We start from the raw sequence: 57671 nt of genomic DNA, 5'->3' as shown, positions 1-57671 counted from the left end.
TGAAAAATCGCGCTGTGCTCACTGTCCACCGGAAGGATACGGATTGCCTTTTCCCTGGCAAGCGGAATAATCAGATGTCCCGCTGTAACAAGGGTCTCCTTATTTGCAAGTGCAATATCTTTTCCAGCTTCAATGGCGGCAATCGTCGGCCGGATACCAATCATCCCTACAACCGCCGTCACAACAATCTCCGCTTCAGGAATACAGGCCGCCTCAATCAGGCCATCCATTCCTGTGACAATTTTTACAGTTTTATCCTTAAGGCGCTCTTTTAAGTCCGCCGCACGTTCTTTTTGATAGACACAGACAACTTTCGGATGAAACTCACGAACCTGCTTTTCCAAAAGCTCTGTATTGGATCCTGCCGCCAGAGAGACGACCTCAATGTCCCCGTTCTCTCGCACCACGTCAAGCGTCTGGGTGCCGATCGAACCGGTGGATCCTAATATGGCAATTTTTTTCATGTTTCTTCTCCTGACTACTTATTAAATAAAAAAGATACTCAGATAATAAATGATCGGTGCCGTAAAGATCACGCTGTCGAACCGGTCCAGAATTCCTCCGTGTCCCGGAATCAGTTTCCCGTAATCCTTGATATTATGATTTCTTTTGATTGCAGATGCGGCCAGATCACCTACCATGGAAATCAGTCCGCCCGCTCCACAGATCAAAGCATACAGTGCCGGCGACGCATCCGCGTCTGCGAAATGGCTCACCGCCGCAGCATAAAGCGCGCCCAGAAGCGCCGCTCCCACTACTCCGCCGACCGCTCCTTCCACCGATTTTTTGGGACTGAGCTTTGGAGACATTTTGTGCTTTCCAATCAGCATTCCGACACAGTAAGCACAGGTATCGCATCCCCAGGAGCAAAGAAATACGAGCCATACCAGATACGCTCCCTCCTCCGGTATCATTCTTGTCCGGTAAACATATGACAGCATCACCGCCACGTAAAAAACACCAAAAAAGATGAGCATCATCTCTTCCGACACATACTTTGGATACGAAAATACATATACTGCCATCAGAACAATCAAAAATACAATAACAAGCAGGGCAAGCCCCTGTCCGTCAATATACTGCAGGATCCTGTTTTCTCCCGGGCCTTTGACCTCAAGCCGGATCAACAGATAATATGCCGCTGCTGCTGCATAGCCGACAATTCCAGGAAGAGACGCCTGCAGCCGTCTTACTTTATACAGTTCGCTCATTCCAATCAGACTGATTAGAAGAAGCAGCACAAACAGGATATCATTTCCTGGAATAATCGTGGCAAGCGCAATAGCCACGAGCAGTATCCCGCTTAACAGTCTTGTCTTAAACATCTGCTTCTTCCTCCTTCACTTTCCCGTATCTCCGGTCTCTATTATTATATTGCAAAATTGCTTTTTCTAATTCCTCTTTCGTAAAATCAGGCCAGAGAACATCGGTAAAATAAAATTCTGTGTAGGCCATCTGCCATAGAAGATAGTTCGAAAGGCGCAGTTCCCCGCTTGTACGGATCAAAAGATCCGGGTCCGGAATTCCGTATGTATCCAGATAAGACTCAAAGAGCGGTCCATCGATCTGCTCAGGCAGCACTTTCCCCTCTTTCACATCTTCTGCCATCTTCCGCATGGCACGCAGCATTTCGTCACGGCTTCCATAATTGATTGCAATCTGGAAATTCAATCCGTCATTTTTATCCGACGCCTTCTCAAGCTCTTCGATTCTGTTGCGGATGTCATCATCCAGTCCGCTTTTATCTCCAATCACCCGTACCCGCATCCGGTTTTTCCCCGCAGTCTTCAGACAGGTTTTCATATAATTGCGCAAAAGCTTCATCAATGCATTGACTTCATCCGCAGGACGGTTCCAGTTCTCTGTGGAAAAGGCGTAAACCGTCAGGTATTTGATTCCCATTTTGTAGGCGGCCTCACAGATTCTTTCTACATTTTTACTTCCCTGTGCATGGCCGTAGTTACGAGGCATATTTTTCTTCTTCGCCCATCTTCCGTTTCCATCCAGAATGATAGCGACATGCTGAGGTATCTTCATAACACTTCCTCCTTGATAAATATAGAGCAAGGAGGCCATTCCCTCCTTGCTCCGCTTTTCCCGCCGGTTTTCCTTATACGGTCATGACTTCTTTTGTCTTTACCTCTACTGCCTTATCGACTTCTTTGATATATTTATCCGTCACTTTCTGAAGTTCATCTTCCATATCTTTGATTGCGTCTTCTGAAACTTCTGTGCCTTTTAACTTCTTGAAGGCATCATTTCCGTCTCTTCTGATATTTCTGATGGCAACCTTTGCCTGTTCACCTTTTTTCTTCACGTCCTTGGCAAGCTCTTTACGACGGTCTTCCGTCAGTTCCGGGAACACAAGACGGATTACCTGTCCATCGTTTGTCGGATTGATTCCGATATCAGATGTCTGGATCGCTTTTGTGATCTCCTTTAACATGCTTTTCTCCCACGGCTGAATCTGAATCATCCGGGCTTCCGGAACAGAAACATTTGCCACCTGCTGGATCGGAGTCGGTACTCCATAATAATCCACCGTAAGTCTGTCCAGAATATGCGGGTTAGCTCTTCCGGCACGGATTGCCGCAAGATCGCTGTCCAGACTCTTCATTGTTTTCTGCATTTTTTCTTCGTATACCTTTAATTGTTCATGCATAGATAGTTCCTCCTGTGATCTTTCTTAAACAGTCACTTTCGTTCCTGTAAAGTTCCCGCTCATGGTATTGACAATGCTGTTCTCCTCGCTCAGCCCGAATACCAGCATCGGCATTTTGTGCTCCAGGCACATGATGGATGCAGTCAGATCGACCGCCATCAGCTTCTTATCGATAATTTCCTGAATGGAAATCTCATCGTACTTCTTCGCTTCCGGATTGACTTTCGGATCGCTGTCGTAGATTCCGTCGATCGCTTTTGCAAGCAGCATCGCATCTGCCTCAATCTCGATCGCTCTTAATACCGCACCGGTATCTGTGGAGAAATACGGATGTCCGGTTCCTCCCGCAAAGAAAATGACCTTTCCCTTATTGAGTGCCTCTACCGCCGCATCTTTTGAGAAAAGGGTTGTAAAAGCGCCGCATACGAATGGTGTGAATACCTCTGTATCCATGCCTGCGAAACGGAAAATATCGGAAACATAGATACAGTTCATTACTGTGGCAAGCATACCGATCTGGTCCGCTTTGACACGGTCAATCGTTTCACTCGTACGGCCTCTCCAGAAGTTCCCTCCTCCAGTTACAATAGCTACCTGAATTCCCTGATCGACAAGCTCTTTGACCTGATGAGCTACTCCAAGGCAGGTTGCCTCGTCGAATCCTGTCTTTTTATCACCTGCAAGAGCTTCTCCGCTCAGTTTTAGCAATACTCTTTTCATGGTTATGAACTCCTTCTCTCCGGCCTCTCGGGGCCGGCTCGTATTCTATCCTTATTATATATAGATCGCCACCCGGTGTCAATTTGCATTTTTCCAGCCGGGTCAAACTATCCGGAAATTCCGCTTCCTACTCTTCCGTCAGCGCGGCAAAAGAAGTATCCGCAAAAAACGTATCCGCACTGTAGAGATACAGCACTTCATTGATGGATTCTGTCTCCATCAGTTCCGATAAGTCCCCATAATAGTATCTCGGATCGACAACGACAATCTCCCGGTAATACGGTGCAAGAAACGGCAGAAAACAATTCGCATAGGAATCTTTCAGAACTAAAAGCCGCTTATTCTCCGTAGTCGGTGTCTTGATCTTTAACAGCCCGTGATTGCCGCCGAAAAAGACCTCATACGCATTTCTCTGATCCAGCTTATCGGTGTTATAGAAGCTTCCGGTTTTTTTCTGATCATCTGTATACTCGACAATCGAAGACACCTGCTCCTGTGTCGTATTTTCATTCTTTTTGGGAATGAAGACGTCGATTTCCTCTTTCACACCGGTCCGGCATCCGCTTTTTGCGGAAAGCGTACCCTGAAACTGATCTGTCACAGGCATTTTCTCATATGTTACAGCTGAAGTGTCAAGCCCTGCCACCTCCGCAAACTGCTGGAAAGCAAGATAAGCCGCAGAAGTTGTCCAGTGATGGTCCGTCTTATAAAACAGCTGCTGATTCGTGTTCTTACGGAAGGTGTCCCTCAGATCGATTGTCGTCAGCCCCTTTCCGGTCAGTGTCTGATAAGCCTGATCAATACTGGAATCCTGATCCGCTGTCAAAGCCAGCGCCGGTAGCTTGTCCTCCAGAATCTCCGATGCTGTCGGTACAATCATTGCGTAATGCGTGATATCTTTATACTTCTCTTTCCAGGCCGCCATGGCCCCCAGCGTATTATTTACCGTAGTCTGGTCCGGCTTTTCAAACTTTTCGATCAGATAACCGTCTTTCCCGATGTAGACTCCGTTTTCCTCTACTTTGCCAAGGAGGCGGTCAAACCCGGTCTTTAACTGGATCCAGGAATCCCGGAACACAAACTGATCGTTAAAATACTCCTGATACTGCTTTGCATAATTTCCGCTGCCGACCGCCTCTGCAGTCAGTTCCGGCTTCTGCGCAAGCTCCCTGTTCTCCGTCTCCGAGACTTTCTTCGTTCCGGAAAACAGATTCACAATGGAAAGGACCAGAATCAGGATCGCAAACATAAATCCCACGAAATACGATGCCGGTAATTTCTCTTTTTCCAAATCTGACACCTCCCCTTAAAACTGCATATAGAGAAACGGCTGATAAGAATTAAATACCAGTCCGCCGATACTGAGTAAAAACATGACAAGATACACAAGCACTGTGGCAATCGTATAGCGCTCAATAAACCGCTCGGAAAGCTTCTTCAGAACCGGTCTTGCGGCCAGTACGCACAGTGCGAACAGAAGAATTCCTGTTTTTAAGTAATATCCGGCTGTCACATCGATCAATGAAGATGCTCCAAATCCAAGGAGGGAGGCAAACATTCCTGCCGCCGCATCCCAGGATGTGTTCATGAAAATCAGCCACCCAAACATGACAAGCAGCATCGTATAAGTATTGGCTGCCCATCCCGGAAGCCTGGAGACCAGATTCTTCCACACATATTTTTCACCAATCAGAATCACGGCATAATAAAGCCCCCACACCGGAAAGTTCCAGGTTGCCCCGTGCCAGATTCCGGTCAGACACCAGACAATCACAATGTTCCTCAGATGGCAGAGAACGGAGACACGGTTTCCGCCAAGCGGAATGTACACATAATCACGGAACCATCCGCTCAGGGACATATGCCATCTTCTCCAGAATTCTGTCACACTCTTTGCGATATACGGGTAATCAAAGTTTTCCTTAAATTCAAATCCAAGCATGTTTCCGACTCCGATGGCCATGTCAGAATAACCCGAGAAGTCAAAGAAAATCTGCATCGTGTAGGCAAACAGATAAATCCAGGCCGTCACCATGGACATGGAGGATCCGGAGTCCTGAATCTGGGTAATCATCATGGATAACTGATCTGCCAGAAGGACTTTTTTCGCAAGACCGAGGATGAAGCGTCTCGCACCCTCTCCAAGCCTTGACATATATACGTTGTGGGCATAGAGATCTTCTTTGATATCTGCATAGCGGACAATCGGTCCGGCAGACATGCAGGCAAACAATGACGCATATGCCATAAATGTAATCGGATCCCGTTCCGGTTCACATTTCTTTTTATACACATCAATCACATAGGAAAGATTTTTAAATGTATAAAAGGACAGACCGATCGGCAGCGTCAGTGCTGATGTAGAGAAGCCGGTTCCGAGCAATTCATTGACTGCGCCGCTTAAAAATCCGTAATATTTAAAGAATCCCAGAATAAATACATCCATCACAATGACAAAAACAAGGGATGGAACCGCACTGCGGCTGCGTTTCTGTTTTCTGCCGATATCGATCGCCAGCATATAATGCATCACCGCACTGAACAGCATTAATACAACATAAACCGGCTCGCCCCATGCGTAGAAAAAAATACTGGCCAGGGCAAGCACGAGATTTTTCCATTTTCCCGGCACCACATAAAACAGAATCAGGACAACCGGAAGAAATGCAAATATAAAATTCAGACTGTTTAAAAGCATGTCATTTCCCTCCACTGACTATTTTATCGCACTTTCAAAAGCAGATTTCCAGTCATCCGCCTGATCGCCCGCCATGTAAATTACATAGATTCCCTCCGACTGCGCATATGCCTTTTTCAGCTGCGCAGTCTGGGTGACTCCGTATCCCTCGAAGCTCTCGATCTGGCTGTCCAGACGATTGTTTACTGCTTCCTCAAACCGTCCGGCGTCCTGAGCATTCTTTGTCTTCAGTACAAGAAGCTCATCAACTGCCATCGGCGACTCCGCCTTATAGTAGAAGTATCCCTCACAGTCCTTGCTTTCTATTCCATAATATCTGCGCAGATCCTTATCTTTCATCTCTTCGATCCCGTCAAGAAGCTTTTCACTTTCAAACTCTTTCCTGATTCCTTCCACAGAGACATCCTTTGCATACCCCTGCATGCAGAGCATTCCCAGATACACCGCCAGAAATGCCGCAAAGCATACTTTGACAATGATCCCGCTCAGATCCTTTCTCCTTTTCTTTTTCATGATCAAAGTCCCGCCTTTTCTACAATATAAGATAACCACTGTTCGTAGTATTCCTTTTTCATGTGGATTCCGTCCTGCTCATACAGGCCGCTGTCTGCCTCCACAATGAAACTGCTGTCGATGTACAGGTATCCCTCATCATCGCACATCTTCTCGATGGCCTCATTGTACTGAGGACGTTTCTCACGTCCGGCTTTCTCCTTGACTTTCTCCTCCGTCATCGGAAGAATGGAATTTACACAGATCATCGTGTCCGGAAGCGCATCTTTTATCTTCTGAATCTCAGACTGGTACTTTTCGATGAACCCGTCAATATCGGAATTATACATCTGAAGATCATTGCATCCAAACTCCATGATGACTGTGGACGGCTTCATGGAAATCACTTTCTGAACCAGCTCATCGATCTCATTGACTGAGGCACCCCTCTTATAGATGACAGATCCCTCGTCCAGAAGTCCGTACACATCCAGCGCCTCCGAAAAAGAATCCCCTACTACAACGACGCCGCTGAATGCTTTCTTGATCGTCGCATTATCAAGCTCTACGACTCCATATTCATTCCGCTTGGACGTGTCAATCTCTGTCTTTTCATTGGCTCCTTCCAGATTCTCCCACTGCTTTTCCGTCTCGGATATATCCGCCTGCTCCATCTGTTCCAGCTGCTTACGGTTTTTCTCATACTGATTCGGGCGGCTCTCTTTTATCTGAACACAGACGACAATCCCGACCACAACAGCGATAACGCAACAAACTGCGATCAGGATTCTTCGTCTTAGAATTTTTTCTCTTGCACTTTTCATGAATTTATCCCCTTAGTACTATCATTTAGCTATTATTACTATTATAAGTTGTTTCTCCCTCTTACGCAACATACGGATCCGGTCCCTTCTGGAAATAAGTCTCCAGAACTGCCAGATTCTGATCCGAATGTTCAATCTCTCTGGCATACCGCCAGGCTGTCTCCCATATCTCTTCCTTTTTCATGCTTTTCCCCTGCCGGATCCATCTCGCCATACTGAGTTCATGAATCATGACAGTACTGTAAACAGCAAGACAGATCTTGGTATCGATACTGTCATCATAGACCGCCCCGCAAAAATAGGTGTAGATAAAAAACATCATCAGATTTTCACTGTACTGCTCCCATTTTCCCGGTCCAAATTTCTCACGGATCTTCTCGTAGGCCTCCTGTCCATTCTCATACAGGATTTCAAAAGCCTCGTGAATCTCCTTTTTCCAGTCTTCGCAGAGAAACTCCATTTCAAAAAGTTCTCTCAGGAAAGCGGACTTTGCTTCAAATCCGAGAGGCTCTCCCCCGCACGCTTCCTGCCGGATCTGCTCCAGCTCCTCCTCGATTCCGAAAAGTCCTCCCTCTTCCAGCGCTTTCTGGCAGACCTTTCCTGCCGTCAGGCAACGCTTCATCCGGACCTCTGCCGCCTCTTCGCGGTTTTGTATCATCCTGAACAGGATTTCCCTTATCTCATTTAAACTGGAATATAATAAGAAATCAAAAGATTCGTCCGGCTCCGGCTCGCTCTCCCCGGTCTCCTCCGTCAGAAAGGTAAGCGGCTCCTCACACTCAAGAATCATCCTCGCCGCCTCGGGACAGGAAAGGGACAATGACCACTCTCTGACATCCTCATACTCCTCCACATGTCTCGGATACATCCTGCAGGTACTGCAAAGATACTCCTCGCCAAGCTCCTCGTATAGATCACAGAGATTCTTCTCATTCAGACAGCTGCATCTCCCGTCAAACTGCAGGAATGCTCCCTCTTCCCAGTCAATGGATGTCATAAGCCGGTTTCCGAAACCACCTTCTACCCGGCTGTATTTCAAAAGAGACTCCTCATCGATCATGATCTGCCATCCGGCACAACAGGTGTCCGGGCAGCGATCTGCAATACATTGAAATTGATCATAGAAATGCGGCTTTACATACAGCATACGTTTCCCCTCTTCGCGACTTACTTCGACATCTTCTTATCTTAACGGATTTTACCTGTAATGTAAAGAACTCAGAAACAAATTCTCTCAGAAAATATGAATCTGAAAAAGGGGTGAAAAGAACCGGGTGCGACAACTGTCACACCCGGCAGATTTCTTTGCCTTCTTATACCTGCGGTCCTGCAGAAACAAGTGCTTTTCCTGCTTCGTTTCCTTCGTATTTCTGGAAGTTCTTGATGAATCTTTGAGCAAGATCCTTTGCTTTTGTCTCCCACTCGGAAACGTCAGCGTATGTATCACGAGGATCCAGAATATTTGTATCAACACCCGGAAGTTCTGTCGGCACTTCGATATTGAAGTACGGAATCTTCTTTGTTGGCGCATTTAAGATATCACCGCTTAAGATTGCATCGATGATACCGCGGGTATCTTTGATGGAGATACGCTTTCCTGTTCCATTCCATCCGGTATTAACAAGGTAAGCTTTTGCTCCGCTCTGTTCCATTCTCTTAACAAGCTCTTCCGCATATTTTGTCGGATGCAGCTCCAGGAATGCCTGTCCAAAGCATGCGGAGAATGTAGGTGTCGGCTCTGTGATACCACGTTCTGTACCTGCAAGCTTTGCAGTAAATCCTGACAGGAAGTAGTACTGTGTCTGTTCCGGTGTCAGAATGGAAACCGGAGGAAGTACTCCAAACGCGTCTGCGGAAAGGAAGATAACTTCCTTTGCAGCCGGTGCTGCGGAAACCGGACGTACGATCTTTTCAATGTGGTCGATCGGGTAAGATACACGTGTATTTTCTGTTACGCTCTTATCCGCAAAATCGATCTTTCCGTCTGCATCCAGAGTTACGTTCTCAAGAAGAGCGTTTCTCTTGATTGCATTGTAGATATCCGGCTCAGATTCTTTATCCAGATTAATGACCTTCGCATAGCATCCACCTTCGAAGTTGAAGATACCATTGTCATCCCATCCGTGCTCATCATCACCGATCAGAAGACGTTTCGGATCTGTGGAAAGTGTCGTCTTACCTGTTCCGGAAAGTCCGAAGAAGATAGCTGTGTTCTCTCCGTTCATATCCGTATTTGCGGAACAGTGCATGGAAGCGATGCCTTTTAACGGAAGGTAGTAGTTCATCATGGAGAACATACCTTTCTTCATTTCTCCGCCGTACCATGTATTTACGATAACCTGTTCACGGCTTGTGATATTGAACATAACTGCTGTTTCAGAATTCAGTCCAAGCTCTTTATAATTTTCTACTTTTGCCTTGGACGCATTATATACGATGAAGTCAGGCTCGAAATTTTCAAGCTCCTCTTTCGTAGGCTGGATGAACATATTTGTAACAAAGTGTGCCTGCCATGCTACTTCCATGATAAAACGGATTGCCATCCGTGTATCCTTGTTTGCACCGCAGAATGCATCTACAACGTAAAGCTTCTTGCCGGAAAGTTCGTCAAGCGCAATCTTCTTTACTGTTTCCCATGCTTCCTGTGTAGCAGGATGGTTGTCATTTTTGTATTCATCAGAGGTCCACCATACTGTATCTTTGGAATTCTCATCAACTACGATGAACTTGTCTTTTGGAGAACGCCCTGTGTATTCACCAGTCATGACATTGACAGCACCCAGTTCACTTACCTGTCCCTTTTCAAAACCTTCCAGACCCGGTTTGGTTTCTTCTTCGAATAATAATTCATAAGAAGGGTTATGTACAATTTCCGTCGTGCCTGTGATGCCGTATTTGCTTAAATTCATTTCTGCCATCTCACATCAAACCTCTTTTCTTTCATTATTTTACAGAAAGTAAAGCCTCTTTACTCCCTTTTACCATTATACATGATAAGTCAATGAAATCAACCAAAAAGTTTTCTTATTTAACGCAGGAAAGCGCATTTTATCGATCTGCACAGAAATTCAGACAATTTTGATTTATTATTTAGTCATTTTTTTAACAAAGTATCACTGCTTCCTGTACCGCTTTTTTGTGCGCCTTTTCCTGTCCAGCACTCTGTCGATTTCCTATCTGATTCTTCCGCTCTCCATGATCTGAGCAAGGAGCGCTTCACACCCTTCCCTCACATCCCGGTAAGTCGCATCAAAATTGCCCGTGTACCATGGGTCGGCAATGTCCTCCCCTGCCCGGCCGGTAAAATCCAGAAGCCGGCATACCTTGCCCTCCGGATCGCCATTTCCGATGATCCGGTTGATATTACGGATATTCCACGAATCCATACCGATCAGGTAGTCAAACTCCTCGTACTCCTCCCGTCTCATCTGGCGGGCGCGGTGGTCTCCACATGGGATACCGACTTCACGAAGCTTCCTCTGGGTGCCCGGATGAACCGGATTGCCGATCTCCTCTCTGCTGGTGGCAGCGGAATCAATGTAAAACTGGTCCGAAAGTCCCGCCTCGGATACCAGGTATTTCATAACGTATTCAGACATTGTGCTACGACAGATATTGCCGTGGCACACAAACAGTATTTTTATCATTTTTTTGAAACTCCTTTTTTATCTTTTAAATGCAACGATTTGCCATACTTATGCAACCAAATGTAACGATTTGCCACTTCGGCATTTTTCCCTTGAATCCGGTACTTCGAGGCATTTTCAAGCATTTTGACAACCGTTTTACAACAAATTTGTTGTAAAATTGTTGTAAAACAGCCCTTTTTTTACAACTTTGCCACCGGGGTTACCAGACCCTTTTCTGCCTTTGTACCGACTCTTCTTCACCACCAAATAACTTCTGGAACTCTTCCTGTGCATCCTCTCCGGTAAAATGAGTATAGGTATTCATAGTTACCGAAATATCCGAATGTCCCATAATGTACTGCAAAGTTTTCGGATTCATTCCGCTCTTAGCCATCTTGGAACAGAAGGTGTGTCTGCACACATGAGCTGTGATATTGGGAAGCTGCAGTTTGTAGATCCCATTATACTTCTTCACCACATGATTGAAGTAGTGCTGCCAGTGCATGGCAACCATAGGCTGATCATTTTTATCCAGATAGAGAAATCCCGCCTTCCCGTCAATAATAGGTTCCACCTTCAGGTACTTTCTGTTATCCATAATGTTCCGAAAAGCTTCCATCACTTCCGGAGACATAGGCACATCTCTCACACCTGCAGATGTCTTCGGTGGTTCGAAGGTGGTGATCATATTACTGTAGCGAACCAGCTGGCCGGTAACATGAATACACTTTTTATTAAAGTCGATATCACTCATAGTCAGGCCACAGAACTCGGAAATTCGAAGCCCTGTATTGAACAGAATAAAGAATCCTTCATAGTACTTGCTGAAATGCTTATCATTTTTTACAAATTCCAGAAACGCTTTTTCCTGCTTTCTTGTAATAGCATCTCTTGTTGTACTGTTATTTACAACTACAGTGTGTAGCTCAAAAGAAAATGGATTTTTGGCAAGCAGATCATCCTCCACTGCCATCTGAAAAGCTGGCCTCAACACACCTCGAATGGTATGAATGGAACTGTAGCCCCTTCCGTCTTCCTGCTGAAGCTTGATCAGCCAGACCTTGGCATCCGAGATCTTCACCTTATCGATTCGAAGCTTCCCAAAGGATTCCTTTGCCAGAATACGGAGAACTGTTTTGTATCCCTGTCTGGTGCTCTCTCGAACACCAATTTTCATTGAAACATACTTCTCTACCAGTTCATAAACGGTCAGATCTCCTCCAAAAGCCTTGATTCCTGCATTAATCTTTGCCTGGAGCTCCGCTTCCAGTTCTCTTAATGCCGGTTTTCTGATTCCTCCTGGTGGTACTTTATCTGTTTTTTCTAAACGGTTGCTGTATAAATATCTGTGTTTTCCGCTGAAGTCCTTATATTTAAAGACATAACGGCCATCAATTCTTTGACTCTCTCCAGTACGCAAAATACGGCCTTTCTTATCTCGTCTTTTTTCGATCATAACGCTCCTTTCCAGAGAGTCCCGACACAGATATTATACCATATCGGGGCTCTCAATTCTACAACATGGTGTCATTTCTAACCGACACTTCATGGCAGATTTAGATCATCTCTGCCCTGTCGATAAACTGTTCAAATCTTTTTCGCTTAATCATGATCCTTTTTCCGTTCATCAACAGAAAATCTGCATCCGGATAATCTTCCAGGATCTGACGGAACTTTTTATCCCCAATATGAAAATAGGCACATGCTTCACTCACTGTTAACGTATATTTCTCCCAAAACGGGATATTCTTTTCCTGCATCATCCATACCTCCCATAAATAAATGACCGGCTTTTCCTGCTGTATCCACACTGCAGCAATAATAGGCACGGTATTGAAACAATTCTTCTTGGTTCCTCATCTATATCTGTGCTTATGAAAAAGCTTCCTCTTGCACCAGAAATCCTTAAAAAGCTTCAAAAAAACGACTTTTGAGTTTCTTCAGAATTCTTCTCTTTCTTCCAATGACCTGGTTTCTGGTTAGTCCATATTTTTCTGCCATCCGATTCAAAAACTTATTTTCTCCCTCAAAATATTCAAGAATAAATTCTCTGTCTTCGGGATCAAGCTCCGCCAATACTTCGTGAAGTTTTTCCAAATCCATCTGATGAATCAGATCCTCTTCAACATTTACAGACGGATCCGCGATCTCATAGGTTCCTTTCTCTCCATCTCTTCCATAAAGATCTTCCATATGCCATACTTCACAATTCAATTTGTTTCTGGTTACTTTTTCTCTGTACAGCTTCTGATACTGTGCATTAAACATTCTTCTGATTTCCGCTGTCTTCTCCTCAGATAATCCTGCCTGCTGGCATGCAATTTCATACTTATAAAGCATTCCTCGTCCTTTCCCAAGCATTTGCCGGGGAAAGGACTTTCTACTGTCCGTACGAAGCAATCGAGGTTGGAGCTGGCAGCAAAACAAGCATATTTATACACAAAGAAAAGCGCCGTCGAAATAAGTCGAATAAAAGGATATGGTTATCCCATTACTCAATGACTTGCTTCGTACGGCGCTTGGTAGTTTATCCGATCAATGACCGGCTCCGCTTGCTCGATTAAAAGTTCGTTTTATATGGTTCCTTATGAAATTTTATATTTACCGTTTCATGCGTCTGATTCCCTCATGAGAAATAGAATATCTCTTCTTGAGGCTTTCGTTTTCAGCTGATCTGAAATAACCGGACGATTATGTTCTGTGTGCCAGGCTCTTTTCACAGAAAGATACGGCACCTTTTCATCCAGAAACGCACAATCCCATTTAAGTCCCAGGATTTCTTCTCTCCTGAGTCCCGCATATAATCCAAGCATTACAAACACATAGGGCGGCAGGCCCTTGATCGCATCCAAAAGCATTTCCACCTGCTCATCTGTCAATGGTGGCTTCTCCTTCTCAGGAATACCTCCCCTGGAAGGGATTCTCTTCGTTGGATTCTCCCTTATTAAATGGTTGTCCTCTGCTGAATAGAAAATGCACTTCAACAGCATCACCACGGAATGATATACCGATTTAGATTTCTTTGAAACCGGCACCAGTGCCATCTTGATATCATCCTGCGTCACATCAGCCATGTACATATCGCCCAGCGGCTGAATGATAGAGTTTTTTACCTTTGACGTGTAATCTAACATTGTCGTATATCTGACATGGGCCGACTGCATGTACAGCCATTTTTCAGTATACTCCTTTACCGTTGGTGTCTTCTGCCTGAAGATTTTATCCTCAATCTGTCGCTTCGCTTCTTCTACCTTATCATAAAGCTCTTCCCTTGTTTTTCCGTAAAGAGCAACTCTCTTTCCATCCGCATCTCGAATTCTGGTTCTATAATAAATCACCCCATTATGCACTACTGTTCCGTATTTCGGAATCTGACGTCTTCTAGCCATTCTGTCCCTCCATTCTTCCCAGCACTGTAATTATTGTTTAACATGTGCCGGGAGTTCTATCCATGTTGTCGATTTCTATACTCTTCTCTTTCTGTAGGTTGGAGTATTATCCAGAGGTCTTGCACGATGAGTGCAGCGAGCAACGTATTCCTGTAATGCTCTCTCTGTAAAATACACACATCCATTCTCCACATACTGCACATAGGTAATATGAACACAGCTACGTGCCTGATCCAGTGCTGTAACACTGATTCCCAATATTTTTGCAGCCTCTTTTCGGCTAATTAATTTTCCACTCTATGTACCTCTTTCTCAGTTATTGTTTCTGGAACCGGAAGCTCTTGCATCCACACTACTATAGCTCCGGAATCCTTGCCAGGTTGTTAAACCTTCTATATAATCTGTGGTCACATTTTTTTGACTGCATTTCCACTTTTTTGAAACTTTTTTTGCTTTTTAAAATAATTCTCGGAGCAAACCTACGATTTTGTGCATTCTTGTATTGGCCTGCTTTTTGGAAAGTCCATAATGGACACAGAGTGCATACAGAAATTTCCCTTCTCCTTTTCCTTCAAAGTATTCCATGATGAAGCAGCTGTCTTCCTCGTCAAGCATAGCTAACACCTCATGCAGGCGTTCCAGCTGCAGCTTGTGCATTACAATCTCCTCAACATCCATATCAGGATCCGCCACCTCGAGGCTTCCAACCTCTCCATTCGGTCCCATCATTGCGTCAGATGACAGAATCTCAACGCCATATTTTTTTCTTGCCTGTTCTTCTCTGTATTTTGCCTGGGTTAATGCGTGGAGTCCGTTATCAATCTTTTTGATGTGCTCCTCAGTTAAGTTCTCGTTTCTGCAGATTCTTTCGTATTTGTAAATCATAAAAGTCCTTTCCCAAGCATTTGCCGGAATCAGGACTTCTACTGACCGTACAAAGCAATCGAGATTGGAGCTGGTAGCAAAACAAGCATTTTTGAGCATAAAGAAAAGCGCCGTCGAAATAAGTCAAATAAAAGGAATATGGTTATCCCATTATTCAATGACTTGCTTCGTACGGCGCTTGGTAGATTATCCGATCAATGACCGGCTCCGCTTGCTCGATTAAAAGTTCGTAATTGTTATTTTGTTTTTTATTTGATTATTAGCGAATCATGCCTCTGTTCTGATACGGACCGGTATAAGCATAATTCTTTCTTTTCATCCTGCGGAAATATGCAGGACTAAGTGGTCCTTCAAATTTACACTTGCGACATTTGACATACACAACTTCCGTCTGCGTCAGTGGTACATCCGTTACCTTAAATCCACAGATCGGACACCTCATCTCCCTGGAGCCAACCGCTTCAGCCGCTTCCATTGACAGAAGAAGCTTCCTCTGAACTTCTTCACTGGGTATCGGATACCTTGGATTAAATTTTAATGCTGCCTGATTCAACTGATCACCTCCGTCATCAATACAGCCTCTACATATTCACTGATGGGATGATACTCCACCATCTGCAGTTCTTTGATTCGGATCAGGAGCGCTGAAAAGGATACTCCGATCTGTGCTGCCATTTTCTTTATAATCATCCGATCTTTTGGAGCGAATACTTCGTCCCCAAAGATCTTAAGCTTGTTTCCATGATTAAAATCCTTCAATGCGGCCGCAACAATGAAGTACGGCATCAGAAGTGATGCTGCAAGCTTATCTGCCTGCGCTTCATTCCAGTTAAAATGCGACTTCATCTCGGCCACCGAATACACACGTTCCGCGTCAAAGGTTCGCTGAAACTGTGGCACCGGATTGTGGCGACCAAGAATATGATGGGCCACCTCATGTGCAATGGTAAAGCGGCGTTTCCCGCTCTCTCTTTCCTTTCGAAGATCAGCCTCCACAACGATTATTCCCAAAGGGAAAAGAAATGGAACAGTCCTGTTTCCTCTTTTTATCTTCAAAGGTGTAATTCCGTCTGACAGAAATCCAATCTTATCAAAATCGTCTTCTGCAAAAGTTTCATATACAACATTAAGTCCCATTGAGTTTGCAATGCCTTCAATATCCACACACCTTGGAAGGCCTGCAGTTCCTGACTTTTTCAGGTAGGTCAGAACTACCCCTGTCCCGATCTCATCCAGCTCTCTGTTTGGTATAAATTGTTTCAAGATGAATCAGCCTCCGTATGGGCTGGATCATCAATCGTATAAACATACCATGAAGATCCTAGCCGATATATATTTTTTACCGCACTACCTATCAATATGGTGTAGCGAATTCCTTCAAATTCATCGTTGACCGGCTCAGCCATATGGATGACTCTTTTTATATCCCAGGTTCGTCCATCATTCCAGAATATCTTTAACGGAACGATAGACCCATCAGCATAAGTGATGCTTTCTACGCTGACGTACACTTTTTCCATACACATCCCCTCCAGATCAAATAACTTTCTGATATTCTCATACATGTGCCTTTGCAGGTCTGCAGTGCTCCTCCATGCGGAATACCGGAATTCGGATTGTATTACCGAATTGTTTTGACTTTGTCATGGAACCACATTTTTCACACTCCATCCAGCCGTCAGTTTCTTCCAGATAGAGGTTGTGATTCACGTGTCCACATATGGGGCATTTTACATCATACTGTTTCATCGGCTAACCCTCCTCAAAGTTACATCGTCTTGATCACATGACTTAGAACTCCCTGACAGATCAGTGTGCTGACCAGGATCTTCTTATCCGGATAAACCTCCTGGTTCATATACTCAAGAACAACTTTATTGGATTCCTTATCAATCCCTGCATAACGTTTCAGCGTGTTCTCATTGTTTTCATCCAGTGTAACCACGATATCTCCAAGCTTCGGCTCTGCATTCTTTCTGATGATAAGTGTGTCACTGGATTCAATGCCTGCATCCACCATGGAATCCCCTTTCGCCTTTAAAATATAAAAGGGTCCTTTACCAAAGATGGCTGTTGGAAGTGATGTCCGGTAAAGAAGGTTTGCTTCTTCCAGAGCGGGCTCACCACAGTGGATCTCTCCGACAGCATCTACCTGTTCCGAATCAATCAGGATCTTATCCAGTTCCCGGACAGATACCTTTCCATCCTGATAACGGATCAGTCCCTGCCTGTCCATGGCTACGAGATAGGTGTAAGCGGTGCTACGCACAACCTCCATCGCATTGGCAATCTGCGTGATCGTCGGCATCGCACCAGCATTCTCCAGATAATATTCACTGATATACTGCTTTATCCTGTTCATTAGCTCCGGGTCCTTATGTCTCATAAAAGGATCCTCTCTTTCTAAGTTCTAATGCGAACAATTTGTTTTCGATAGGACTATTATAGAACGTATGTTCTGTCTGCGCAACATGTTTTTTGCAAAAAGAAAAGAGGTGTCGCCGTATAGCAACACCTCGCATACCTTACTTCTCATTTTCAGAGAAAACACAAACGTTTTTTGAATAGAATCTATCTTATCTAGGGGAAGACATTCTATTACATCGCCAAGGATCTGCTGAATATCAAGATCTGAAATAGAGTAACCAATAAATATGATGGGATATTCGAGGACACGATCTTGATAAAGAACTGTTAGATTTCAATTCCATAAATTCGTTAGTCTTATGACTTCCACTGTTTCTTCTATTCCCTCCAAGTCAACTGGAGATTTTGAAACAAACACATATTTATGGCAGTTCATTCCTGTTGCCTTTACCTGTTCGATTTCTTCTCGAACGATTGCCGTCGGAATTGTTTCTTTTCGGAATTTAACTTCATAAAAAACATATCCGTTTTCGTCCTGTGTTACAACATCAAATTCTCCGTTTCTTTTCTCTGACGGGATGTCATAGTAGTACTTTCCAATTTTCTCAATCACCGGAGAAATCTCTCCTGCCCTGTTCTTTCGGATCAAGTACTGCTTACAGATTTCTTCGAAATAATGCGGAACGTAGAAGGATTCAAAATCCTCGCGGATATATTTCTCATAAAAAATTGACGGATCCATGATCTTTCTTTGCGAAGCATACCGGAAAATATACCGGTAATAAAATGCTGAAAGTGGATCACTGATATGGTAGCTTGCTTTTCTTTTATTTCTCTCATCATTAATCGGCGTTCTTTTCTCGACCACCTCCATCTTAGAGAGTTTATCAAGTACGTCCACTAATGTAGGACCACTGGATACATGAGATTGATCGAGAATATCTTTATACTTGGTATATCCCCTGGACAAAGCTTCAAATACCTCGTTTGCGTTTGTAATTTTGGAGATTTCTGCGTTTAAGTACATGGAAACCTCATTTTCCAAACGCGCCTCTGGAGCCACCAAAAGTTCCAGCAGGTTCTCTTCAACAGAAATGGAATCATCCACTAAACGATTGTAATATGGGATACCTCCAAATACAGAATAAATCTTTATTCGGTCCTCCTCGGAAAATGCCGGATAAAACTCTGTAGACTCATAATAATCCATAGGCTTTAGGTTGATCGTAAGATCAATACGGCCATACAAAGGATTAGAAGGTTCCATCAGATTTCTCATGATTTCTACAAATGATCCCAAAATAATAAATGTGAGTTTTGCAGAGTCTCTGTATTTATCAATCATCGCCTGCAGAATGCTGTCCATTCCCTTGATGTTTTCTCTCAGATAAGGATATTCATCCAGGACAAAAATCATATTCTCTTCGCATGATCTTTGAAAGATGTACTCAAGAACCTCCTCTATGGATTGATATCCAAGTTTTGGAAGATGTAACTCTTCCGATAAAATATTGCAGATTCCCTGTGCATTGCTTTCTTCTGCCACCTGCTTGCACTCATAATAAATGCTTTGGCACGTTGTACTTTTGAGAAGCTGCTTCACCAGCTCACTTTTTCCCACCCGTCTTCGACCATAGATCAAGACGGTTTGCATCGCTTCCTCTTTATTAGTGTTGGCAATTGCTCGATTAAGCTTTCTCAGCTGTTCCTTTCTCCCAATGAATTTCATTTTATTCGGTCACCTCCGACTCGGTTTCGTTCGAATATATTATAACATGTTTTTGTGTTTTTTCAATTCTTATTCGGTTTGTTCCGACTCGATTTTATTCGAATAACTATTTTCAGATATAATGAACCATACACAACTATGAGCTATCTTTCAGATATGCGAAGGCACATGTCTAATATCTAGATACTCCCCTAATTTTCTCCTACTTTCTATAGTTGATTAAGTGCCTTTTGAAGCATTTCTCTATATTCATTACGTGTTTCAATTGGACTCTCGATCACGATTTTCCCACCGGCTCCAAACACCCAGCGATAAAATGTAGGCCCTGCACAGACCTTAACCGTTGTCCGGAACTGCTCCTCACCAACGCTGCGAGTCTTGATTTTCATACCGAACTTATCTACCACAGACTTCATACAGCAGTTATCGCAGAGTAATGTCACGTCAACTGCTTCATCTGTAGAGAACATACGGAAGACTTCGGTTGTATATTTGGATACATCATAACCCTTCGGCTTCTTAACAGCCTTCTCGGTCAGTAGCTCCGGCTGTTTCTTGATACGGTCTACTCGATAGGTACGAACAGCTTCCCTCTCATCACAGTAACCGGTCAGATAGTAATAGTCGCCATCCCAGATCAAATCAAATGGGCTGACTGTATATGGCTTTCCATCGTTCCTGAGCACTTCCTTCTTCTTACCATTGAGCTCAGAGTAATAGAAAGAAATCTTCACGCCGGTATTGATGGCATCATTGATTGCATCCACAATGTAATAGCCTTTTTCATTCTCTGACTTCACACGACCGGTGATATGCACAGATCTCTTTAACTTATCTGCATTGGTCTCGCTGGTCAAAGAGATCAGCTTTTCAATCAGGCTCTCACTCTTCTTCTCCGTAATGAACTTGGAAGACTGCACTGCATCAATCAGAAGCTTTAACTCCGGCACAGAGAACTTGCGGTCTGCCAGGTAATATTCCCAGGCGCGCTTACGCTCTCCGATAATCTCAAATCCAGCTGCTCGAAGCAAATCAATATCCTTTGGCACGGTGGTTCTATGCACAAGAATATTGTGCTGCTCCATCATACGGTCGGTAATCTGCTTTGTAGAAAGGGTATGGTCCTCATCAGTCTGGGTCAGAAGCATCTGGTAGAGATACAGGATTCGAAGTCTTGTATCGTTGTCCTCTGCCTTTGGTTCAATCACTATTTCTGTTTTGGTTGCCTGATCAGCTAAGATAACATCAGCAATCACCTGCGCTGCAAGCCTGGAACCAAGCTCATTTGGATGGCAGCCATCCTCAGCAAAGATATCCTGCTTATCAGCTTCCTCATAGAAGCGCTTGCCTATATCCGCAATCAATGCTTCGTTCTGATTGGCAGCCTCATGATAAGCATCATACATCTTCTGATACATCTCATCATAATCCATACCGAAGGATTCCAGCTGCTTGCCGCCCTTCTGATAAGCCCAGGTAGCATACAGAACCGGTACTGCTCCGTTGGCACGGATCCGCTCGCACAGCAATGCAGTATTGTTCAGAAAGCTTTCCCTGGAAGTGATCGGGCCGTTGCTCATCTCCTGAAGAATTACATAGTCCCACTTCTCATTCTCCAGAGCCGCCTGCGTCATTCCTCCCATCTTAGTGTCAGGATTCAACTGCTCGGCAAGGCGTGCTCCACCACGGGTATGCTGGACCACTTCGGCATCTATTAAGTTGGCTAGGGTTTCTGGCATGTTGTTTGCAAAAGTAAAACTATTGCCAAGCATTAAGATTCTCATATTTAACATTCCTCGTTATTACTCATTAACAATGCTAAACAGCGAGTTCTCTCTTCTGGATTTAATTTCTTAAAATAGAAAACCACATCTTCAATCATTGCTTTACTTACAATTTGGTCGGCTTCTACTTTCATTTTCTCAACAGCTTCTATTGTTTCTTGTTTTAAAAATGCTGGTAAAATTCGGGTGTTATCCTTCCATATATGTATTTCTTCTCTTGTCTGGTTTCCTAAAGTAAGATACTGAGTTCTCCATACATGATCCTTTGTATCGATTGCATTTTCTGCACTCGAAATAACATCTTCAAGAACTGCATTAACATCAAAATCTAATTCTGCATTAGAGTATTTATTTCTTAATGAAGCAATTTCTTTCTGTAATAAATTTCTATCATTCACAGCTTCCTTCAAAACATTAATATCTGATACAAAATTATCTAAGGCTGTATTAAGTTCTTCAAAATCCTGCAAATCACGAGTAGCCATTCGATAGTTCATTACCATAGCAATGCAACTTTGGACATTTTCAATATCTTCTAATGTTTGTGCATTAGCTAAATCTTCCCAGATATTTTCCATATCTTGTTGCATTCTCTTTTTAGCAGAATCGAGTTTTTCTACACATTGATCCAATTGTGTATGTAATCGCTTTCCATCATTTCCTAAGGCTAATTCGTATTTTGATAATCGTTCTAACAAATCCTTAGCCTTTACAAGCATATCAGAAACGTCCGTATAATTTTTGGTGGATACTTTTTTATATGCAATTAAATACTTTTGTCCATCCGAAAGCAGTTCCTGTCGGCTTCTAATTTCATCCTTTTTAGCTAACTCAGCATCACCTTTTGCTGACAATTTCTTTGCATAAGTAGCAAATCCAAAGTTCACTAATTTCTCATTGCACCGCTTAACATGCTTTTCAAACTGAGTCATTGCTTCTACAGATTTACAATGAATAGTACCCTCCAACCAATTTTCAAAACACGTGTCAACGATATTTCTTGCCTCGTTTCCCAACTCTGATAACCGATTTCTATATTCTTCGCTGATAGTAAAACCATTTTCATTAAATATTGAATATAAAGGAATTTCATCGATTGTCTCAAGTGCAACTAGCGCATTATATACATTACCTCTTTCGTGCGCGGTTTCGAGTTCGTCTTCAACCTTAACAATACTGTCATCCCAATCTTTTCGGGCTCTAGCTGCGATTTCAAATCTAGAATTGGCTAATTTGTAATTTACTTCAAGAGGCTCCGGTACTCCGTTATCATCAGCAAATTTCTGAATTTCTCTCTGCAAACGAATTACAGCATCTAAGTCTGTCGTTGCATCTAAGCGATTAAAATATTGCTGGAATTTGGCTTCAATAGCATTAGTATCAATTAAAATCAATTTGGATGTTCTGATTAAGTCCATATTGATTTTTTTATCCTTGATAATAACTTCATCTTTCCAACGAATAATGCTGTTTTGTGAGCCATTATAGTGGATTCTTACACAGTAGCTATGATTTGCAAGTAATACTGCAAGCATCATCAAAGCAGACTCTTCACTCAAGCCATACGGCGGATAACAATATTTTTCTAAAAATTGAACACAATCATACTGTTTAGAAGAGTTCAAATCACTTACTGCTTCTTCATATACAGCTCTAGCTCTAGATTCTGCTGGTGGCATAATAGCATAGTTTGTGCTAATACATTTCCAAGAAGTAGCACTGCTTTCCATTAGCACTGCTGTAATCTTACTCCTTACATCTGATGTAAAATCATGAATAGTGTCGTAATTTACATTATTTGAAAGAAGCATTTTAACGATTTGACAATAATATTGACTTCCTTTTCCTGTAAAATTATTCGAAGCAGTTAACAACCCGTCAAAATTAAACGAAACGACTTTTGGATATATACCTTCAAACACTTCTGTCAACTCAACCTGCAGACGCTTTTTCAGTTGAATTATTTCGTCAGGATATATGCACTGTCTTTGCTTTTTCAACATCTCAAATTCATTTCTCAAGATATCTTCAGCTTGGTTATAGTCATCAGAATATGCTCTAGAATACATTTGACGGATGCTATCATCCATCTGATCCAATACATCGTAATTCTTCAAGGCAGATGCTAAGCGGTCCTCAGAATCATTAAGCAACATCAGCAATATTGGCGATCCTTGGAGTTCTTTAGCAAACATATGTAAGCGTTCAACGTATTGATAGTCAGTATCTTTATTTACATAAATCCATATTAATCTGCCTTTTGGCACTGCAGCACTCACGCTTGCCTTCCAAGTTTTCTTGTATTCTCCAATTAATTCTTTTGATACGTCTTCTGCAAGAAGAACCTCCTGTGAATACTTCCACTCATTTGTAAGTATTTTATGCGTTGTACCAAAAGATGTTTCTTGCGGTTCGCTAAGCTCTCCTATTTCTAGGACTTTTGCAGTCTTAAACATTGCTCTAAAATCTGTTTTCCATGTAGCTGCAATTCGTTTCTTTTTGATTTTGTATTCATGAGCACCACGAGAATCTTCCATAAAGTCAAAACATCCTGCATGCTCATCAAATCCAAGTACTGCATACTCATTTTCAAGAAGTTCTAATTCGTCTTCTAATTCTGAGATGGTGAGTCCTGAACATAAAATCAATGCTTCTTTCGCATCTTCATAATCGCGAGTTTTAAACTTCAGAATACGTGCAATTAAGTTTGCTCTCAAAACTGCCAACGAACGATCGGAAAGTTTATCTCCTTGTTTTCTTAAAATATTATCATATCGAATACAATGCTGAGACAACTGTTTACCGTTTATCTCTGATGACAACATTTCTTGATACAGATCGCCACACATCAACTCTTCAGGAAGTACCAACGGTATTCCATTTTCAATTGAAGAATCCGCAATTTCTGCTATATACTGACTTATCAAAGTCATCGACGATCTATTTTGAAGATAATCTGATAATTGCGTAAGCATAAATGTAGCCAGCGGGTGCATCGGATAGATTCCTTCAACAATCACTTTTCTAAACAGTGAATAATCTGCCCACACACCACTTAATGACAGCCAACGATTCATCTGGGAATACAACTCTTCCCATTTTATTTCATTGGACTTCTGCCACTCAACTATGGTACTTTCAAACGCATCTCGGTTATTTCTGTATATTAAATTTGCAAATACAGTTTCCAGGTTTGATGAAATATGATATTTATCACTCTGGTCGTATCTACCGATATATCTACTAATGTTTCTTGTTTGATCAACACGAACAAGATAACTCTTAATATCTGACTGAATAAAATTAATAACCTGCAGAGCACCATCTGCGTCTTGAGCCACCTCAAAAATTTGTTGAAGGGCAGAATCTCCTGATTTTCCTGCATCAGATCCAGATGCATATTCTAGGTATCGACCAAACTCATCAAATAAAATTATCACGCGATCAAACTGGCCATTTAATCCGCAATACTCTGACAAAAGCATTTCCAAAATAGAACGTGCAGATATGCCTTCGTCCCAACTTATCTCTTTACCAGTAATCTGGCGATACACATTATTAACAATTTCGAATGCATTATCATCAGTGAGCAGTTTTTCTTTAATTTTTTCAGTTAATTGACTTCCCTGCTCTTTCCAGCCCAATTCTCTTGCACTATTCTCAAACAATTCAAGCTGTGAATCTTTATTACGTTCAAAAAATAAACTTGCCGTTTCAACCGTTCTATTAAGATTACGTAATCTATCATCGCTTAGTCCATATAAACATAAGCTTTTTTGAGCCGCTCGAAGAATCTCGTAATGAAGATTAAAATCTCTCATTCCATTTATTACGAGAACAAAATTTCTATCTGTACATATTTCTCTGATTTCAGAAGCCGCTTCACTGTCTATCTTATTGATATTGTCAATGATTTTGGCAAATGTTTCAGGCATGTAGCTTGCCCCAGAAAACAATTGGCCTAAAGTAACAGCCAAATGTGATTTTCCTGTTCCATAATCTGCAATAGCTAATGAAAGCGGATTAGATGAATCCTCAAACTTTTCCGCTAATGTTTTTACTAAGCTAATCGTATCAATGGTTTTATTCTTTGTTTTAGACTCCACTCCATAGTAGTCTTTTCCATGAAACACAAAGTTTTCAGCTACCTTTGCAGCCTTTTCCGGCACGTAAAACCAGTCTGCTTGTACTGCGCCTTCAAAATACAAATCTTTTCTAAAGGCTATAATATCTCCAATTCTCATGGCACTTCCCCCATTAACACAGTTCACTGTACAGTAATTCTATTAGTGATTCTGTATCTACAACTCGTCGTACCGTAAAAGGGATCATCTGACGATTCAATACTATCAACCCTTTACTCGCCATCATTTCTAATGCCTGATACTCTTCTTTTTCACTCCATCCAAAAGCATTTTTAAATCCAATTTTCTTTAAGTGTTCAGATGTTATTTCCGATATAGATGCCAATGTCACTTCAGTTGAATCTGCATTTTCTAACCATTCTTTCCAGTATTCGAACAAAACGTAAGCATACAAATACACGAAGTCCCCATCTAGTTTTTGCGCATTTATCTGTATTTGGTCACCACTAATACCAACTAAGTTTAATGAACTAAACAAATCCTGATAACAACCATTAAATGGTGCCATTTTCACACCTGTTCCAAACTGCAGTTCAATCTCTTTTTCGAATTGCTTAATGGTTAACGAATTTCTGTATTTAGGAAATACAGAATGGATAATATACGCCCACAACTCAGCTCCTCCATAAGGTCGAACGATCATGCAATGCATCATCAATAACGTTAGTTTCTCTAATAATCCGCTATCCTCGTCCCTAATACATTCTCCAAGCGCTGTATATTCCAATTCATACTTTCCGTCACATTTTTGTTTTTTTATCAATCCCATATACTCTGCATAAGAAATAGTTGGTTCAACTTTTCCACTGCTTTTTCCTGTTGGTATACCAGTTTGGTTTGATATTTCCTGAATATCCAATCCATTACAACATTCAATTTCAGACAATAATCCGCTAATATACTGTCTTTCTGGTTTAAATGTTTGATGGAAGTTTAAGTTTGTTCTAGCCAAATCAAATCCCCCAATCCGTGTATAGGGCGCATAAACACCCCATACACCTATCAATCTCTGTTTTCAAAAGGTGTTACATTTGTTATTGTTGGACGGCCTATTCCAAATTTTCCATCTTTTTGAATTCGACTTCCTACCACAATGCACTGTCCTTTTTTCAAATTCGTCAGAGGTGCTCTCCATTCGTTAAAGTCTGTTGGATTCAACTGTTTCGCCATTGCAACAATTTCTTCATCCGTCGGCTTAAAGTATAATTTAAACGCTGATTGCATTAACCTTACAATTTCATCTTCTGACAGTATCTTTAAGGATTGCGTTGCATACCATGCAGACCATCCAAACTTTCGTCCTTCCGTCAAAATCATTCCGCTTGGTGAAGAAAGTGAATGCGAGAGATTCTGCGCCTCATCAAGAACAACTGTAAATGGTTTATCCTTACTTCCGTATTTTTTAGTATAATGCCACATATCCCAAAGTAGGAATTCTGTAATAATAACCTGAATATCTCTAACAAAATTTGTTAGCTGGAATATTGTAATCGTACCTTCATCATCATATAAAACATCTTTCCACTCGAAATTATCTCCAGTAAATTCGACGCTATGGAAGAATGGAGCCATTTTAGATACAACCGATTTTGCAGATTTATTACTACTTTCATTGAGTTCTTTTTCAAGTAGCTGCATATTCATTGCATCGCCATATTTTTCCAATCCCACTCTACATGCATCAAACACAGCTGCAAATTGCTGTTCTCCGAAGCTATATACATGAGTCAAGATATTAGCAATACGCTGAGCAATATCTGCTATTTTTTCAGGTGCTTTCATTCCAGCTACTTCAATTTCGTTACGCTTGAACGGATTAATTGGAACACCTTCAAAGTAAACAACTTTATTGACAATACGCCCATCCATTTTTTCCAGGAACTTCTTCTCCAACTGATCAGGTCTAAAACCTTCTGTGTAATCAAATATGACTGTAGATACGTTTGCTTTTGAAATCTCATACAGCATAGTTTGAATACTATAAGTTTTTCCTTGTCCTGATGTACCTGTGATTAACAGGTGTCTATTTGCCAATTGCGAATTTCCAAATTCCCAATACACATTATTTCCCGAGCGATCTGTTCCGATGTTTACTCGTGTAGATTCTAATGTTTTTTCCTTCTTTCCTTCTATTTCCGGTTTGTTCTCATCTTCTACCTGAGAAACATTATCATTACTTGGTTTGCTGTCCTCTCTATCTACTTCGCTATCACTTACTTCCTTATCATCGCTACGTTTTACATCTGATTCCACATTTTCAGGGACAGATGAATCCTGTGATACCTCATCCAATATCGAGTCTTCAATATTTGTTGGTAGTTTCTTTTCTAAAAACTTCTTTCTGCTTCGAGAGTTCATTTCTTCTAGCTCTCTTAAAGCCGCCTCTTCCAACGAAGTAGACTCATTACAATCATCTTCATCACAAGGTGCTATATCTCGCTCAATAATGTTTACGAACTCTGAAGATTCTTGTCCAGATAGTATTCCTTGGATCATAAGCTGTGGAATATTGTAGACATTGATGTTTTCAGGAGTTGTTTCTAATACTTCCTGACTACCCTGCATATCAAACCAATATCCTAATACTTCTCCATTCCACTCAATCGAAAACTTTCCATCAAGTACAGCACGAAGCTTACTTGACAAATCACCGAACTCCTCCGAATTATCAGTAAAAGTTACCTGTGCGAACACTAACGCTCTATACAGCTGTGAGAACCAGTATCTTCTTTCAATTGAATCTGATTTTGGATCAAAAACTCTTTGTAACTGTTCTAAGCCATGTAAAACCTGCATTTTTGCTTTTGCAATATGTGCAGATGCCTTACTAAAACTAGATATTTTGCATTCAATAACGGTTGCTTCTAGTTTTAGTTCCTCATCGTCCGATGGAACTACCGAAAGCATTAAGAAATCGGGTCTACTTGAGGAATCATCTTCATTACTGAACCAATGCTTATATGAATCTAGGTGAACGATAATTCTCAAAGCGCTCTCAGCATATTTTTTCTTTTCACGCATAGATGTTAAAACATATGCCATGAATTCATTCACGTTATTATCACGTTGATTGATTGCTGATAAAAGACTTATACCATCAAGGCAACTAGCTTCGTTTATCACCTTACCCACAACATCATCTATTACATCCTTTTTCCAATGGAATAGCTGATAAAGCCTATTAGCCAATCTTTTTTTCACCGTATCTAATATTGAATTTCGTGCAGTGATTGTCAGATTATATTGTCCATAGGTTCCTTTTCCTGTACTAAATCCAATAATTGAATATTCACCCTCTGTATTATTTTTAAGCAAAGCACCATCCATTACTCGATCCACACAAACCACCCAATATGATTTTTTGTGCAAAAGATTTATGATACTTTGAGTTTCCTTTTCCAGACTAGATTCTCTGACAGCAATGTACTGTGTAGTCGGCACTATTTCAGCGTTTCTGCGATATCTCACCACTTGAGTGTGATTAAATGCAGCACTGAACTGAGGTTGTGATAACTCTATCCTTCTCTTTTTTGACGTTTTTGATAGCGGTGATGGCTTATATACGATTGGAAAACGACAATCACTAGCCAAAGATGTATATGTGTCGTAATTTGGAATAAATGAAAATGTATTTACATGAAGCAAGTCCATATTAAACACAATATCATTATTAGGATTCAATAACCTGTCTAATTCACTCTTAGAAGTCCATTCATTCAGATAGGTACGAATATATACATTATTATTTTGAGCAAAATAGTCGTCCATCCAATATGCTAAATAGTTACGACCACCTTTGTTCTCCGGTTTAACCAGAATTGTCATTTTGATGCTAATAATCTGCTCTTCATTCTCCTTACGCAACTCTTCGGTATAATGATATACGGCAGCAATAATTGGCTGAAGTTCCGTAGGATTAACAAAAACCAAACTCATACTATACTTCGCAGAAGGCAGCGCTTTGATATAGTCCTTTAATACATCATAAATCATTTGCGAATCATCACTCATTCGCGTAAATTCGCTCTTATTAAAGTCATCGTCATAGATGGCTTCCTTTTTTATCAAATCCTTTACTCGAGCTTTTACCTCATTTGTCTTGTTGCTATTTCCATATACGGAGTACGCACCATATGCACCTATAATTCCCAAATAGTCCGCACTTGCTGCCGGGAATAAATCTACAGCTGATTGTATTTCTGTCGTTCGGTAAAGCTCCGCAATCGTATCTTCAACATTGAGTTTCTTTGCAGAAGTGTCGTATACACTCCATGCATCATATAAACCATCTACGATAAATCGTTTCTGATCACAAAGTTTCTGAATCGTTGCTGGATGCCAAGGCGGAACAATACTACATTCTGTATCCTCATCATCCATTAAGAAGCTTGTACTTCCTTCGAGATTAAAGGCATGAATAAATGCATCCATAACCCACAATTGATTTTCCGGGAATGATTCCTCTAAAATCTTTGTAGCCAGTTTGTTGTATGCTTTAACAAAAGCATTTACTGCGTCACTGCCTATACACTTATAGAAGCCCTTTTCACCCATTCTCTTTGTTAAAATACAGAACTTCTCACCTAGGTCTTCAAACAATACTCGATAAATCAAAAGAGGGGATCCAGGTTTAGCTGTTTTGGTACGCTCTTTTATATAATCGAGTAAATTAAATCTATAATTAATATCCGCTTCTTCATATAGATCAAAGAATTCCTCTTCACTTTTTACCACCATTGATGTTCTTATCTTGTTAAAAACACCTAGAGGTATTACTTTACTACCATCACATTTTGAGAAATCCTGTCGTACGATATCTCCAAAGTCATATAACCATCCGGATTCATTTCTAAACTTCCAACAGAATTGTAATTCTAATTCTTCTTCACTATTCTTCGTTGAATCGAAATAAGTAATAACATTGTTCATTGCATCATAGCATTTCACAACGAATTTTATCTTACTTAAAGTATTTGTTTCAGAAGCAGTTTTGACTATTCCTTCAATATTCTGAGCCACCTGATCAATTGCAAAAAAGTCTTCATTTGCACAAGAAATCTCAACACTATCTCCATTGTAATTCCAATCAGATTGATTTACAAAATCAAGCACTCCATTAGCATGAATACATATATTTTCCCATACACTTCTCAACTGTTCCTTTTTCTCAAGATCATCAGCATCTGTATATCCAGTCACAATCTCAGCCTGAACGAACTCATAATCTACTCTCGAAATCGTATCAATCTTCCATCTTTTTCCTTCTTTTAACACAGTAAGGAATGCTGATGCAAACGCGTGTAAAGGATCACCAGTGACAAAGTTTTCATGAACGACCGTCTTTACTTCTTTCTTGAGCTTAATATTTAAAATCTCATCAACAACTGAATAATCTAATGCTAACAGTTTCTGTTTATTAGCAGAAACATTCTCTCCTCTGGCAAACGCAAGAAGCACAGAACAAAATTCCTGATAATCATCAAATCCCTGAGAATTCCATCCATCCCAGGAGCTAGAATACTTTTTATCTTCCTCATCGTAAGTTTTCAATTTTTTCACAAAATTATTGTATTGTGCCTTAGAAAGCTTAGAAAACAGTTTTCTACTTATAAACTGATACTCTGGTCTCAAAAAGTTTCCAGCTTTTTCAACCTGTTTACGCTTTAATACATCTAAGCTTCGATGTGGAAGTCCCCATTCCTGCAAGGAATTAAAGTACTCTCCAATAAAATCTTCAAATGTATCAAAACTATCTTCCCATTTATCTGCGCATGATGATAATTTACAAATATCCGGAGCCACAAACTCAAATAAGCATTTGTACATGTGGTTGATACATTTTACATCTGCGTCTGACAAACTGTAGTTGAAACACTTTTTAAATACATTAGCGTAGTTTCCACCAATATTCTTTAAAAGGCTTTCCGGCGTAATGGTAAAACAGTTTTTAAGTCCACCAGTATCTTCCTCATCTTCTGTTCCCATCAATACAAGAATATTACTAGCATGTAAATTACGGTAATAAGTTACACTTTCAGTTTCTGCAACCCAGTTATTCTGAAGCATTGATTGAACCGTGGTTGTATCACTATCCTCTCGCAAAGATAGCCATTTTTTCCCAGCCAGTTTGATATCTACCGATAACGGTCTAAGCTTATAAGCATACGTAATCAGTCTTGCAATCTGATTATATACACTCAAATTTTCAAAACCATTTATCAGAATCATCGTCTCCCCAGACGCTTCAGGCTCTCGCAGAGTAACGAGTTCTACAATTTGATTTGTTATATAATTCATATAATCTCGTCCTCCTTCACTTCATCATATGGATTCACAACAATGGATGTTGCATCGGATAATTCATGTAAAAATCCAGTGGCTTTTAAAAACTCCTGGAACGCAACCTTGTTTTCCATAAAACTATTTGCAAGAGAATAATCACCTGTTTTTACCATTTTCTTATACTCCGCAGGTCCAATTACAATTCTGTATCTATCATATAATTTGGATAAAAACATATCCAATGTCATTTTTTCACCAGGTTTCACCAAAGCAAGAACAAGAAAACGAATACTATCTTCAGGAAGTGCAAAACGCTCATAAGGGCCTGAAGTTGGAATGATACACTGCAATTCTTTTCCCTTTGATCTGAAAATTTCAAGAGAATCCTTTCTAGCTTTTCGAACTTCTTGCATTCTTTTATCAACATCTGCAGAAGCTAATTCCACGGATTTCTGACCCAGAGCAGTAACAAAAGTATCTTCGACTTTTCTAAATCCACTTGATGCTACTTTTTTAACAATATCAGCTGTCATGCCTTTCATATCAATGATCCAGCATTCACGTTCTGTCCCTAAATAATTTGTAGTTGCAACAGAGAGCATTCTCATTACTTGTAACATTACGCCCTTGGATAATAATTCCATTTTTTTAATAGGGTGCATGCTACAAGATAGGTAGTTAATCAACTCATCAACACTATGTCCTGCAACATTCTTATATGCTCTCTCTGGAATATATGCCAAGCGAAGCTTTTGTTTTGGGCTTTCATCATATCCCATTGAATCTTCCCATATTTTTTGAATAAAAGATGCAATCTCTGACATCTTCTTTCCTTGTACCAGAAGTAATTCTCTCAATAAATATTCTAGTTTTTCTTGCTTATCCTTGTTGTTTTGAAGCCCCTGCAATATATGTAAATAGTATAGTTCTCCTCCTCGAGCAAGAAAGTTTCGTTTGTCAAAATCAAATAATCCATCAATTTTATTTTTCTTTTCTGGATCATTTCTGATCTCATCCCATTTTAGTGCAGATCTTTCCTTTTTCTTTGGCATAGCTTCACAAAAGATCAATTCCGGACAAATCGGCAACATCGCCTGTGCACACCATGTTCTCTTTCTTAAAACAACAGCATATCCATGTAATAGGTCCTGAAGAGATTCAATAAAATCTCTCTTTTCTTCTGCATCAGAATCTTCTATTCTTTTTTCCAATTCAGAAATTAATTCCTGATATGCCAACTTATCAATTTCTGCAGCATCATTTTTTTTGCTTTTATCAAAGAAAATAAAACGTTTTAATCCCATTCTGGGTTCAACAGTATAATAAAGAACATCCTTACTATCCGGATCATGGAAACAAAGCTTCCCCTGATTCTGCTCTCCTTTTTCTGCACAAAAAACCAACAGAAATTCTATTAAATATTCTGCCAATGTTTGGTCTGCATGAAATCGATTTCCGTATATATAAGTTGCCAATGTAGCTCGACTATCTGGCTTCACATTTTCTGGGTATGTTTGCATCATTTACCCCCCTTTTAGTTCAAACGGATCACATTGTCATCTATTTCAATATTTATCTTTTCGTATCCGTTGTTATTTAACACTATCATTTCCAAATCATCGCTATCTATATACACAACTTTTAATAATTGTGCCTTCATACTTTCTATACCATGTGACAGCTGCGGATCTATATTGGTAGAAATAACGCCATTACGTAGCTCCTCAAAATAATCTATCATAGGCAATGAAAGCTTAATTTCCTCTTTTTTCTGTACTCTTAACACCAAATCCTGTTTTTCCATGTTTAGTGATGAATCAGGTTTTGATATCACTTCTATATCGTTAACACTCAATTCACCCACAACCAACTGAACACTTTGAGCAATTCCACTTTCTTTGCTCAAAGTTATTGGAATCGTATTCGAGTTACTAACAACAGTTCCCAAATACATCATCCTTAACGCATCAATAATGAGCATCTTTTGACTTTTTGAAGGCTTGCTTGCACCACCACGAACGTCTAAATACGTAGTGTACTGTTTCGAAAAAACATCTTCTGTATCACGTCTCCATGATTCGTCTGGAACTATGTTCAAAAAGAAATAAATACGTCGCAATTCTTCAGCCCAGCCCTTAAGAAACATACTTGTTTTTTCAGCATTATGAATAATTGCTACGACTTCTGGAGAAAACAACTCATCATAGGATCTTTTTATTATTAAATCTTCATCTGCTCTAAGTCGTTTTTGATCAAAGTGATTCTCATATGCCAATTTTACTGCTAATACGTTTTGTGCCTGCGCATTCTGAATAGTACCTACATATCCAAAAAACAAATTGAAAAACATCATTTTATGAAGATCAATAGGAACTATATCCTCGCATTCGACACCACCTGTCATCATATAAGCTAACTGCTCAGTCATACTTCTAATAGTCATTCTGTGACCATATTCAGTTTCCCAAATATAATATTTTGACAAGAAATCAAATACTCTTCCTTGATTTGTCTTAATCAATTTTTGATTATGGAAAATATGACAATATTCCCTTTTCTGACATGTTAAGCAATCTGCCCAAAGTTCATCTTTAATGACATTAGAAAGATATTTTGTTGGAAAAGCTGTATTATCAATAGCCGCAACATTAATTACCAAAAACGGATACGATGCTATTTTGATAATATCTCCCTTATTATCATCCATTGCACCTATCAGTTGCATTTTTGCTTGTTCGATTTCATTCTCGTCATCAAACAGCTTTCCAAAGGTATTGATTAACGGTCCCGTATTTGCAACCATGAAAACATATTTTCCTTCTGACGGATAGGTAACTATTTTTTTCATCATTTCAAGTTTTTTCTCATCAGATAATTCCGAAAAGTCTTTAATGCAACAACATACCTGTCCAGTTGCAAGAGTATGTTCAACAATAGGAGTTGAAAAATCTGGTTTTATACCAAGTTTTGATAACACCTGATACATCAAGCTTGTTTTTCCATCTCCAGCATGTCCAGTCAACACTAATATATGTGATTCAAAAGATGTAAGTGCTTTTATGATATGCTGACACACATTCATCTCTACCATTGTTTTTTCATAATATGGACTTTCTACATTCTTTTCCCCGTAAGCATTGGGATTCTGAGCATTGTAATTATGAAGTCCATTCAAATATTTAACATAAGGATTTGATATTTCATTCATCATGATTGACCTATCCTTTCTTTACTTCTGTTGATTCGTACATCATATGTTATCTTCGATATAATCAAGTGCACATTGCAATTCAGCAAAATCTGCATCAGTAGTAAAATGATTTACACTAAAACGTATCGTCCCTGCCGGAAACGTCCCTAAAAACTTATGCGCATATGGGGCGCATTGAAGACCAGTACGCACAGATATTCCTAATCTATTAAATAATTCACCTGCACTATCACTACTTATACCATCAATAACACACGACACTATACCGACATATTTTTGAGATGAATTAACTCCTATCAACTTGATAAAATCATAATTATCAAGAAGTGCAATTAGCTTATCTCGTTTTCCAACTTCTTCTTCAAAAAGATCTTTTATTCCTTTTTCTTCAATCCATTTTAATGCAGAATACAATCCCGCAAGTCCTGAACTATTCATTGTTCCCATCTCGAATCTTGCTGGCAAATCATCCGGCATATTCTGATTTGCTGATTCAACACCTGTGCCACCATACAAAACAGTTGGCAATTTGAAGTCTGGTTTCATCACAAAACCAGATATTCCGGTAGGGCCTAACATAGTTTTATGACCAGCAAATGTGGCAAAATCAATAGTTTCCAGCCCTACATTGCATTCAACAATTCCTGCAGTTTGTGCCATATCCAGAAGTGTTATTGCATTGTACTTTTTAGCTAATCCAAAAATATCTTCTGCAGGTGCAATCAACCCAATGACATTGCTTGCATGACTAACTACGACAAAATCTGGAGAAACATCGTCAAACTGATATCTTATCTGTTCCATATCATATGATAATTTTTCGTTCACTGAGAGTTCAATAATCTTGAGCGAATACTTTTCTTGCAATCCATGCAATGTTCTTGTAACAGCATTATGCTCAAAAGGGGAAATATATACATTCCTCACTCCAGTAGCAATTATCCCTTGAATAATAATATTCAAAGCTATCGTGGCTGTCGGTTCAAACACCACTTGCTTCGATGGACACTGTAGTATATTCTGAACCATTTTCCTTGTGTCCTTAACCAAATTCCCAACCGATATAGAGGATGCATATTGACCTCTACCTGCGCTACCACCACAACTTCGATAAAACTGATCCATGTATTCGTATACGCAATCTGGTTTTGGATAAGTTGTTGCTGCATTATCAAAATATGCCATTATGCATCCTCCTTAATTAACATAGTTTTTTTAATACTTCCATCAGAATTTGTCTTTTCTCCTGTTCTGAGATCGCATGTCCCATCGCATCTAATGAAGCATTAATTTGATTCAAAAGCAATTTACCCCTACCACTAAATTCAACACTATCAAATCGTTTTGTAACTACTTCACCATTTTCATCCGTATAAGAGACTTGATAAGAAGCAGTACCTGAAGAACTCTCTACATTACTTTTCCCAACAAATGATTCTGCTGTACTCTTATATCGTTTTATATTTTCCCAAAATCTATCTGTCGTGTAACTATCCCAATCCTCTATTCTTAAGTCAGTTGCTATCTTTGCCAAACGGGATATAAATGCATCTTCATCATTTGTAATATTCTTACATAATTGTAAAAATCTATTGCTTCCGTCTGAAAATAATTGTTCAAAGACTTTCTGATCAAGTGATTCACACCATTCAGTAATTACAGAGGCCAGTGACATTTGATGAATTGATGCACTCAAATTTGGTAATACAAAAAGCTCCTTCAAAGAACAAACAAGATATTTTTTTAGTTCTAAAATTAAATTGTCATAAAAGTTCTTGGCCAAACTAATATTTTCAACCACACCAGGATTAAACCCATCTGCATAACCAAAAGCCTCTGGAAGTTTTGAAAAAATCAATTCATAACTGCTCGGATTCTGTCTAAACAACTTAGTCATAGAACTATACCGTTTATCTATTTTTGTTCCATTTGGCAACTTACGAAGTTCCTTCGAATATTTGGGCAGGCTTAAAAACCATCGTTTCATTGCGTTCGAAACATAATCATAAAAGTTTGCCCCTTTTTCTGCCTCAATAACAAAATCAGCAAATACCTCTGCAAGCTTATCAACATATACTTCTTTTTCTTCATCCCAATCCAAGTAGGATAATGAAAAAGCCGCTGGATCCGAATTAATTTGAACAATTGTGTCTACATTGATTGGTACTTGTCCATATCGATCCAGAATAACTATCTGTTTCTTATATTCATGAAGCACAACAGAAAGATAGATTGGAATGACACCTTTTCTCAAACCTATATTACCTTGTGGCTCAATTAACTCTTTGTACAGTTCACTGAATTTAACAGACTTCTGCTTTCGTGCAGAGACTATAAATCCCTCAATCACTCCCAACATATTGGCAATACAGTTGTCCTCTGGATGAATATTAATAGTCGGAATATCTCCTTCTATCCAAATCCCTGTTCTTGTAAGCGTACTTCTCATAATAGAGACATCTTGGCCACTTCCCGACAATCCCAAACCTGGTTCCAAATCGTTTCTTAGCAATGCGGATACGATCTTGTTTCTGCTATTCGTAGCAATGGATGTTATTTCATCTTTATTAACAGCCTCATTATTAATAACCGGAGTCATACAAAAAACATTGTCACAAATCGAAGACATCAATTCAGTCAATCCAGCTTTTCTTCTAACAAATACTTCCTCACCTTTATGGAAATAAGTCGACTTATAAGATTCAGGATGAGTATATGAAGAAATAAAAGCGCGAATAATTTCGCCTAAATCTTCAACAACAACATCGTACTCCTCAAAAAGCACCGGATCTTCAAATGCCTTTTCTCTTAAGGTATATGCAGCATTGTATTCTCTTACAATCTGTGTTATCTCCGAATAATGCTTTGGTATAACAAAAACACATTGATTTCCTGTACTGTTCTTACTAAGTGCTTTTTTCACTCCATCTATCGCAGCTTCAGAATGAACCAATATTCCATAAATCACCCCATCAGCATTCACTGTTGATGATTTCAAATTCCAATCAACATCTGATACAACTTCATCTTCTTCAATAAATTCAAAAGAGAAATAGCGTGTCATTTCTCTTTCATCGTTATATCGAGCAGGATACATATAATTGTCAAAATTGCTCTTATTCAACGATTCCTTTACAGATATTTTCCCAAATTGAGTCGCAACTAAATCAGCTATTCTTTGCTTTATATCTACACCCGAACTTTGCTTTAATCTCAAATAGTTGTTGCTTCTCTTGAGGTACACTACAAATTCTTTTTCTACCAAAACTTGAATTGCATTATCTATTTCTGCAACTCCATACTGTGAAGAAAATATACCTATAAGTTCTTCTCTAGTTGGTTCAAGACACTCGAACTGCTCAAGAATGTATATAAGTGAAATAGTCTTTACTAATTTACTCTCTAATGATTCCTCATTTAATTTTTGAAGAATATTTTCCGTTAAAACATATGTGTTATGAATATCGCTTCCATACGCTTCCTTTTTCAGCAATGGTGAGAAATAATCATAAATCATATCTGGCGAAATAAGACAAAATCTATCATCGTCGTAAGTTGATAAGAACGAGCTCAGAGTAGATTTTCCTTCCGCTGACAAAAACGTAAACAACGTTCTCTCATTCTGTGCTACCTTTTCTGAAAGTCTCGGTAAAACAAAAGTTGCAACCGGTGATAATGGATAACATCCATAAATCGCTGCATTAACAGAACCTTCTAAATCCGAAAAAATCGGATGATTACTATATCTATGAACCAATCCAGCAAAATCATCTGAATATTTTTTTACAAATTCATTCCATCGATCACTGTCAATTTTTATTACAGAAGATATTACTTCGTAGGTCTGTGCATAATTATTATTCATACGCACATGCTTAAAACGCTCGGACACACCTCTCCATCCATCAACCTTCTGCTTTGGTAACTTATCAATATAATTTGAAATCTCTTTATGACAGATCAACATCAGGTGCATTTGTAAAGAACCACTTCTGTTACACTTTTCTGCAAAATCCTGAAGCATTTTTGTATCACTTACTGAAGCTTCCTGAATGTTAGCTTCTAAGTATTTACTAAACTCATCATATACAACGTATACTCCTGAATACCCTTTTGTTTTGATTCCTTTTGCAACTTGTTCATAAAGATCAACGACATCAAACCCTAAAAATGGATTAAATACGCTTCCAGCCGTCAACTGCGGATACAATCTTTCAAACTGTTCATAGGCTGTAATAGAATATTCATCCAGCTGCTTTTCAAATTCATTTGCTGGTATATCTATTAACTCTTCAAATTGCTTATAGGTTTCTGGAAAATCATTTCTCCATCTTTTAATCACAGACACAGCCGCCTTATAATTTGTTTCCGGCATAACATCCAGCAAATCATTATCCGTCAGCGTTCTTTGTAATGCATTTAAAAAGGCCTGGGTTAAACTTGTATTGCTTCCAGTCACAACTATAGGTAGCATTTTATTATCGCTCTCATAGTAATTACTAATCAGCTGTTTTAATCTAGGATTATCTGTCACCTTGGAAATAATATTTTCAAAAAGATAAATATCCTTTCTCATAAGCATAGACAAAATCATCAATACAATATGAGATTTACCTTTTCCGTAAGCACCTATTAAAACTCTTGCTCGATCCGATGATGAAGGACTTGTACTAGCCAAGACATCCTCTAACAAATCCATAGCTGGCTGTGTTGGTATAAAATTCTTTATTTTGTCATCGTTGTTTAGGTCAAAACCAATATTTACCGAATATTGAAAACCTGACGCAACAGATATCATCTGACTCATATTCTATCTCCTAATCGATTGTTAAATAATATTCTTTTACACAGTCTTGGAATGAATAATTCTCCAGAATAGTAATCACATCCAAACCAGCTGTTCTACTGATTTTAATCAAACCAAGCTTTTGAACCTCATACAAAACACTAAGCATGGTGATAGAATTCAAATTAAATACCTTTCCAATATTGCATGGAGCATTTAATAATTCATTTAAACTAATTTCTATCTTTCCTTTAGCTTGATCAGAAATCACTGCGAAGGCCACCCATGGACTAATCATCGATGCTTGTGGCGTTGTTTTTCTATAGGTTTTCTTAGTTTTGCTTAACACATCTACTAATCCCAACTCACCAAACGGACAATCAATATTATTTTCAGGGGATACTTTTCCTGAAGAAGTTTTATGCTTTGGGAGATATGTATTTATAATGCAATTAAAATCATCGTTCAAAGATCGAACGGCCACTTCACTACCTTCATTTGACATCTTTATATACTTTTGTAATGACTCTACAAAATCATCTCTTCCAAATTCAGAAACATTAAATTCATTGAAAAAGAAATACCACGCAGTCGCATCATTCAAGTTTGTTGCCAATTTATATTGCAACAGCAACAGTGTTCCCAACTCCTCAATATATCGATCATTCGTATATACGCTATTGCCCAATCCAGTAAATGATTGAACTCTTTTTCCTGATTTTGGTTCTACTGTTAATCCTACTGTTTGTAACCAATATCTAAGAGCTTTTACCATGTTTGATCCAATACCTAATACATCCATTGGATTTTCTTCTTTGGATACAAACACATCATTTTTTGTCTTAACACATTTCATTCCTTTGCTAAGCCAACCTTTTCGTATAAAGAACGTGTCATGTGCACGAAACTTCATTTATCTTTCCTCCAGTGTTTACTTTGTTCTCAAATATTTATCCATCGTACATCCGCCATCTAGAATCTTTGCAGACATGCATTTTTTACAATGAACACATTTTTCAGGGTTTATATAGTAGTATCCCCCGCTGATTGAAATCGCACCTGCTCTACAAATAGATTCGCATTTCAAACATTTTCTGCATGCATTGAATTTTTTAATCTGATATCCGACCAATCGCTGTAAATCTTCATGATCTGCAACATTCATAGTCTTCACTTTTACTGCATATTCAAATTCCCCTTGCCCGAAAGGCTGTAATGAAAGTATCGGTACATTAGTCCTTGAATCAAGCACTAATACCTCGTTCAAAAGTTTATTGCCCAGCTCTGGCGCCACTCTTCCAAAAGGAACAAATAATCCAGTTAATTCTTCGTCGAACGGGCGAACCAAACGATATATTTTCGCATGTTCCTCACTCGTACAATTAGTAAATTTAATCTTTACATCTCCCGCAGAGGATAAACCATTTCCACCCTGTCTAGCTTTCCATTTACCTGTATCTACATATATTTCCGGATCAGGTTTTCCAATTTTTCTTGCAAATGAAATCAGAAAATCACGCCATTTTTTAGATTGCTCTGGCATATAGATACGTGATAAAAACTGGGCTCTCTGATTATTATTTGGACAACACCAGCACCCCACTCTGTCATATCCCAAGCGATATGCATCATTAAAATCGATATCTTCCGACAAAATATATAACCATATATCGATATCCTTCCAAAAGAAAATCGGCGATGCAACCGTCTGTTGCTGAATTTTAACTGACTCCGAATTATCTTCTATTCTGTTATACTTGCTTCGGCTAACTGATTCAGACTTTCTAATTCCATAAAATGTTAGAATCTGTTGATTCCTGTATAGGCTATTAATTACACGGGTAATCGGTCCTGTCTTGAACATAGAACAACACCATCTCATCATTCTTGCTGGTGGGCCAATATCCTCACAGACATCCAAGAACACCTGCTCATAATTTTGCGCAATCTGAAAAATAGCCTGTGGATGATCATCTCTAAATCGATTCGCATATTCAATTGTAGATGGAAATTCAAGTGTTGTATTACCAAAAATATGAACCAAACAAGGATTACTCAATCCTTTAACTGCTAAATCTGCTGTTACTGTTGAATCCTTTCCTCCCGAAAACGAAACAACAATATGCTCAGGATCATACTTCTGTGCCGCCTGGTTAATAAAGGCAAATGCTTCATCCTTTAAATAGCATAATCGATCTCTATTTGCTTCAATAAAGACCTGAATATTTGATTCAAAGAACTCGTACCCATTCTGACTTTTATACTCTTCAAGCTGTTTAGAAAGTAAGTCTGTATCTGCATTTTGAAATAATGAACTCGATAAAGATACACTTTTTCCATCTATATAATAACGACTATTAGATGCCCATACAGAGCATTCAATCCACTCGTTTGGCTTCTTCCCCAATAGTAATTCAATTAATAATCTTTCCTCAGGAAAAACCGGACGAAGGTCTGCTGATAAATACTTGGTCTTTCTACCACATAAAGGACACGCTCCTTTATCCATTTGATTTACAAATTGAATTATAGGTGTCTTACAATGCTTACACCAATAAACTTCTACAGGTGTATCCTCGATTGTTTCACTTCTACAAACTGGACAAACGCTCTCATTAGTTTCAATATTACATTTCTTACACCACACTATCTATCACCTACAATCCTTTACATATTTACCACTTTTAATCCTCTCGTCTTTGGGCTTTTCAGCATTAATTGGAATTGCCCAGTAGGAGCCAATTTTAACAGCCCCCGGTATCCTCTCTGTACTACATAATGTTTGTACTCTTCGAATTGAAAGTCCCCATTTTTCTGCTGTTTGTCTTAATGATAAGTATTCCATATTTTTCCTTTATATATATAAAATGTACAGTTATATGCGCTTAATTATACGCCAAACCACGCTTAAAGTCAATTTCAAGGTGTCACCTATAGATAACACCTTTTTTTCAATTCAAGCACATCTGATCATATTTCTTCTTTTTATTTGGAAATACCTCCCAATTTCCGTGACCACAGGTAATCTAGGAGGCTTTTTACAGGTATATATTTCGGTATAACTAGAGCAAGTTTCGCCTTGTGCTACAAAAATGAATTTTTGAACATCGGCAACTTGTTGGGGATTCCGTTCCCCAATCCCACGGCAATAGCATCATAGATGCGGTCTTTGGAAGCCTTCAGCTTACCAAAAGGAGGAAAAATACATGGGTAGAAAGAAGAAAGAATTTCCACCATCCAAGGAAGTGAACTTCCATTTTCGAATGACAAAGGAGCTGTATGAGGTGCTTCAGGCAGAAGCTACATCTGCAGATATGACATTATCTGATTATGTTCGCAAGCTTCTCACCAGCAGAAAGCCCATCATCAAAAAACGTATCGAAATAGTCTTCAATGATCCGGAAATTCTGCAGATTTTCCGTAACCTGGGAGCCTGCGGTAATAACCTTAATCAGATTGCAGCTTACTTAAATGATAGAGGAACAATGACGAATCAAATGTGGAAAGACATCAAAGAATGTATTTCAGAACTGTATGAGATGCGTGATACTTTAAAAGAAATGGTAGGTGAATATCATGGCTGTAATTAAACATATCGCAATTAAAAATTCCAACTATGATGCAGCTTACGATTACCTGACCACTAAGCACGATGAGTTTACCAGCAAACCTATTCTGGATGAAAACGGAAAGAAAATTCCAAGAGAAAGCTTCATAATCGAGGGCATAAATTGCGATCCGACTTCATTTGGACGTGAGTGTGAAGATCTGAATCTTCGCTATGGAAAGAATAAGAAAAGTTCAGAAATCAAAGCTCATCATTATATCATCAGCTTCGATCCAAGAGACCGTGATGACAACGGATTGACTTCGAAACAAGCCCAGGCTTTGGGCATGAAATTTGCCCAGAAGAACTTCCCTGGGCATCAGACTCTTGTCTGTACACATCCTGACGGACACAACTCTGCCGGCAATATTCATGTACACATTGTCATCAACAGTGTTCGTGCATTTGATGTGACCAGACAGGATTTTATGGAACGACCAGCTGATTCTCTTGCCGGTCATAAGCATCATGTAACGAAAGATTTTCTGGAATATCTGAAGTCAGAGACCATGCTCATGTGCCAAAAGGAAGCCTTCTATCAGGTGGATCTTCTGAATCCTGCAAAGATACGAATCACTGACAGAGAATACTGGGCACAGCGTCGCGGACAGGCAAAGCTGGATGCTGAATCAACGCTCTCTCCCACTCCGGATAAGCCGCCGAAGAAATATGAAACTGAGAAAGGATTTCTTCGAAGAGTCATCACCAATACCATGCTGGATTCCCAGTCTATAGATGATTTTCAGAAGAAACTTTTTGAAAAATATGGCATCGAAATCCATGAAAGCAGAGGCTCCATCAGTTACCTTACACCGGATCGAAAAAAGCCAATTCGAGGGCGTTCTCTGGGTACAGATTTCGAAAAGGATTTCGTTCAGCGATTCATTGTAAGTCAGCAGAATTCTTATCGAAAACCATCCGGCAAACGTCCAGATTTAACTGCACCTGCACAGAAATCCATCGGAAGAATTACAAATATCAGCACCTGTGAAAAGGCACAACGGAGTCCTGCATATGCCACAGTCGTCAATAGAAGCAATCTGCAAAAGATGGCTGCCACAAGCAATTTCCTGCTTTCAAACGGAATATCTCCTGATGAATTAGAGGCCATTCGAACCGCATCAAAAGCTCATGTAAAAGAAACCCATACTGCACTGAAAGAGACGGAGGCCAAGCTTCACAAGGTCGATAAAATGTACAAGGCCAGGCTTACTCTTCTTAAGAACAAGGATGTCTACAAGCAGTTCCTGGATTCCCCAAATCGAAAGAAATTCCGTGAAGAACACAGTGCTGAAATCCTGCTCTACGAAGCTGCCAGAAGAGAGCTACAGGAGCTTACAGGGCAGAAGAAATTCCCATCCCTGAAAGATATCAAAACTGAGCGAACAGCCCTCTATCAGCAGAAGCATGCTCAGTATGAAGCCTATTCCGAAGCCCGTGCTCACGACAAAGAACTGGCCAATATTGAAGCCAATATGAATGTCATTCTTGATCGTGACAAACCGGAAATCACCAAAGACAAATCATCTCTATAAACACTTTGAGGCCCTGGCTTCATGAGTCAGAGCCTCTGTATTTATTCAATTTTCCAGAAAGGCATCAATCGCCTACACACTAAAAGGCAGATTGCAGTTCTTTGCAAAATCATTGAATGCATCTCTAACCTCATTAACCTTCTCTGGAATATTTTCTTTCACGAGTTCAACCGTATCCTTTGCAAGTGTTTCTGTTTTTTCTGCCAGGTACTCTGCTCCTTCAGTTCCTAGTTCGACTGTTGTCGCATAAGCTTCAGAAGCAACAACGGTTCCTACAACTCCTCCAACAATACCACCTGCAACTGCACCAACTGCAGTTCCGACTCCAGGAGCTACTACAGTTCCTATCGCAGTGCCAACCTTCGCCCCTGCAGCACCGCCCGCAAAGCCCCCAGCAACAGAAGCGGCACTGTCTCCAAGTTCATAAGTCAGTTCACCACCATCAATTTCGCCTGTCGCAAAATCAATTACAGCATCAGCAGAATCCACTGCAAACACAACCGCCGTAGCTGGCAAACAACTATTACCAACTCTTTGTAATAACACCTTTGAAGATCCCTTCATTGTTTCTGCTACTGCCGTGCTAACAAATGCAGTTCCATATGCTGCACCACCTGCTATTGCAGTGTCTTTTACAATTTCTACTGCAGCTTCTTCTCCAGAGATTTCACCATTAATGCAAGCCGAAATATTATCTACACTTGAGATTGCACAGGTAATACCAGCTGCTATAGCTCCCGATTTTAATCCTACTTCGTTTGCAGTACCAAATCTTTCCTTGGCTTCTAATACCGCTTTCTGCACAGTAGTTTCTTCAGCGGTATTATATATTTTTTTCAAATTCTCTGGCAGCGCATATTCCTCTCCATCAACTGTGATATGCGGCTCAAAAGATGTTGGTCTACCATTCTTTGTCCCACTGTAGTTTGCTTTCATTTCATAATCTACAGTGTGGCCTTCCTGCTTCAGCTGAGCTGCAAGATTTTCAACCTGACGAACTTTACTTCCAGTTCCTCGATTTACCTCCATCGCCTGTGCAAATGTATTCTCTTTGCTTGCAGGACCTCCAAATTGATCAGGAACACCATGACCAACCTCATCACCCTTTAAGTAAAATCTGTCTCTTAATTTAGAAACAGGATGATATCCTCCATCTTTCAAAGTAATATCCGTTACCTTGGTTGATATTGTTCTTCCATATGCATCAGTTGTCGCTACAAAATTTCCTTTTGTGATTGTCGCATTTGGAGTTAATTCATAATTTACACTCTTCCCTGCTTCAGTTATTGTTCTCAGATATGCAGTACCCTTATCATCATAACTTGTTTTCATCAGCTGATGATTACCAAGACTTTCTCTTCTCATTGTAAGCTTTCCGTCTTGATAGTACTCCATGAACGGATGGCCAGATTGCGTCTTTCCTCTAAACGCCTCTAAACCGTTTCCTTTATCTATTCTTGCGATGCCATAACTTCCATTTTCTGGTGCTACCGCACTTGTAAAATTCTTACGAAAACCAGATAGTTTTTCACTGATGTTGATACCTTCTGTCATAAACGCATTTTGTTCCAACACATCCATGTCTATTCACCATCCTTTCCTGTTTCCATTGTAAGAATACAACATACTTCTTCTATTTCCTGACAACTTAATCCTATTGTTTTCTGACTGATTAATGCCCTGAGTTCATCCGGGTTTCCGGTAATAATAATATCCTCAAACTCTACATCTGAGATACCAAGCAAGGCTTTAATCAGCTCCTGCAGAGATGAAATCTCTTCTGTTTTCCATATCATATTGCCCTGGAAGAACAAATATTGCTCAATGCATGTTGAAATACGATCTTTAATTCTTTTTGAAAGCTCCAGAGCCTTCAAATCGTTTCTTAACGCTTTTCCTCGGTATTGCTGTCTATTAATCCAAGGCTGTAACAACATACAAAGTAATTCTGTTCTTGCTTCTCTTGCAGTTTTTATTACCACAGGATTTTCGTACTGATAAGCAACTTCTTTTACTTTTGCCTTATCTACCAAGGTGAGCACCGGACTGAGCCAGTTATTCTGATAAACAACCGCTACACCACTTGGTAATTTTGCTATTTCATTTACCTGCGCAGTTGAAAGTCCAATAGATCTACCTACTGCCTCACGATCATTGGCTTCCGGTGTTCTGAGAACAATCTTCGTGTTCGTATTCTTAATTGCTGCAATGTCAACAGAAGACGGCGACTGATCAACAATAATGAATCCCTCACCATATGTACGGATTTCAGCAATTGTATTCGTAATCATCTCAACAGATTTTCCGATTAACTCAGACTCTCCGCCTGATGTATTCTTCAATAAGTTATGTGCTTCTTCCAAAACAGTTACATGACGCAAACCATTGTTATTCTTTGTTTTACGATCCACACGATATTCATTGAGAATGTATACCATCAATCCCATGAGGAGCGCCTTAGTCTCTGATGATTTTACTCTGCTAATATCTAAAATACAGTTTTCATCGAACAATTTCTCATAAGGAGTCTGTTCTTCTGTAAAAATGTATTTATTCAATCCTACCGCTAAAGATTTTACTCTAGTAAGCAAGGCTCCTCTGTAATTTGACTTGATTTCTGCCGCATAATCAGAATTTGTAATCAACTTATCTAACTGCTCGGCAAGCACTTCAAAGTCAGGATATGCCACATCTTCATCTTCAAAGGTTGATGATCCCAAATCCCATCCTACGGCTTCGTAAGATTTCAGAATCGCATCTTTGAAAAACGCTGGCATTGCATCATACATAGGCCAACATACACTAAAGATTTCTACTAAACCATCAATGTGCTCCAACACATGAATGGAGCGTGGAAATTTGAACGGATTGATATTAATCAGCTGTGCAATTCCCGGATTGGTAGAAAACACATTTACATCAGGCAAATGACCAAACACATCCTTGTACTCTCCCTTGGCTGGCTCAATTACAAGAAATGGCACTCGGTCCTGTCTTAATTCCATCAGTATTTGATATACAGTATTACTTTTTCCAGATCCTGTAGAACCAGTAATAAACGTATGCATATTGAGGCTCTTATTGTTCAGTTCTACGATTTTATCTGTGATTAATCCCATATCAAATACTCGTCCTAATGTAATTCTATCCTCTGGGCGATTACTTGTTTCTTTTTCAAACAACTGATAAGTATTTACTTCCTTACCAAACTCTGCATGCTCAATTACAGGAAGCCCTGGAACCGTTGAACGTGGCAGTCCCAAATGAAGTCCTAACTCTTTACCGCTTATATTTGTAGATGGAGTAACAATAAGATTACCGCCATAATTAAACACCGGATGAACAAATCTGGATAAGTAAGTTGTCAGGTCTCTATATTCTCCAACGATACCCTGATCCTTACTTCTCCACGAATTGATTGCAGATACTTCTCGTCCATAATTGTCACCATTCATCAGAGAACGATAATTGCTGGCTGCTATTTCAGAAGCAGACATATCGTCAGATAAGAAATATCCTGCAACATTCCACAATCCGTAGCTATCATACTCGTTCATCTTCTTCAAAGTGTCATCCAACATAACCAGCATATCTGTTACAGCCTTATTTTCCTCTGTCGTTGTAACGCCGGTTGTTGTTGATTTACTGATCTGTTTTGCCGGAGCAAGGTACGAAATAAAACTGCTGATCTGGCCTCCTGCCTGACCACCTATCTGGCCACCCAACATAGCAGCTGTTCCTGCCATTTGACCGCCTACCTGTGCACCTAAAGCAACCCCTGCAGCCGTTCCAGCGATAGAAATAACAGCATTTGTAATCATAGCCGCCTTCTGCTTTCCATTCATCTCAGAAAACGATTGACTTCTCGATTCACTTTCACTGGTTGAATCAGAAAACTGCACTTTCTGTAATGGGGATAAAGCAGTGTACAATGACTGATACTGTTTTCTCATTTGCTGCACATCCCAAGCATTCTTATTGTCGGCAATGATTACAGCTGTATAAGGGCGTCCACTCATTGCTAGGCATAATTTTTCCATGCCCTGCGCAAATTCATTCTGTGGCTGGTCCTTATCTCGTCTGCTACTTCCCACTACACTAACAGATGCAACATTATTTAAGGACTTTATTTTTTCCGAAAGATCCGCAATTTTCTTTCGGTCTTCATTTTCAATCTTCACCCCAGGGAAATGACCGATCAAGGTCTGTTTCAAAGTATCCCCCAGTGTTACTGTTGATCTTTTTCTCGGAGAATCATTTGCTTCATTGTTTCTTACTCCGAGATAGTAATTTGCCTGCTTTCCATCTGAATCAATCATAAAAAACACAGATGCATTATAAGTCGCTAGCGTATTAAACACTGTGGTGAACTTGTCCATCACAGACTCATCTTTCTGATAGACCATCTCTGTAATTCGATACATTCTGACATTATTGATTAAATCTTCCTCCAATGGAGTAATTTCTCCCAATGGCATAATCTGCATGTCAGAAAGACGTGTAAGGTATTTCTTTCTTACATATTCATCTATAATTTCTAATCGGTCTTCTAGTGCGATAACAGGTTCTGTTATCATATTTTGTCCCGACTTTATCAAATCTGTTGTCATCAAAAACTAACCCCTTTCAATTCTTGCCAACTGATCTTTAATCACAACTAGCCAATCATTATCTGCTTGCAGCATTCTTTCATCCTCTGACAATTGAGATGCAATTCCGATTTTTTCATTCATCTTAAGCTCATGTAATTCAGACAACTTTGTATGATATTTCCCGGCAAGTTCATCATAGTATCTTTTAAGATTTTCCTGGCTTTCTGAAATGTACTGTTCTACAACAGGAATCATTAATTCAATAGCCTTTTCTCTCCATTTTTCTAAATAGCAGGTCACGACCCTTACAAGCTCTTTTGGTTCATTTGAAGATTTTGCCTTGAAGAAATCTAAGAAGTCTGTCTTCTCTTCATAACGTTCTTCCTGCAACTCCAGCAATACTGACTTAATTCCATTAACCTCTACATTATCTGGAATAGTTACCTCAAGTCCTTCTGGCTTATACTCTGAATCCAGTGGTTGTCTCAGATATATCTCGTTAAATTCTCTTTCAATTTTGTCCTTTTCAAATCCAAAATGTTCGATTGCTTTCCTATAGAATTCACCAAGATATCTGGCTAGTTCTTGCTCATACTCTGTTGAATTACGATCTATCTCAACATCTCCAACAACCTTTGTCTTACGACTTTTCCATTTCCTGATCATTTCTTCCAACTCAGTCTTCAGATCATTGAAACGATTCCCTCCCGAATAATTATCAAGATCTACAAAGCGCATATCTGATGCCTTAATCTTTTCGATTACATCTTCTAATGCAGAAATTTGCTCGTATACTTCCGCATTTTCGATAGCACTCTGCTCGTTTTTTGCTTTCAAACGATCATCCAATGTATTTACTTCGTTCTCGAACACACGAATAACTTCGCCAACGTAAGCTACCATAGGATAATTTTTAATATATGTAGCCACATTTCCATCGTCTATACGGGAAATCAACTGTGGTTCCTCTATCCCAAGATCACTAATAAAGCGGACTACATATTCTTTATCCATTGCCGGCGATATACAGAAAAACAATTGGTTTTGCTCAACTTCTTTTCTTCCAAATAATGCAAGCAGATCATTTCTAAAAAGCTGAATTGTTTCTGCTTCTATTACAAACACAACCGGAACGTAAGTCAGATTTGTACCTGCTATTTCATCTACACTCTTCACATTCTCAAGGGTAAATGTGAGATCTTCCGGCACTTCGTCTTTTCCTCGAATAACGATGCATGAAAATGTTTCTTCAAGCAGTCCCCTGTTTGCATCATAAAAGTTATCAAAATCAAACTGTCTGTTCCTATTTTCTTTTAACCAATCAATCAGATTCCTAATTTCATTACTCTTTATTTCTGCGTCTTCCAACTCATTACGCATAATAAGCCTTACCTGGTCAGAGGTGACTCCAAGAGAAATAAAAGTCTGTTGAAGCTTTTGAAAATCATATTCAGTCCCCGAAAAGAATAGATCAAAATCGTATCCGTTCATTTCATCGTAAAACATTTTAGGAACATCTCTTACCCAGTCAGCCAACAATTTATTTTCGTATTTCTCTATCTGGCTATTAATCTTTGGCTCCTGACCATTAAACTTCACTTCTGTCTCTAACAGATAAGGATTGTGCTGCAATTCCGCATTTACCATATATATTTCAACTCCTTTGAAAGCAAATTCTCAAAATAACAAAAAGACACCATAGAGCCAAGAACTCCATGATGTCATTTATAACTCTGCTTCTGGACGTCACTATTAGCTCAGTACGTCAATATTTTATTTTTATTATAAACCACAATCATAACAATAACAATGAGAGAATCATAGTATTGTCGTCTCTACGCGACACCTTTAAATCAAAAAATCCCAGCCCGAGACACCAGCACCATAAAGCGTACTGGCATCCCGAGCCGGGTTGTCTTAACTTAATTCAGCTTCCTGTTTCTTAGCTGCTTCTTTTGTCTTTGGTGCATTGTTCTCTGCCACCGCAGCCTCTTTCTTTTTCTCCTGGATCTTATCCATCACCGAGTGTTTCTTCTCGTCATCATACTTGCGGCGATCACCATTGTTGATGATACCGTTGATCATTCCATAATCGTCTTCCAGCATTTCCTCCACCTTCTTTAAGGGATTATCTGCAAAGAATTCAGGCACCTGTCTGAACCCAAACGAGTCCACATAGTAGGCCTGATCACGATTATCCTTATGAAGTACAATCACATCACTGACACTGAGGGAATGCCCTCTGAAGTCGTCAGGATGGTACAGATTAAAACGTTCATAGATGCTGTCCAGGTCTTCACCACTCTTCAATGTACCGGAGTAAACCTTGTTGTAATGGCTTCCTCTCACAGGCACACCAAGCCTGGATAAGCGATCAAATGACAGGAACATCAGGTCTCTGCATTCCGGTGTATCCTTCAGCTGATAAAGCTCATAAGTTTTATTCTCTTTATTCCTCATAGGCAAATCCCTCATCTACTTCCAAATCAAGAGCTGCATATTCCTCGTCACTGATCTTCATCAGCTTATTCAGAGTATGGCGGCACACTTCCTCAAGTTCCAAATCATCTATATTGTCTAGCACCATTCTGATATCAGCGATGGTGGCTTCCCTGGTTTCTGCATGTAATACCGCAAGAATATTCTGCTCTTCCACATTAAACATCATCATTCCATCTCCTTTGATTTGCTCTTGCCCTGTCCCTTGAGATTACTCCCGTTTACCTTTGCCTGCTTCTCATGAAGGTCTGCCAGAAGGGATTTCTTTTTGCCGATCTGCTTACTGGCAGTCTCTTCTGCTTTCTCCTTTACTTCAGGCTTCTTTGCCCGCTCTCCTGTCTCAGGATCACGTCTGAGCTGAAGTACTTCCTTTCGAATCTCATCTACAGACTTCTTTGGATCAGCTACAGATAAGACATCCTCACGATTCAGATAGCCGTCGTATTCCACGCCTAACACGCCTCGAAGAATGCTCATCTGCTCTGGTGAAAATTCCGGTTTGGCATAGACTGTTACATCCAGCTTGTCTGCAATTCCAGCCTCAATCCCATGCCACTGTTCTGCTGTAAAAAGCATCCTTGGAATGCTGTCAATCTGAACCTGGTATTTGATATCGGCAATATCTTCAGCAAACAATCTTTTCTCTGTCAGATCCATTGCCTTACCGCCGACCCAGTACTCCTTTGGATCAAAGCCCTGATCTATGATTTCTGCCATAAAATGAATCTGATCATCGGTAAAGGCAGGATTATAAAGCTCTGTCAGGTCTGCAAGCTTATCCCGATCCATAGGCTCAAGCTTCTGATTGTAGAGCTGATAAAAGTCGGCAATTTCCTTTGCTGCCACCTCAATGGTCATGGTGTCGGAGTCACTGATCTGGCCTCCATCAACCTCTCTGATGTTATGGCCATACAGGGTATAATCCCAGCTTCCATCCGAGGCCTCATGGATTTCCAGATAATGATTTCCAATCTGATAGGCAGCTTCTACTTGCTTACTATCCTGCGTATTTTCCTGTTCCTTTTCCTGAAGCAGTAGCTTCATATGACCATCGATATCATTGATCATTTCTGATGCTACCTTACGAATAGTATCCAGGGATGCCTTCAGCTCCGGCGTTTCCTTCCCCTTGGACCAGCCTGCAATATAGGCAAAGCTGTAATCAGAAGTATCGATGCCATAGTGCTGGCAGACAGTATAGGCTACAGATTCGGCCTCTACCTCTTTTCCACCACGGCTGATATTCTCCAGGTTCTGCTCTGACTTCTTCAGATTCGGATCAATAGCATGGAGCTTCTGATGAGCCATCTCATGGATAGCAGTCTTTACGGTCTGGATCTGACTCATGCCTTCCTGGATAGCAATACGCTGTTCAATCTGGTGATAATAGCCCTTGGCACCACTGCTGATCTGCTCAAATTCCATCGGAACCGGACAGGTACACTTCAGTGCTTCAAAGAACATTTCGTACTGCTCTACATCACCGGTCAGCTCATTTACACCAGGTGATGGAAGCTCCCTGCCATCGGTCTGGCTTACATCAAAGACGGAGACCACCTTGAATGCGGGACACAGAACCTCCTGAATCTCCTTCTGATTAGAACCATCCGGGTTCTTTAGAATCTCACCTGTATTTGGATCTGTCTTATCTACTTCCACCTTCTTCTTGTAAGGCGTTGGAGCAAGGATACCGATGCCCTTCTCGCCCTTATTTACCTGACGGCCAAACTGATTCTTCCAGGTGGTATAACCGGCAACCAGTTTCTGCATGGCAATCAGAAGTGTGTTATTTAAACTGTAATCATGAAAGCGGCTCATAGTAGTCAGCCACTGCTTGTACTGGTCGGAATTGAAGAGATTTTCAATCCCTGCCTCCAGTTGATCCGTGATTTCCTTCACACGGTCATACTGTGTTTTCTCAGCCATAAGTTGTTCCCCTTTCCGGAGTCTGCACTCCAAAATAAAAACGGGGACAGGCTCCCGAAAGAACCCATCCCCTGAAAGTTATCTAAGGCATCCGCCGCCTGTTCCAAAACCTCTTTTCACAGGTTCCTTGTCCTCAAAAGCAGCCTCCTGGGACTGCGCCTTTACGACCTCTGCCATTCCTTTTCTGTATGCCATCAATCTGTTTACTGTCATCTCGTTCATACTCGAGTCCTCCTTATAATTCCGCATTCTGTGCTTTGTGTGGTGTCTTCTTGCCGCCATCGCGACCGGCAGCTTCCTTCTTCTTTGCATCAAGCTTTTCCTTCAGAGACTGCTTCTCCTTCGGACGCTCCTTCTCAGCCTTCTTCTCCTGCATACGCTCATCGAAGCGCTCTGCCTTCTCGAAGACCTTATCCTGAGAATCATAGTGGTAAACAGTATCAGATAAGCGATCCTGAGGTGCTACCTCTGTCTCATTGATCTGCTGTACCATAGCCTCAAGCTCGTGGAAATCCATCTGGCCATTGTCAGGAAGTAAGATCACCTCATGCACAGATGAAGGGAGCACGAAGAAGTCTCCCTGGAGCTTCTCTGCAGCCTGATCCATGAACTCCGGATAGAAGATGCAACCGGCACCATTCACGCCGTTGTTACAGGTAGCCACGAACATGCCTGCCTCATCCGGTGCTGGCATCATCTCAGGCTCAATGCCCATGATGTCAGCAAGTACCTCCTGCATGCTGCGAACCTTTGCAGGAAAATGCTCCTGCGCATTGGCCAAAGCATCTGCATGAAGCTGATCTGCAGTGATGCCATACTGCTGAAGCATGCCATTGGTTACAACAGAGGACGCCATGACCTGCTCGTTGCTGTCAAAGACAAAGCGATAAACCATAGACATATCCTCCTGCTCCTTATGAGGAATACCGGCAAGCATCTCCTCATTTCCCTTAGTAGGAACTACCTGAACCATGAGTTTTTCCTTCATGACATCGTAATCCATAAGCTCATTCACTCTCACATCCGGACGGTTGAACATGCCATCCTCCACAGCATCACCAACCATCTGAAGGGCCTCATCATAGGAAGCTCCATCCTGATAACGATCAAAGGCTGCCTTTAAGTTCATAGTGACACCGATGTTGGAACCCTCCGGCTGAACACTGATGCCATAGTAGGACTCGCCCTGAAGCTTCTCCACCTGGCGGGCAGTTACATTTACACTCTGGAGCTCATCTCCCAGCACATCCTTAATGTCCTTTGCTACCTGATCAACAAATTCTCTGTAATCCATCATAAATACACCATATTTAACCTTTCGTTTTACGCTTAGCAGTACTTTTGCTGCTAAAATCAAGTGAATAGTTCACACGCTCTCCGTCATCCTTCATGAGAAGATCGGCATCAAAGCATCGACCTTTTCGCTCGGAATAAAGTCCGGTTACGTGTACGCGGCCATCCTTTAAAAGGGCAACGGCCATTTTCTTTGTGAGCTTTTTTCTCATGCTTGAGAGCCATCTGTTTTCCTTCCATAAGCAGAAGCTGCATTCTCTCTTGTTACAATAAAAGCCCTTCTCTCCCTCTAAAACTGAAGAACCACAGCGGGGACATTTACCTATCTCCTCACGCTGTGGCCTTGTACTGTCACCTCCAGAAAATGGATTATCCTGTTTTCCATCTGTGACTCCATATTTGGTTACCAGTTCCTTCACCATATCTGTGATGCCGGACATGAATTCTTCTTTTGACAAGGCTCCTTTCTCAATCTGCTTTAAAGCATTTTCCCAGTCTGCTGTGAGTTTGGCTGACTTCACCTCCTCCGGTAAGATCTGTACCAGTGCCATGCCATCCTCTGTTGGAATCAGCTACTTGCCCTTTCGCTGCACATAGCTGTTTCGCACCAGCTTCTCGATCATCTCTGCTCTGGTTGCCGGTGTGCCAAGTCCTTTCTTCTCGGTATCCTCATCAAAGCTGTCATTGCCTGCAGTCTCCATTGCAGATAGCAGGGAATCCTCGGTAAATGTTTTCGGCGGACTTGTGAAATGCTGGCTTGCCGAAACATTTTCACAGACAAAGGTCTGCCCCTCTGACAAAAGCGGGATTCCCTTCTCCGCTTTAGAAACCGTAAGATTTTTCATTTTTCGAAAGTGATCTTCGAATTCCTTCCAGCCTGGATTCAGGACATTCTTTCCTTTTGCCAGAAATTCCTCCCCGCCGCAGCTGACTCTGATCTCTGTTTCTGAGATACGCTGCTTCACTCCGGTTGCCATCAAAAGCCGCATAGAAATCAATAGAAGGATGTCTTTTTCTCCCTTAGAAAGCTCCTTGAACTCCTGCTTTTCAAGCTCTACCGTTGGGATAATGGCATGATGATCGGATACCTTGCTGTTATTTGTCACGCGACCAATATCTACCTCAGCGGAAGCCTGACAGGAAATGTTAAATACCTTTCTGATCATCCAAACCATATGCTCTGCCGTATCTGCCATATCCTCTGTCAGGAACTGGCTGTCCGTTCTTGGATAAGTCACCAGCTTTTTCTCGTAAAGGCTCTGGATATACTCCAGGGTTTTCTGGGCTGTGTATCCGTAGTAACGGTTAGCCTCTCTCTGCAGAGTGGTCAGGTCATAAAGCTTTGGTGGACTGATGGTTTTCTCTGTGCTCTTTGCATAGGTGACAGTTGCCGTCTGATTTCGACATTTTTCGATCAGCTCTGCCATCTCGTTCTGATCAAAGAGCCTCTCCTTCACCACCTCCAGGTCATCCAGATGTAAATGCACATTCCAGTATTTCTGCTTCTGAAAGCCATTGATCTGATTCTGCCTGTCAACCAGCATTGCCAGGGTTGGTGTCTGTACACGTCCTACTGTCAGCTTCCTGTCATAAAGCTTGGTAAAGAGCCTTGTTCCATTCATTCCAACCAGCCAGTCGGCCCAGGATCTGGCCTGTGCTGCAGCATAGAGAGAATCAAATTCATGACCATCCCTTAAATGCTCAAAGCCTTCACGAATAGCACTGTCCTCCATGGAAGAAATCCATAATCGCTTAAAGGGCTTTCTGCAGCCTGCCTGCTCATAGACCAGTCGAAAGATCAGCTCACCTTCTCTTCCGGCGTCGGTTGCAGCTATAATTTCTGTAACATCACTTCGGTTCATAAGCTTCTTCAAAATAAAAAACTGCTTCTTCGTACCTTCTGAAACCTGGTATAACCAGTTCTCCGGCAGAATCGGCAAATCCTCCATACGCCATTCTTTCAAGCGTTCATCATATGCTTGTGGCTGAACCAATTCAATCAGATGTCCCACAAACCAGGAAACGATATATCCGGAACCTTCCAGATAACCAACCTCCCGCTTATAGGCACCGATGACATTGGCAATTGACCGTGCCACACTCGGTTTCTCCGCAATTACTAATTGCATGTCTTACCTCCATCTTATGCTTTCTGAATCACTCGTTTAAACTTCAGCGGACTCTCTTCAATGTATTTGTTGATCAGACGACTCTCAGCCTTTGTCTCTGCATAAGCAGTGATGGTGATTGTCTTTTGATCCCAGTCAAGGGTGTAGCTGTCTGAAGCAACATTTGTGATATGATTCTTTGCCAGGAAATCACGGAAGTCCATCATGGCTTCCAAGTCATCTGACATGATCACATTCACATAGGTTCTGTCCTTGCTCATCTTGTCACTAAGCAGACAGGCAAGGGCACAGCCAACACCACCGGCAAGTGATACCACCAGAATGGCTGTCATGCTGTCTGAAGAGACCACTCGCTTGGTGATCCAGAAATTAAAAAAGTGTCTTCGACACTTCAGCCCCCTAGCCCCCATTCATGGGGGAATTGGGGGTTTCTTTTTATGTGTTTTTCCTGCATAATAGACTTATGAATATATTACAAACCATTTTT

General features: G+C 40.5%; 45 protein-coding genes and 2 pseudogenes (1 of these 47 running past the window's edge). 2 read left to right on the top strand and 45 right to left on the bottom strand.

The window, feature by feature from the left end; translation table 11 throughout:
• The 35 genes and pseudogenes from B5G11_RS04270 to B5G11_RS04100 form a co-directional block, all read right to left on the bottom strand.
• Positions 1–464, bottom strand: partial view of a 1-deoxy-D-xylulose-5-phosphate reductoisomerase gene (locus B5G11_RS04270; RefSeq protein ID WP_087252303.1) — the 5' portion only. Its footprint begins 679 nt before the window's first position; only the first 464 of its 1143 coding nucleotides appear in the window; it begins with the start codon at positions 462–464; its stop codon lies beyond the left edge, outside the window.
• A 21-nt stretch (positions 465–485) separates the two neighbouring features.
• The gene (locus B5G11_RS04265) at positions 486–1325 is read right to left on the bottom strand and encodes a phosphatidate cytidylyltransferase (RefSeq protein ID WP_087167781.1); all 840 of its coding nucleotides are present in this window, start codon (positions 1323–1325) and stop codon (positions 486–488) included.
• Positions 1318–2037, bottom strand: a complete 720-nt coding sequence (locus tag B5G11_RS04260) for an isoprenyl transferase (RefSeq protein ID WP_087252302.1) — start codon at positions 2035–2037, stop codon at positions 1318–1320. Before B5G11_RS04260 ends, B5G11_RS04265 begins: the two co-directional genes overlap by 8 nt.
• A 73-nt stretch (positions 2038–2110) precedes the next feature.
• The gene (gene frr / locus B5G11_RS04255) at positions 2111–2662 is read right to left on the bottom strand and encodes a ribosome recycling factor (protein WP_087252301.1); all 552 of its coding nucleotides are present in this window, start codon (positions 2660–2662) and stop codon (positions 2111–2113) included.
• Between the two features lie 24 nt (positions 2663–2686).
• Positions 2687–3382, bottom strand: coding sequence for a UMP kinase (gene pyrH, locus B5G11_RS04250; protein WP_087167778.1), 696 nt, complete (start codon positions 3380–3382; stop codon positions 2687–2689).
• A gap of 127 nt (positions 3383–3509) precedes the next feature.
• Complete coding sequence (locus B5G11_RS04245; RefSeq protein ID WP_242958927.1) at positions 3510–4673, bottom strand: DHHW family protein; 1164 nt, start codon at positions 4671–4673, stop codon at positions 3510–3512.
• 15 nt (positions 4674–4688) lie between these two features.
• Positions 4689–6080 (bottom strand): MBOAT family O-acyltransferase, encoded by a 1392-nt coding sequence (locus B5G11_RS04240; protein ID WP_087252300.1) that lies wholly within the window; start codon positions 6078–6080, stop codon positions 4689–4691.
• 18 nt (positions 6081–6098) lie between these two features.
• Complete coding sequence (locus B5G11_RS04235; protein ID WP_087167776.1) at positions 6099–6593, bottom strand: DUF4358 domain-containing protein; 495 nt, start codon at positions 6591–6593, stop codon at positions 6099–6101.
• A 2-nt stretch (positions 6594–6595) separates the two neighbouring features.
• Complete coding sequence (locus B5G11_RS04230; protein ID WP_087167775.1) at positions 6596–7396, bottom strand: GDSL-type esterase/lipase family protein; 801 nt, start codon at positions 7394–7396, stop codon at positions 6596–6598.
• Positions 7397–7457: 61 nt separating this feature from the next.
• Complete coding sequence (gene fliB / locus B5G11_RS04225; protein ID WP_087167774.1) at positions 7458–8543, bottom strand: flagellin lysine-N-methylase; 1086 nt, start codon at positions 8541–8543, stop codon at positions 7458–7460.
• Positions 8544–8709: 166 nt separating this feature from the next.
• Entirely contained in the window at positions 8710–10314 is a 1605-nt protein-coding gene (gene pckA / locus B5G11_RS04220; protein WP_087167773.1) for a phosphoenolpyruvate carboxykinase (ATP), read from the bottom strand.
• A 255-nt stretch (positions 10315–10569) separates the two neighbouring features.
• Positions 10570–11043 (bottom strand): low molecular weight protein-tyrosine-phosphatase, encoded by a 474-nt coding sequence (locus B5G11_RS04215; protein ID WP_087252299.1) that lies wholly within the window; start codon positions 11041–11043, stop codon positions 10570–10572.
• Positions 11044–11245: 202 nt separating this feature from the next.
• Positions 11246–12481: a site-specific integrase gene (locus B5G11_RS04210; RefSeq protein ID WP_087252298.1), complete on the bottom strand. Its 1236-nt coding sequence runs from the start codon at positions 12479–12481 to the stop codon at positions 11246–11248.
• 100 nt (positions 12482–12581) lie between these two features.
• Positions 12582–12785, bottom strand: coding sequence for an excisionase (locus B5G11_RS04205; protein ID WP_087252297.1), 204 nt, complete (start codon positions 12783–12785; stop codon positions 12582–12584).
• A 145-nt stretch (positions 12786–12930) separates the two neighbouring features.
• Entirely contained in the window at positions 12931–13365 is a 435-nt protein-coding gene (locus tag B5G11_RS04200; protein ID WP_087252296.1) for a sigma-70 family RNA polymerase sigma factor, read from the bottom strand.
• Positions 13366–13664: 299 nt separating this feature from the next.
• Positions 13665–14414: pseudogene (locus B5G11_RS04195) on the bottom strand (site-specific integrase); the annotation flags it as partial.
• A gap of 75 nt (positions 14415–14489) precedes the next feature.
• On the bottom strand, positions 14490–14699 hold the full coding sequence (locus B5G11_RS04190; protein ID WP_087252295.1) for a DNA-binding protein: 210 nt from the start codon (positions 14697–14699) through the stop codon (positions 14490–14492).
• Positions 14700–14870: 171 nt separating this feature from the next.
• Positions 14871–15299 (bottom strand): hypothetical protein, encoded by a 429-nt coding sequence (locus B5G11_RS04185; RefSeq protein WP_087252294.1) that lies wholly within the window; start codon positions 15297–15299, stop codon positions 14871–14873.
• A 259-nt stretch (positions 15300–15558) separates the two neighbouring features.
• On the bottom strand, positions 15559–15852 hold the full coding sequence (locus B5G11_RS04180) for a hypothetical protein (RefSeq protein WP_242958924.1): 294 nt from the start codon (positions 15850–15852) through the stop codon (positions 15559–15561).
• Entirely contained in the window at positions 15849–16562 is a 714-nt protein-coding gene (locus tag B5G11_RS04175) for an ImmA/IrrE family metallo-endopeptidase (RefSeq protein WP_087252293.1), read from the bottom strand. Before B5G11_RS04175 ends, B5G11_RS04180 begins: the two co-directional genes overlap by 4 nt.
• The gene (locus B5G11_RS04170; protein WP_039861518.1) at positions 16559–16819 is read right to left on the bottom strand and encodes a hypothetical protein; all 261 of its coding nucleotides are present in this window, start codon (positions 16817–16819) and stop codon (positions 16559–16561) included. The genes B5G11_RS04175 and B5G11_RS04170 overlap by 4 nt, the downstream gene beginning before the upstream one ends.
• Before the next feature lie 37 nt (positions 16820–16856).
• A complete protein-coding gene (locus B5G11_RS04165) occupies positions 16857–17048 on the bottom strand; it encodes a translation initiation factor 2 (RefSeq protein ID WP_087252291.1) in 192 nt (63 codons plus the stop codon).
• Positions 17049–17067: 19 nt separating this feature from the next.
• Positions 17068–17685 (bottom strand): S24 family peptidase, encoded by a 618-nt coding sequence (locus tag B5G11_RS04160; protein ID WP_087252290.1) that lies wholly within the window; start codon positions 17683–17685, stop codon positions 17068–17070.
• Positions 17686–18000: 315 nt separating this feature from the next.
• A complete protein-coding gene (locus B5G11_RS04155) occupies positions 18001–19395 on the bottom strand; it encodes an ATP-binding protein (protein WP_087252289.1) in 1395 nt (464 codons plus the stop codon).
• Between the two features lie 209 nt (positions 19396–19604).
• The gene (locus tag B5G11_RS04150; RefSeq protein ID WP_087252288.1) at positions 19605–21179 is read right to left on the bottom strand and encodes a WYL domain-containing protein; all 1575 of its coding nucleotides are present in this window, start codon (positions 21177–21179) and stop codon (positions 19605–19607) included.
• Positions 21180–21181: 2 nt separating this feature from the next.
• Positions 21182–25423: a hypothetical protein gene (locus B5G11_RS04145; RefSeq protein WP_087252287.1), complete on the bottom strand. Its 4242-nt coding sequence runs from the start codon at positions 25421–25423 to the stop codon at positions 21182–21184.
• A gap of 13 nt (positions 25424–25436) precedes the next feature.
• Complete coding sequence (locus B5G11_RS04140; RefSeq protein WP_087252286.1) at positions 25437–26276, bottom strand: hypothetical protein; 840 nt, start codon at positions 26274–26276, stop codon at positions 25437–25439.
• Positions 26277–26326: 50 nt separating this feature from the next.
• Positions 26327–31621: a DUF87 domain-containing protein gene (locus B5G11_RS04135; RefSeq protein ID WP_087252285.1), complete on the bottom strand. Its 5295-nt coding sequence runs from the start codon at positions 31619–31621 to the stop codon at positions 26327–26329.
• Complete coding sequence (locus B5G11_RS16505; RefSeq protein WP_087252284.1) at positions 31618–33126, bottom strand: hypothetical protein; 1509 nt, start codon at positions 33124–33126, stop codon at positions 31618–31620. Before B5G11_RS16505 ends, B5G11_RS04135 begins: the two co-directional genes overlap by 4 nt.
• A gap of 14 nt (positions 33127–33140) precedes the next feature.
• Positions 33141–34817 carry a hypothetical protein gene (locus tag B5G11_RS04125; RefSeq protein ID WP_087252283.1) on the bottom strand — a complete coding sequence of 559 codons (1677 nt, stop codon included), beginning with the start codon at positions 34815–34817 and terminating at the stop codon, positions 33141–33143.
• 39 nt (positions 34818–34856) lie between these two features.
• Complete coding sequence (locus B5G11_RS04120) at positions 34857–36002, bottom strand: aminotransferase class V-fold PLP-dependent enzyme (protein WP_087252282.1); 1146 nt, start codon at positions 36000–36002, stop codon at positions 34857–34859.
• Between the two features lie 16 nt (positions 36003–36018).
• Positions 36019–39624, bottom strand: a complete 3606-nt coding sequence (locus B5G11_RS04115; protein ID WP_087252281.1) for a hypothetical protein — start codon at positions 39622–39624, stop codon at positions 36019–36021.
• Positions 39625–39634: 10 nt separating this feature from the next.
• Positions 39635–40516, bottom strand: a complete 882-nt coding sequence (locus B5G11_RS04110; protein ID WP_087252280.1) for a DUF4007 family protein — start codon at positions 40514–40516, stop codon at positions 39635–39637.
• An 18-nt stretch (positions 40517–40534) separates the two neighbouring features.
• On the bottom strand, positions 40535–42250 hold the full coding sequence (locus B5G11_RS04105; RefSeq protein WP_087252279.1) for a phosphoadenosine phosphosulfate reductase family protein: 1716 nt from the start codon (positions 42248–42250) through the stop codon (positions 40535–40537).
• A gap of 6 nt (positions 42251–42256) precedes the next feature.
• On the bottom strand, positions 42257–42448 hold the full coding sequence (locus B5G11_RS04100; RefSeq protein WP_087252278.1) for a DNA-binding protein: 192 nt from the start codon (positions 42446–42448) through the stop codon (positions 42257–42259).
• Positions 42449–42809: 361 nt separating this feature from the next.
• Between B5G11_RS04100 and mobC the strand changes: the two genes are divergently transcribed.
• On the top strand, positions 42810–43193 hold the full coding sequence (mobC, locus tag B5G11_RS04095) for a plasmid mobilization relaxosome protein MobC (protein ID WP_087252277.1): 384 nt from the start codon (positions 42810–42812) through the stop codon (positions 43191–43193).
• On the top strand, positions 43180–44745 hold the full coding sequence (locus tag B5G11_RS04090; RefSeq protein WP_087252276.1) for a relaxase/mobilization nuclease domain-containing protein: 1566 nt from the start codon (positions 43180–43182) through the stop codon (positions 44743–44745). Before mobC ends, B5G11_RS04090 begins: the two co-directional genes overlap by 14 nt.
• 72 nt (positions 44746–44817) lie before the next feature.
• Here B5G11_RS04090 and B5G11_RS04085 read toward each other — a convergent pair whose 3' ends face one another.
• The 10 genes and pseudogenes from B5G11_RS04085 to B5G11_RS04045 form a co-directional block, all read right to left on the bottom strand.
• Positions 44818–46299: a DNA/RNA non-specific endonuclease gene (locus B5G11_RS04085; protein WP_158099208.1), complete on the bottom strand. Its 1482-nt coding sequence runs from the start codon at positions 46297–46299 to the stop codon at positions 44818–44820.
• A 29-nt stretch (positions 46300–46328) separates the two neighbouring features.
• On the bottom strand, positions 46329–49355 hold the full coding sequence (locus B5G11_RS04080) for a DUF87 domain-containing protein (RefSeq protein WP_087252274.1): 3027 nt from the start codon (positions 49353–49355) through the stop codon (positions 46329–46331).
• A gap of 6 nt (positions 49356–49361) precedes the next feature.
• Positions 49362–50984: a hypothetical protein gene (locus tag B5G11_RS04075; RefSeq protein ID WP_087252273.1), complete on the bottom strand. Its 1623-nt coding sequence runs from the start codon at positions 50982–50984 to the stop codon at positions 49362–49364.
• A gap of 270 nt (positions 50985–51254) precedes the next feature.
• Positions 51255–51797, bottom strand: coding sequence for a YodL domain-containing protein (locus B5G11_RS04070; protein WP_158099207.1), 543 nt, complete (start codon positions 51795–51797; stop codon positions 51255–51257).
• A complete protein-coding gene (locus B5G11_RS04065) occupies positions 51787–52008 on the bottom strand; it encodes a transposon-transfer assisting family protein (RefSeq protein WP_087252271.1) in 222 nt (73 codons plus the stop codon). The genes B5G11_RS04070 and B5G11_RS04065 overlap by 11 nt, the downstream gene beginning before the upstream one ends.
• Positions 52005–53762 (bottom strand): LPD16 domain-containing protein, encoded by a 1758-nt coding sequence (locus B5G11_RS04060; protein WP_087252270.1) that lies wholly within the window; start codon positions 53760–53762, stop codon positions 52005–52007. Before B5G11_RS04060 ends, B5G11_RS04065 begins: the two co-directional genes overlap by 4 nt.
• A gap of 78 nt (positions 53763–53840) precedes the next feature.
• Positions 53841–53984 carry a hypothetical protein gene (locus B5G11_RS16290; RefSeq protein WP_158099206.1) on the bottom strand — a complete coding sequence of 48 codons (144 nt, stop codon included), beginning with the start codon at positions 53982–53984 and terminating at the stop codon, positions 53841–53843.
• A gap of 13 nt (positions 53985–53997) precedes the next feature.
• Complete coding sequence (locus B5G11_RS04055) at positions 53998–55059, bottom strand: DUF5688 family protein (RefSeq protein ID WP_144289670.1); 1062 nt, start codon at positions 55057–55059, stop codon at positions 53998–54000.
• A gap of 13 nt (positions 55060–55072) precedes the next feature.
• Positions 55073–57184: pseudogene (locus tag B5G11_RS04050) on the bottom strand (DNA topoisomerase 3).
• A 14-nt stretch (positions 57185–57198) separates the two neighbouring features.
• Complete coding sequence (locus tag B5G11_RS04045) at positions 57199–57516, bottom strand: hypothetical protein (RefSeq protein WP_242958922.1); 318 nt, start codon at positions 57514–57516, stop codon at positions 57199–57201.
• Between the last annotated feature and the right edge of the window lie 155 nt (positions 57517–57671).

This window comes from Drancourtella sp. An57 (genome assembly GCF_002161525.1).
GTDB classification, from domain to species: domain Bacteria; phylum Bacillota; class Clostridia; order Lachnospirales; family Lachnospiraceae; genus Sellimonas; species Sellimonas catena.
Note: the sequence above shows the minus strand (reverse complement) of the source record. Positions and strands in the feature narration are given on the sequence as shown.

Coding starts and splice junctions, on each gene's coding strand:
- B5G11_RS04090 (WP_087252276.1), top strand. CDS start 43,180: ATGGCTGTAATTAAACATATCGCAATTAAAAATTCCAACTATGATGCA.
- B5G11_RS04155 (WP_087252289.1), bottom strand. CDS start 19,395: ATGAAATTCATTGGGAGAAAGGAACAGCTGAGAAAGCTTAATCGAGCA.
- B5G11_RS04070 (WP_158099207.1), bottom strand. CDS start 51,797: ATGAGGAATAAAGAGAATAAAACTTATGAGCTTTATCAGCTGAAGGAT.
- B5G11_RS04165 (WP_087252291.1), bottom strand. CDS start 17,048: ATGAAACAGTATGATGTAAAATGCCCCATATGTGGACACGTGAATCAC.
- B5G11_RS04150 (WP_087252288.1), bottom strand. CDS start 21,179: ATGAGAATCTTAATGCTTGGCAATAGTTTTACTTTTGCAAACAACATG.
- B5G11_RS04160 (WP_087252290.1), bottom strand. CDS start 17,685: ATGAGACATAAGGACCCGGAGCTAATGAACAGGATAAAGCAGTATATC.
- B5G11_RS04240 (WP_087252300.1), bottom strand. CDS start 6,080: ATGCTTTTAAACAGTCTGAATTTTATATTTGCATTTCTTCCGGTTGTC.
- fliB (WP_087167774.1), bottom strand. CDS start 8,543: ATGCTGTATGTAAAGCCGCATTTCTATGATCAATTTCAATGTATTGCA.
- B5G11_RS04210 (WP_087252298.1), bottom strand. CDS start 12,481: ATGATCGAAAAAAGACGAGATAAGAAAGGCCGTATTTTGCGTACTGGA.
- B5G11_RS04120 (WP_087252282.1), bottom strand. CDS start 36,002: ATGGCATATTTTGATAATGCAGCAACAACTTATCCAAAACCAGATTGC.
- mobC (WP_087252277.1), top strand. CDS start 42,810: ATGGGTAGAAAGAAGAAAGAATTTCCACCATCCAAGGAAGTGAACTTC.
- B5G11_RS04230 (WP_087167775.1), bottom strand. CDS start 7,396: ATGAAAAGTGCAAGAGAAAAAATTCTAAGACGAAGAATCCTGATCGCA.
- B5G11_RS04200 (WP_087252296.1), bottom strand. CDS start 13,365: ATGCTTTATAAGTATGAAATTGCATGCCAGCAGGCAGGATTATCTGAG.
- B5G11_RS04235 (WP_087167776.1), bottom strand. CDS start 6,593: ATGAAAAAGAAAAGGAGAAAGGATCTGAGCGGGATCATTGTCAAAGTA.
- B5G11_RS04260 (WP_087252302.1), bottom strand. CDS start 2,037: ATGAAGATACCTCAGCATGTCGCTATCATTCTGGATGGAAACGGAAGA.
- B5G11_RS04265 (WP_087167781.1), bottom strand. CDS start 1,325: ATGTTTAAGACAAGACTGTTAAGCGGGATACTGCTCGTGGCTATTGCG.
- B5G11_RS04110 (WP_087252280.1), bottom strand. CDS start 40,516: ATGAAGTTTCGTGCACATGACACGTTCTTTATACGAAAAGGTTGGCTT.
- B5G11_RS04045 (WP_242958922.1), bottom strand. CDS start 57,516: ATGACAGCCATTCTGGTGGTATCACTTGCCGGTGGTGTTGGCTGTGCC.
- B5G11_RS16505 (WP_087252284.1), bottom strand. CDS start 33,126: ATGCAAACATACCCAGAAAATGTGAAGCCAGATAGTCGAGCTACATTG.
- B5G11_RS04145 (WP_087252287.1), bottom strand. CDS start 25,423: ATGAGAATTGGAGATATTATAGCCTTTAGAAAAGATTTGTATTTTGAA.
- B5G11_RS04115 (WP_087252281.1), bottom strand. CDS start 39,624: ATGAGTCAGATGATATCTGTTGCGTCAGGTTTTCAATATTCGGTAAAT.
- B5G11_RS04205 (WP_087252297.1), bottom strand. CDS start 12,785: ATGCAGGAAAAGAATATCCCGTTTTGGGAGAAATATACGTTAACAGTG.
- B5G11_RS04215 (WP_087252299.1), bottom strand. CDS start 11,043: ATGATAAAAATACTGTTTGTGTGCCACGGCAATATCTGTCGTAGCACA.
- B5G11_RS04055 (WP_144289670.1), bottom strand. CDS start 55,059: ATGATGGATTACAGAGAATTTGTTGATCAGGTAGCAAAGGACATTAAG.
- pyrH (WP_087167778.1), bottom strand. CDS start 3,382: ATGAAAAGAGTATTGCTAAAACTGAGCGGAGAAGCTCTTGCAGGTGAT.
- B5G11_RS04060 (WP_087252270.1), bottom strand. CDS start 53,762: ATGGCTGAGAAAACACAGTATGACCGTGTGAAGGAAATCACGGATCAA.
- B5G11_RS04065 (WP_087252271.1), bottom strand. CDS start 52,008: ATGATGATGTTTAATGTGGAAGAGCAGAATATTCTTGCGGTATTACAT.
- B5G11_RS04080 (WP_087252274.1), bottom strand. CDS start 49,355: ATGACAACAGATTTGATAAAGTCGGGACAAAATATGATAACAGAACCT.
- B5G11_RS04170 (WP_039861518.1), bottom strand. CDS start 16,819: ATGGAAAAAGTGTACGTCAGCGTAGAAAGCATCACTTATGCTGATGGG.
- pckA (WP_087167773.1), bottom strand. CDS start 10,314: ATGGCAGAAATGAATTTAAGCAAATACGGCATCACAGGCACGACGGAA.
- B5G11_RS16290 (WP_158099206.1), bottom strand. CDS start 53,984: ATGAACGAGATGACAGTAAACAGATTGATGGCATACAGAAAAGGAATG.
- frr (WP_087252301.1), bottom strand. CDS start 2,662: ATGCATGAACAATTAAAGGTATACGAAGAAAAAATGCAGAAAACAATG.
- B5G11_RS04075 (WP_087252273.1), bottom strand. CDS start 50,984: ATGGTAAATGCGGAATTGCAGCACAATCCTTATCTGTTAGAGACAGAA.
- B5G11_RS04100 (WP_087252278.1), bottom strand. CDS start 42,448: ATGGAATACTTATCATTAAGACAAACAGCAGAAAAATGGGGACTTTCA.
- B5G11_RS04185 (WP_087252294.1), bottom strand. CDS start 15,299: ATGATTTACAAATACGAAAGAATCTGCAGAAACGAGAACTTAACTGAG.
- B5G11_RS04085 (WP_158099208.1), bottom strand. CDS start 46,299: ATGACAGAAGGTATCAACATCAGTGAAAAACTATCTGGTTTTCGTAAG.
- B5G11_RS04135 (WP_087252285.1), bottom strand. CDS start 31,621: ATGAATTATATAACAAATCAAATTGTAGAACTCGTTACTCTGCGAGAG.
- B5G11_RS04125 (WP_087252283.1), bottom strand. CDS start 34,817: ATGATGAATGAAATATCAAATCCTTATGTTAAATATTTGAATGGACTT.